This window comes from Latilactobacillus parasakei, from assembly GCF_049674265.1.
GTDB classification, from domain to species: Bacteria; Bacillota; Bacilli; order Lactobacillales; family Lactobacillaceae; genus Latilactobacillus; species Latilactobacillus sakei.
In genome coordinates this window covers 1785380-1843050 of the sequence record NZ_CP186861.1, presented here as the reverse complement: position 1 = coordinate 1843050, position 57671 = coordinate 1785380, and the positions used below count along the sequence as shown (strand labels likewise).

The following is a 57671-nucleotide window of genomic DNA, read 5'->3' as shown; positions in this document are numbered from 1 at the left end:
CTCACCCGGAACAAGTTCTACCAAACAGTAGCTGATATTTGTGATGCGCACGAACCGATTGCCGGCATTGCGGTGAGCTGCCCTGGTGAACCGGATGAAGACACAGGGATTGTTCACGGCATGAGCTATGTGCCCTTTCTTCATCTCGGTGAGTTCCAACACGATTTTGCCACCCAATTAAACCGCCCGGTCTCCTTACAAAATGATGCCGAAAGTGCCGCTTTGGCGGAAATGACCTTCGGGGTGGGCCAAAATCATCAAAACGCCTTATTTACAATCATCGGTTCTGGTATTGGTTTGGCTATCGTTCAAGAAGGTCTCATCTTAAAAAATCTTGCCGACAAGTTCGACAATCCCGAAAAGCGGTTTGCTGATACAATCAAAACACTCAACAACTCTAAGGTTTCACCCGTTCAAATTGGTAAGACCGTCTCACTAAAAAATTTCAAACTCCCCAGCACCATCGATGGCAAAACTGTTTTTGAATTGGCGAAACAAGGCGATCCCATTGCTAGTCAAGAAGTTGATCAAATGTATGCATCACTCGCTGAAATCCTGATTTTCTTAAACGCTGCCTACCAACCGGAAATTATCGGCATCGGTGGTGGCATTAGCAACAGCCCCGATTTGCTGGCAGAACTAAATGCCCATATTGAAACGTTGCTCACTGCTCCAGATAGCCGCATCAATTTTTATAAACGCTTCTATTCAAATCCTGAACAAGCCTTCAAGCACCCAAACTTACAAATCTGCCGGTTTAAAAACGACGCCAATCTAATTGGTGCTGCTTTGCATTATGACCAACGCTTTAAAACAAACTGCTAAAAAAAAGAGGTATCACGACAAAATTATTTGTCCTGACACCTCTTTTTTTGAACGTTGACTATTGGGGCAACGATTATAAATCGTCATCCTCGTCTTCTTCGTCTTCATCATCATCTTCGCTAAATTCAGATAATTGACCTTCGATACCATCTTCAAGCGCATCGTCGTCTTCATCATCGTCATCGTCGCCGATGCTTTGTAAGTCTGCTTTATATTCAGTTAGATCATCACTAGAATCATCATCTGTTACTGCAAGTTCTGCATCATCTTCAACGTCTAAATCTTCGTCTTCAGGATCATCATCACTATAATCAATAACATCGTCGTCGTCAGCCACATCGGCTAAGAAAGCATTAACCTTCTTACGACGTTTCTTCTTAGTTGGTTGGTCTTCTTCATCTTCTGGATGGTTAACTTCTTCATCGACAGATTCATATGGGTACCAAGAACGCAAGCCCCAAACGTTTTCGCCTAAAGAAATAAAGCTACCATCTTCGTTTAAATCTGTATAAAATTGTGATAAGCGTGCACGCACTTCTTCATCACTTTTGCCTAAATAATTTTGGACTTCATTCGTTAAGTCAGCAAATGCAATTGTGTCGCCCTTGCCTTCTAAAATTGCGTGAGCGACTTCTATCATTGATAGTTCTTCTTTATTTTGGCCTTTAAAAACGTCTAATTTCAACCAGTACACGTCCTTTCAACAGTCTATCCTTAATCATACTAGTTTAAGCGTTAAAAATCAATCGTAATTTGTAATCACCAACAACCTGTTGACTGATTTCTAATTGATAATGAACAACAACTTCACCACCAAGTGGTTCGTCTGATAATGTCATCAATAAATGATTAGTTGTCGTCAAAACTGGCAAGTTACCGTATTGTGTTTGGTAAAGTGAACCTTGTGCATCATGCATTTTAAAATAGAGGCGTAATTGTGTCGCATCTTTTTCGGTACCACGCGTTAATTGGACTTGCCCATCTTCTGCTAACTTAAAGCGCACGGCCGTTTCTTGGCCTTGTGCGTGTTCTAAGTAACGAAGATAAGTCGTCGTCCCCATTTGGATTAATTCGCCATCTTCATCGAAAACGTGGCTTTCGGTTTGGCCATCTTGTGTAATTTCTGTTTCAAGATGAATTTTAATCGGCGTACTCTTTTTGCTAGCCATGATAAACTCCCTCTAAATTCTAAATTAATTACATTATAAGCTAAACAAATTAGCCATGCCACCTTTGATTAAGCAATCCCGCCTTAGTTAAAGACAGTTATCCTAATTTAAGCTATAATTATAGGTATATTAATGAATTGTGAGGTGTTATTTTGCAAGATTTAGCGACCCTTTATCCCCAGAAAACATGGTCCGTTGTTAATCAACAATTTTCGGCTGACCAAGGTCAACTCGCTTTTGCCCACGCGAATACACTGTTGGCCCTCACCAAAGAACGCCAACAACCAATTATTCATTTTTGGACACTCGAAAAAACAGTCATCTTAGGCATGATGGATACCAAATTGCCTGAATTGACCACTGCTACTGATCAATTGACCGCCGCGGGCTATCACTATTTCGTCCGGAACGCTGGTGGCCTCGGCATTATTGCCGATTCCGGTATTCTCAATCTGGGCTTTTACCTGCCAGAAGTCGCTGATCACCTCTCTATTAATGCGGCTTATGAATTAATGAAGACCCTTTTTAGCGCGACTTTTAACACGCGTAACATCACGATCGAAAACTTTGAAGTCCAACATTCTTATTGCCCTGGTGAATACGACCTCAGTATCAACGGGCAAAAGTTCGCTGGCATTGCGCAACGACGCTCCAAAAACGGGATTGCGATTTTACTATACGCTAGCATTGAAGGCGACCAACAAGCACGTGGGACTTTAATGCAACATTTCTACCAAGCTGGCAAAGCCCAACAACAAACGCGTTGGACCTTTCCAGATGTGCATCCCGAAACAATGGCTAACCTCGCCGACTTACTACACCAACCACTCACGGTGGCCAGTGTCAGCCAACAATTAATCTCTAGCTTGCAAACAAACGCGGGATTAACCTTACAATCAGATTTACAAACACTGATGCAAGAAGCCGCCTATCAAACACAACTGACCAAGAACAGACAATTATTGCGCCGGTATCAACCAGGATACCAGCCTTAGAAGGAGATTTTTTTGTGACCTATGCCCCTCAAAAACTAACCCGTGAAAAAGTATTTCGCGATCCTGTTCATAATTATATTCGTGTCGACTATCAAGTAATTCTCGATTTAATCGATACGCCAGAATTCCAACGGCTCCGCCGAATCAAGCAGTTGGGGACAACTTCGTCCGTCTTCCAAGGGGCAGAACATTCGCGGTTTACCCATTCATTAGGCGTTTATGAAATTACGCGTCAAATCTGTGATCAATTCCAAATCAATTATCCCACCAAGCAACCTGATGACGGGCTTTGGGATGACAATGAACGACTTGTGGCACTCTGTGCGGCCTTGTTACACGATATCGGTCACGGTGCTTATTCACATACTTTTGAACACATCTTTAATACAGATCACGAATCAATTACCCGCCAAATTATTATGACGCCTGAAACCAGAGTTAATCAGATTCTCAGCCAAGTCACACCTGACTTTCCCGCAAAAGTAGCCAGCGTCATTGATCACACTTATCCTAATCCACAGGTTGTCCAGATGATTTCTAGTCAGATCGATGCCGATCGCATGGATTATCTACTCAGGGATGCTTATAATACCGGCACCAAATATGGTGAATTCGATTTAACCCGTGTTTTGCGAGTCATGCGGCCCTACGCTAATGGGATTGCCTTTTTAGCCAACGGCATGCACGCGGTTGAGGATTATATCGTCAGCCGTTTCCAAATGTACCAACAAGTTTATTTCCATCCCGTCTCACGCGGTATGGAAGTCGTCTTACAAAAGTTGCTCCAACGCGCTAAATTCCTCTACGAACAACCTGATCATCATCAAAGCTTGGCCCCTCAATTATTGATTCCTTTCTTCGAACAGGATTTCAACTTGCGGGATTATCTCAAACTCGATGATGGCGTCTTAAATACCTATTTCATTTATTGGTTGGATTATCCCGATACCGTTTTAAACGATTTAGCGGACCGTTTTCTCAGCCGCCGTCCTTTAAAATCAGTGAAATTTAACCCATCAACGGAAGATTGCCTACCAGAGATGCGCGCCCTCACGGAACAAGCTGGCTATAACGCAACCTACTATACCGCCGTTAACAACAGCTTTGATCTCCCATACGATGCTTATGATCCGTCAGCTAAGTCGCCCAAAACACAGATTGAAATTATTCAGTCTGACGGCCAATTAAATGAGCTTTCTTCAATCAGTAATTTGGTCGCTGCCATTTCAGGTAAGTTCTCAGGGGATGAACGTTTCTACTTCCCTAAAGAAATGAGCAATACCGCTAATCTCGAAGTTTTTGCACCAATTTATCAACAATTTAACAGTTACATCAATAATGGTGCGATTCAAGCGCACCCCCACAACCAATAAGGAGTGTTTCTCATTATGTCAATTAAACTCGTCGCAGTCGATATGGATGGTACTTTATTAAACGAAAATAACGTCCTCAGCCCCAAAACCATTGAAGTGGTCAAAGCCGCTAAAGCCCAAGGCATCAAAGTCGTGCTTTGTACCGGTCGCCCACTCACTGGTGTGACACCCTTCTTACACGAATTAGGCCTCACAGATAGTTCTGACTATGTAATCACCTTTAATGGTGCCTTAGTTCAAAATACCGCTACTGGTGAAATCTTAGTGCGTCACACCCTGACACACGCACAATACTTAGAACTCGAAACACTTTCACGGACGATTGGCGTTCACCTTCACGCCGAAGATGATCAATTCATCTACACGGCCAACCGTGACATCAGTCCTTATACCATTGGCGAAAGTGCCTTGGTTAATATGCCAATTAAATTCCGCCACGTTGATGAAATTGCCCCTGATAAGGCCTTTTCAAAAGTAATGCTGATTGACGATCCTGAAGTTCTAGCTGAAGGTAAAGCCAAGATTCCAGCTGACTTCTTCGACCGTTACCAATTCGTCCAAAGTGAACCTTACTTCTTAGAAGTCCTCAATACCAAAGCTGGTAAAGGCAATGGCTTACGTGACTTAGCCAATGCGTTGGACATCGACCAATCAGAAGTGATGGCGGTCGGTGATCAAGGCAATGACCTGTCAATGTTGGCTTACGCTGGTTTACCAGTTGCCATGGATAACGCCATTCCTGAACTTAAAAAAATCGCCAAAGTCATTACAAAGAGTAACCACCTCGGTCAAGACGGCGTTGCTTATGCCATCGAAAAATATGCACTCAATAAATAAAATCCTTTAGGAGTCACTTATGAACACCTTTATCGATCATTTTTACATCTTACCGCTGATCTTCTTAGCGCTGTTTGTCGGACTGCAGCTGACTGAAAAGCGCCGGTTTATCAACGGGATTGTCTTTAATGGCTTTCTTGCCACGGCGGTTGGTGAACTGGCCATTCTCGTTTTTCAATCAGATAGTCGTAACGTTTACTACATCGCCCTCGCGGCAGCCGTTGTCGCCGTTTTAATTATCATGTTTTTCTACCTGTTTGGCTTCTTGCTCTTTTTATGGAATGCCTATATCGTTTGGAAAAAGGAGAGCCACACCCTTTCAAACATGCTGACCCTGTTTATTGGGTTGGGGTTAATCGCCCTCTTTTTCGTGCCCATGTTGGCCAACTTACTCCACGTTCCCGAAGATTTACGTGTTTTCATCGGGACAATCAGCACCGTTTTCTTACTTTACATTCCATTATTCTTCTATCTTTATCTTTCTTCACTAATTATCTACCTATTCAACCGGCCGCGGTATAACCAGGACTATATCATTGTTTTAGGCAGTGGCTTGATTGACGGACAGTACGTGCCGCCACTATTGGCCAGTCGGATTGAACGGGCAATGACTTTCTACCACCGCCAAGTCAAAAAAGGCCGTCCGGCACCCAAGCTCGTCTTCTCCGGCGGCCAAGGTGGGGATGAAAAATTACCCGAATCAGTCGCCATGCAACGCTACGCAATCGACCACGGCATTCCCGTTGAACAAACGTTAACGGAAGAAAAATCCGTCAATACACTTCAAAACATGCAGTTTTCAAAACAAATTATTGAAGCCGATACGGATAAAGATAAACCACGAATTATCTTCTCAACGAATAACTATCACACTTTCCGTGCTGGTCTATTCGCTAAACAAGCCCACCTCAAAGCTGATGGTATTGGGGCTAAGACGTCGAAATACTTCTTACCCAACGCAACCATCCGTGAGTTCATTGCGATTCTCTCGATGAAACGCCATCAGTTATTATTTGTAACAATCTGCAGTTTACTATTTGCGATTCTAGCAGTCTTATTGAACCATCTTAATTAAAAAAAGGACCGACAATTGTCGGTCCTTTTTTTATGCTCGTTGTTTACGAATATAGTGAATCCCTAGTGTAATCAAGATTGTGCCAAAGACAATGCCCGCAAATACAAGGTTAGGAATTTCAATATCAATCGCTGGAATTGATAGGAATAACTTCACCGCAATAAAGAGAATCAAGATATACGCCATCGGATTTAATTCCGGAATCTTTTCCATCAGACGCGCAATAATCTGGGCAATCCCCCGCATACAGATAATCCCAATCATCCCACCAATCAAGACAATCACAGGGTTACTTGAAATTGCTAATGAGGCTAAAACTGAATCAATTGAGAAGACGATATCCATTAATTCAATTGAGATAACCGTCCGCCAGAAGCGATGTGGGCTACTAATTTTAGAACCCGGTTTTTTAACTTGCTTAGGTTGTTTTTGTTTCCTGAAATAAGCATAGACTAAGTAAACTAAATAGAGCGAACCTGCGACTTTGATCTCCCATAAATGGATCAAGAAAGTCCCAACACCGATGATGATAAAGCGGAATAAATAGGCACCCCACAAACCATAAACTAGTGATTTTTCCTGTTCAATTTTCGTTGGCAAACTTTGGGTTTGTGCAGCTAACACAACCGCGTTATCGACTGATAGCAAGCATTCCATAATCACCAATGTTAAAATCAATAACCAATCTTCAGAAGAACGAATAACTGTTTGCCAGTTATTTAATTCAAAGAAAGGCTGGTACAATTGTACAATCCAATTCATACGATAGGCCTCAATTACTTTAATTTTTAACTCGTTCCTATCTTAACGATTTTTCATGAAAATAACAAATATTATCTCACTTTATTGCCATCGACCATCCATTATTATTTATTCTCTGCATAAAATACGGTATAATTTTCCATGAAAACAATTAATAGTATGGAGGGATCGCTTTATGATTAAAGAATTTAAAGAATTTATTATGCGCGGCAACGTGCTAGACATGGCAGTCGGGGTTATTTTGGGGGCTGCACTTAAGAGTATCGTGGATTCATTAACTAAAAACTTAATCAATCCAATTATTTCATTATTCGTCGGTCAAGTGGACCTTTCAGGCATTGCTGTCACAATTCCGGGAACTAAGGCTGTTTTCCAAATTGGGAACTTCCTCAATGATGTGATTAACTTCTTAATCATCGCCTTTATCGTCTTCCTAATTGTCAAAGGTTTCAATAAACTTCGTGACATGGGCAAGAAGACCGAAGAAGAAGTTGCTGAAGAAGCAGCACCAACTCAAGAAGAACTATACTTGAAGGAAATCCGTGATTTATTAGCAGAAAAGGATCATCAATAAGCGATTAAAATAGGGTTGGGACAAAATTAACTTTTGTCCCAACCCTATTTAATTACTTTTTAAGCTTGTGATGCATAATCGTATCCACTGTTTGCTTCATGCGCCAGTTGTATTGTTCATCTTCTAAAAGCAACATTGCCAAAATATCGATGACATAAGTCAACGCAAATTGCGAATTCACAAACCGCGCACTGGCAAAGCCAATGCTATCTTCAACAAACAACGTCAAGTCACTCGCAGCTGCCAAGGGGCTATCCGTCCCGCTGGTAATCGCGGCCGTTTTAGCCCCATTTTCCCGTGCATTTTGGACCGCTTGATTGACCTCTTCCGTATTACCAGAATTTGATAGACCAATCACTAAATCCGTTTTGTTAATAATCCGAGAGGTCATCAACATCATATGACTCTCAGTCACGACAGTCGCTTGAATGCCCATTCGGGTTAACCGCTGACCAAATTCCGCGGCCGTATAGCCTGAACTACCCAAACCATAGATAAAAAGCTGCTGGCTGGTTTTGATCCAACTAACCAACTGATCAAGGTCCGCTTGTTTAATCCGTGCCTGTGTCTTAGTGATGACATCTTGGTAGAATTGATAAATTTCAACGGACGTTTGCGATTCATGATCAACCTGTCCTTGAACCCCCGCCATCGTTGGTTGGGGGCCCTCGCTAAATTGTAATTTAAAATCAACGAAGTTTTGACAGCCAATCTTACGAACAAACCGCGAAATGGTCGAATTGCTAACTTTTAGTTCAGCGGCTAGTTCATCAATCCCAATTCGCTGAATACTCGCCCCTTTTTGAATCACTGCTAGGGCCACCTTCTGTTCTTGTGGCGATAAAAAAGAATATTGTTGTTTGATATGCTCGATAATTGCCATTGTAACTCCTTTAAAAACCGAGATCTGTCTTCTCTTTATTATAGAAGACCTCGTGGCTTTTAGAAAGGACTGTACTTATTTAACTTGAATCGCATCGACATAATGCTTAGCAATCAACTGCGGACGTGTGATGCTTGAGCCCACGACAACGCTATGACAACCGAGTTTAAGAACGGCGGCCGCTTTCTCTGGAGAATCAATTTTACCTTCCGCAATCACTGGTACCTTAGATAGCGCCAAAACCTTTTTCAAGTAGTCAAAATCATTATCGGCAATATTACAACCTTCTGTTGCTGGTGTATAACCATACATCGTTGTCCCAACAAGATCAAAACCCAGTCGATTAGCTTCCTCAACATCTGCCAAACTCGCTGTATCAGCCATCAATAGCGTTTCGGGATACTCAGCACGCATCCTGGCGACAATTGTCTCTAAATGCTCGCCATTTGGACGTGAGCGCCCAGTGACATCACAGGCTACAACTGCTGCGCCAGTCGCTGCGATTCCCCGCATTTCTTTGAGCGTTGGTGTGATATAGATTGGCGCATCCGGGTAATCAACCTTATCTAAACCAATTATGGGCAGTGGTACGGTATCCATAATCGCCTGCACATCTACAATAGAATTCGCCCGGATAGCACTAGCCCCCGCTTCATAAGCCGCCTTTGCCATCCGTGCCATAATAAACGAACTATGAAGTGGTTCATCCGCTAATGCCTGACACGAGATAATAAGTTGCCCTTTAGTCGTTTCTAAAAAATGATTTGCCATTATAATTGCCCTCTTTTTATTAAGATTACGCTTACAACTAGCATACGACGCGCTTTTATTTTCAGCAATCATCACTGTTGGAAATCTTTTTCAAACGAACAAAAAAAAGAAGTCACCACATAAAATGCGGCGACTCCCGATTAATTTCTGATTAACGTTTAAATCTGTTTTCGAACAATGGACTAACTGGTTTGTTTTCATGGATTCGTTTGATCGCATCCCCGATTAGTGGGCCGACTGAAACTTGAACCATCTTATCAATTAGTTTTTCTTTTGGAAGGTCGATTGAATCTGTAACAATCATTTGCTTGATAACTGAATCTTCAATACGTTGGATAGCAGGACCTGATAAAACAGGGTGTGTACAACAAGCAAAGACTTCAGTAGCACCGGCATCTTTTAAAGCTTGGGCTGCTAATGTAATTGTACCAGCAGTATCAATCATATCATCGATAATGATTGCGCGTTTACCATTAACGTTACCAATAATGTTCATGACTTCTGAAACATTAGGTCTTGGACGACGTTTGTCGATAATTGCGATTGGTGTCTTCAAGAAGTCAGCCAATTTACGAGCACGTGTCACACCACCATGATCAGGTGAAACAACAACGGCGTTTTCTGCTAAGTCGTTGCTTAAGAAGTAATCAGCCAATAAAGGAGCACCCATCAAGTGATCCACTGGAATATCGAAGAAGCCTTGGATCTGTACGGCATGTAAGTCTAGTGCTAAAATCCGATTAGCCCCTGCCATCGTCAACATATTAGCCACTAATTTAGCAGTAATCGGTTCACGTGAGCGAGCCTTACGATCTTGACGTGCGTAACCGTAATAAGGTAACACAACGTTGATTGTTTTAGCAGATGCACGACGCAATGCATCAATCATAATCATGATTTCCATCAAGTTATCATTAACTGGTGCAGATGTTGATTGAATGATGAAAATTTCGTCGCCACGAATACTTTCTTCAATATTAATCTGAATTTCACCATCACTAAAACGTTTAACAGAAGATTTCCCTAAAGGAACCCCAACTTCAGCTGCGATTTTCTCAGCTAAGGGCTTATTAGAGTTCAAAGCAAAGATTTTCAACTTAGGGTCGAAATATTGTTCAGACATGTCAGCCTCCAAAAATTTAAGTAAGTACCTATTTAAATTCTAGGCATTTTCGCAATGAAAATCAAGATTAAAACCTAAAAAAGATTTTAATTTACGCTAAGTAAGCGCTGTTCATTAGAAATGCAAGAGAGAATTAAATGTTAATAGCTATAACCATCGAACCTCCCGTTCAGTATACCGTTAAATTCAAAAAAATGCTTGATTATTTTTGGTTGTGAATCTAATTGTCATTTAACGTGTGACAAGGTACACTAATTGAAAAAGGAGATTGCTATGACGCGACTTAAATATGCTATTTTTAATAATCTCTATTTCTTAATTCTGGTAATTATGATTACTACCGATCGCTTAATTCATCTCAGCATGCCCTATTTCATTTTGGGTCTCATTTTATTCGTTGCAGTCTTGATTTATCAGTACCGTTTTTTCTACCCCAGTCATCCAAATTACAACCCTAAAAATTATCGCGTTACAAAAATGGGGTGGACCATCACCGCTGTAGGGTGTCTTATCATACTCCTGCTAATTTTCTTTTTAAGTGGCTCAATTTGGATTTGGCCCGCTTTTCTAATCACCTGTTTAATGCGCGATTATTTCTCAATTTTAAAATAACGACAAACATAAAAAAATCGTCCGTAATCTCAGAAATAAGATTACGGACGATTTTTATTTCAAGACATGCTTTACAACACTAAAATCTGAAACGTGCTTCTTGTCGCAGTAATTTCCGCTTAATTACTAACCGCGACAGCCAGAACTCTATTGCCATTCTTCGTCATTTGCGACTGGTAGTTTAGCCCAGTAATTTTCTTTATTTGTTTGACGGGCACGAGCGATGGCCATTGCTTTTTCTGGGACATCGTCTGTGATTGTTGAACCAGCTGCGATAAATGTATGATCAGCAATTTCAACTGGGGCCACGATATTTGAGTTGCTCCCGATGAAGACGTGGCTGCCAACGTTTGCATGGTGTTTAGCCACGCCGTCGTAGTTAACAAAGACAACACCACAACCAACATTAATGTCAGTGCCAAGGGTTGCATCGCCAACATAGCTTAAGTGACCAATCTTCGTGCGGTCGCCAATTTTAGCATTTTTCACTTCACAGAAGTTCCCAACGTGTACATCGACACCGATTTCAGCGTTAGGACGCAAGTGGCTGTTAGGGCCAATATTTGAGCCGGTATGCATGATTGCTGATTCAATGGTTGAACTTGTGATTTGAATATTATCTTCGATTGTTGAATCAACAATTGTTGAGCCAGCACCAACGAAACAATCTGAACCGATTGTTGTGTTGCCTTTTAGGACAACATTGGGTTCAATAATTGTATCGTTGCCGATTTTAACACCGACTTCGATATAAGTGCTTTCTGAATCAATCAATGTGACACCATTTCGCATATGCGCTGTGTTAATCCGTTGACGCATCACTTTTGTAGCTTGTGATAGGGCAACACGGTCATTAACCCCCATTGATTCTTCGAAGTTCGGCATCTTATAAGCTGCTACAATTTCGCCCTTCTTCTTCAAAATTTCAACTACGTCTGTAAGGTAGTATTCACCTTGGGCATTTTCATTTGTGACTTCATGAAGTGCTTGGAAAAGTGTCTTGTTATCGAAACAGTAAACACCCGTGTTAATTTCATTAACAGCAGCTTCTTTATCATTTGTATCTTTTTGTTCAACGATTTTTTCAACGATGCCAATATCGTTACGAATAATCCGGCCGTAGCCAGTTGGATCAGGTGCTGTCGCCGTTAAAATAGTTGCTTTAGCGCCCTTGTCATGATGGTAAGCAAATAGCTTTTCAAAAGTACCAGCTGTTAATAATGGTGTATCACCACTGACCACAATTGTAATACCATCTTGGTCTTTCAATAAATCTTCAGCTTGTAAAACAGCATGTCCTGTTCCTAGTTGTTCTGCTTGTAGGGCATATTGTGAACGATCACCTAAATAATCTTTCACCTTTTCTGCGCCATGTCCCACAATTGTAACAACTGTTGCAGGTGCTGTTTTTTCAACTTCGGTTAACACGTGGTCCACCATTGGTCGACCGCAAACTTCGTGCAATACCTTGTATAATTTTGACTTCATGCGAGTACCTTTACCCGCTGCTAAAATAATTGCATTTTTATTGACCATTTTAAGCTCCTAATATTCGTGATTACTGGTCTATTTTAGCTTAATCAAGCGATTACCGCAAGCTATCTCAATTTGAAATCGCTCTATAATTCCCGTATAATGATGTTAATTCGGACCGATTGGAGCATTAAAATGAAAAAAATTCCTGCACGTCTTTGGTTAACTCTCGGCGGTCTATTAGTCTTATTATTAGTAGTGCTTGGTATTAATTGGTCTACCTCGCATCACCAACCGACTAAACCAACTGCGAGTAGCGCTCACTTACAAACAACAAAAGTGAAGCAATCAACTAAGAAACAACCCCCTAAAAAAACAGTGGACTGGCACGCGCCTTCCGAGAAGAAACCCTATCCAGATGTTAAAAATTACGCACATTTTTGGATTGATGTTTCAATCCAAAAGCACCGTGTCTATTTAATGGACGATGAAAAGCGGCTCTATACCATGCGCGCTTCAACCGGCACAAGCGATTCTCCGACACCTAAAGGTACCTTTCATATTCAAGAAGAACACGGTGACGCCTTTTTTAATGGCAATTCTGGTGAAGGGGCTAAATACTGGCGGTCGTTCTTAGATCATGGGGTCTACCTTTTCCACAGCGTTCCTACCGACAAAGCGGGGAATTTCCTGCCCGATGAAGCGCAAAAATTGGGCGAAACATCCAATTCTCACGGCTGTATTCGGCTATCGGTTGCTGATGCCAAGTGGTTTTATCAAGCAATTCCAGTTAATACCAAAGTCGTCATTCATTAGTGGACGGCTTTTTTTGTAGAGAGGAGTTCTTTTATGTCCGTCGTCATCCAAAAGGAGATTGCCACCGCCTTTAAAACGTTAATGGTTGATACCCCATTTAAGCAAATTAGTGTCACGCTGATTATGCGCACGGCGGGTATTCGCCGCCAAACCTTTTATGATTATTTTCCTGATAAATATGCCTTACTGACTTGGATTTATGATCAAGAAATCGGTGAATACGTCGCCGACCACCTGACTTATCCTCATTGGACCATTATTTTAGAACAACTACTGACTTATTTTGAAGACAACCGAACATTTTATCAAAATGCGATTACGATTGACGGTCAGAATTCATTTGAAACCCACTTTAAGCATCATCTTCGGCAACTCGTTCAAATTATTATTGACGATTTAACCCAGCTCCACCATTTAACATTATCCCCAACTTATCAACAATTTCTCTTGGATTATCTCTCGGGTGCAATTGTTGCCTATACCGCCAGTTGGTTACGCACAGATCAACCACAATCAATTCGGCAAGTCAGTGCTGCCTTACAAATCACACTGACCGATACCATCAATGGCCTCTTATTACGTACTGGCCACCTCAACACAAAAAAAGAGTATGAAGCCGGCCAATAACCGTCTCATACTCTTTTTAATTTAAGAAAGTTGTTCTGCGTTTTTTGTTAAATAGTTCCCAGCGCTGACACTGAGTGCTTTGTTTTCAATATCCACTTTATCAACCTTCAAAATTGATGTGTAATCATCAACCATGCGATTCCCTTCGAAGACTGATTCGGCAAATACGGAAATGCCAACCATTTCAGAATCGAACTCTTCAATTAAGCTCTTCATCCCGTTGACTGTGCCGCCGCCTTTCATGAAGTCATCAACAATCAAGACTTTTGAGTTTTCTGGTAAACTCCGTTTTGAAAGTTCCATCTTTTCGATTCGTGCTGATGAACCAGAAACGTAGTTCACACTGACTGTTGAGCCTTCAGTAATCTTAGAATCCCGACGCACAATGACAAATGGGACATTTAAGAACATCGCAACACTTTGCGCGATTGGAATTCCCTTTGTTGCCACTGTCATTACCGCTGTCACTTCTTTGCCAACATATTGGTTAGCAATTAACCGACCAACTTGGCGGAGAACTTCTGGGCGACCTAATAAATCTGATAAATAAACATAGCCCCCTGGTAACAGACGATCATTTTCAGAAAGACGTTCGGCCATTTCAGCGATAAATTCTTCTGCTTCAGCTTGTTTAATCATCGGCATGTAACGAACACCACCAGCAGCGCCGGGAACTGTTTCTAAAATCCCCGTCCCGCGATTGAAAAAGGTTCGTTTGACGATTGATAAATCTTCACTGATTGATGATTTAGCTGATTCGTAACGATTTGAAAAGAACGTCAATGGAATTAACGTATGTGGCCTTTCCAACAAGTACCGGGTCATATCAATTAAGCGATCACTTCTTCTAACTTTCATTATAATTACTCCCTTTAAAATAATAATTTCTTCCGATAAAACTATCCGCTTTCCAATTATATAGATTTCATTCGCTAAATCCTAGTCTTTTTTTGGAAAAGTTCATTATTGTTCGTTTTTTTATTATTTGTCCTTTTAACCGCTTACCACCAATAGTATTAAAAAAATCGCCCACCACTAGCTATAGGGGGACGAATTACTTTTAATGATTTTTATTTTTTAACGGTTGCACCAAGTAAACTTCACGACAAAATCCGGACATACTGTTATAAATGCGTTGCGCCCGTGAATACTGCCGACAAATGCCAAAAACAGTTGGGCCGCTACCGCTCATCTGCGCTTTTTCCGCGCCAAACGCGGTTAAGCGTTGCATTAAATAATCAATTTGTGGATAACGCTGATTAGTGATTGGCGTTAAGACATTAGCCATCGCGGTTGTCATTTGTTGTGCATCTTGGTGTTGAATCCCAGCTAAGAGTCGGTCCGTTTGAGGCCGATCAGTAATCTGATCACAATTCAAAGCGTGCAAGATGCGCGGTGTTGAGACACTTACTTCAGGTTTAACAACGACCATCCAAAAATTAGGTAAATCTCCTAACGGTTGAATTTGATCACCTTTCCCCGTCACCAGTGCGGTTTCACTATAAACACAATATGGCACGTCTGAATCAATTGATAAGCCGATATGTGCTAGCTCCGCTTTAGTGAGGCCTAGGTCCCAGAGTTGATTTAAACCGCGTAAAACTGCTGCGGCATCCGAACTGCCACCACCTAAACCGGCTGCTACCGGAATGTGTTTGTCGATTTCAATAATCGCCCCGGTTTGAATATCAAAGCGCCGTCGCAATAACTGAGCTGCTTGATACGCTAGATTACGCTTATCCTCTGGTAAATACCCCTTAGAGGTTCTAACCTCGATTTGGGGCGCGTCTTGCAATGTGATTTGAACATAATCCGCCAGATCGATTGACGTCATGATCATCTGCCATTCGAATTCCCCATCAGTATGTTGATAAAGTGCATCTAAACTTAAATTAATCTTCGCAGGTGCCTTTTCAATCAATTGCATATCGTCTCACCATCCACCAACAGTCAATTGTTTCATTATACTCATTTATGACCTAAAAACCAAGAGTGCTGTACTAAGCGGGTTGTCCTCACATAAAAAAGGCCAAGCTTCGAAGCTCGACCTACTTTTTTAGGCTTCTTCCGCCATCACTTTTTGTCTGAATTCATTCATTAAAAATAACATCTGTTTGGCGTTCTCCTTGCCAAAGGCCGTCATCCATGATGAGAAGCGTTCTTGAACCTTCGGTAATAACTCGCTCACTGTTTGCTGACCACTGGGGGTTAGATTTAAAATTAAGCGTCTGCGATCACTTGGATCAGTGGATTGCGAAATGTAGTCCAACTTCAAAAGGACCCGAATTTGTCGTGAAATCGCCCCTCGTGTTACACCACGTTTCTTAGCAATATCAATTAAACTAACCGAGCTATCTTCCGCAATCTCCTTCATAATCAGAAATTGTTCGAAAGACAGCTTGTAAGCCTTCGTGGGTTGCGACACGAGGTCTTCAACATACTTAATAGCAGACATATAAATTTCAACATATTCATCCAACAATTGACTATCTTCCACAATCATTCCCACCCTTATTCACTTTATTTAACTGTAACATAAATCCGCATAATTGACTATTGACACCGTTGACAATCACCAAGTAGTGAATGTTTAATAAATTAGTATATGCCATATACAATATCGTGATACGCCCCAAATGTCAACAACAAAAAAGGAACTTAGACAAAATCCTTGCCTCAGTTCCTGCTCGTATTCTTATTCTAAAAACTAAAGTACAATTGGTTCTTCATCAAATTCAATCGCAATCGATTTAGTTAACAAATCAGCATAGCTATATGAAACACGTTCGAACGCATTTTCATCTTGATCCAAATCAACTACAAAAACGGCAGGAAAGGTCTCTCTCAAGATTCCTTTTCGCTTTGTTACTTTTTTGCGCCCAGCTTGAGCGACAACCATTAACTTGTCTCCGATATGCCCATCGAGACCGTTCTTAATATTGGCAAGTGTGGTTGGCATATGCTTCACCTCTTCGAGCAATAGTATAGCATATAAACTGAAAAATTGCAATTATACCATTGTCATCTAGATTTGGCAATTACTTATCCCCTTTTTTTAGCAAAAATTGGTTGTTCATTTAAGTAATCACTTAATTGTGCGAATTGTTGAATACTCAACTGTTCCGCACGCGTACTAGGTGCGATTTCAGCTTGATCTAAAGCAGCTACTAAACCTGCTTTAACCTCTTCTTGTTTTCCAAATTGGTTTTGTAAATTATTCCAGAGTGTTTTACGACGTTGCGCAAAAGCACCACGAACTAATTGATCAAACAATTGTTGGTTTTGAACAGTCACCAACGGTTCTTGACGCCCCACAAATTCAACAATTGCTGAATCGACATTGGGTTGTGGCACGAAGGCTGTCTTAGGGACAATAAAGGCTAATTTAACTTCAGAGTGCAATTGAACAGCAATGCTCAATGAACCATAAGCCTTTGAACCAGGTGCAGCATCGATTCTTTCTGCGACTTCTTTTTGCATCATTAAGACCATGCGATCGATTGGTAAGCCGGCTTCCAATAAATGCAACATGATTGGTGTTGTGATGTAATAAGGCAAGTTGGCCACAATTTTAAGGTTGTGTTGTCCGTCAAAATGCTTGGCAATCAATGTTGGCAAATCAGCTTCCAAGATATCTTGATTTAAAACCGTCACGTTATGATAATGATTTAGCGTATCTTTTAAAACTGGGATTAACCGGTCATCAATTTCAAAACTCAAGACTTGATGCGCTTTTCTAGCGATTTGTTCCGTTAAAGAACCAATCCCGGGGCCAATTTCGATAACATCATCGTCCTTAGTAATTTCACCTGCTTCAACGATTTGTTTTAAAATCGTGATATTGGTTAAGAAGTTTTGACCTAAACTCTTCTTAAATTTAAAACCGTACCGTTTAAGGATTTTTCTAGTACGCTCTGGGTTTGCAATGTCTTCCATGTTAGTCTCCTAATTCTTCGTTAATTTGTCTTAGTGCTGCGCCAAATTCATCTTGGCTCACCTGAAACATTTTAAGGCGTTTATACAGTTGCTTACTATTCGTGTAACCAATATGCAAGACTTCCCCTAAACGTTCACGGCGGACTTTAGCAGACGGACCAGCAATCAAGCCGGCCACCAATAAATCAGACTGACTAATTTGTTCGACTGCATCTTCATCTTGCGTCAATAAGTTTTCTAACGCTTGTTTAATTGCCGCTGGTTTGGCGTGTTCAATGCCTAAGCTACCACCCATTTTTTCTGGTTTCGCTTCTGAACGGGGTAAAAAGGCGTGTTCAACACCAGGCACGTTTTGTGAGATAATCTTACGGATTTTTTCCCCATGAAAATCAGGGTCGGTGAAGACAATCACGCCGCGTTTTTCTTGGGCTAACGCAATTTTTTCAACAATTTCATCATTAATTGCGGAACCACGCGTCTCAATTGTATCGACATCCGGGAATACTTCTCTTAATCGTTTGGTATCATCGCGGCCTTCAACAACGATGACTTCTTGAATCGTTTTTTTCATATTGCTCCTAACTTAAAAATACGGTGCGCATTTGCATACGTCGCTGCCGCAATTTCTTCTGGTGCGACCTCTCTCAACTTGGCAATTGCTTCAACCACATAGCGCGTATAGCCTGGTTGATTTTGCTTACCACGATAAGGCGTGGGTGTTAAATAAGGTGCATCTGTTTCGACTAACATCACATCTAACGGGCATAGTTTGGCTGCTTCATGCACTTCACGCGCATTCTTGAAACTGACCACCCCACTAAATGAAATTTGCATCCCAAGATCCATAAATCGTTTCAACCATTCAGAATCACCGTTAAAACTGTGGATAATGCCACCGCAATCACGGACATCTGTTTCTTTTAAAATCTTGTAGGTATCTTCCAAAGCATCCCGCGTATGCACTGAAATTGGCATATGGAGGGACTTGGCGATTTCAATTTGGCGTTCAAAAACAGTTCGTTGCACGTCTCTTGGTGACGTGTCCCAGTGATAGTCCAAGCCGATTTCGCCTAAAGCGACTACTTCTGGTAATTGTAATTGTTCAATTAATTGTGTTTCTTGGGCCTTCGTATAATCCTTTGCTGATTCTGGATGCCAGCCAATGATGGCCGACAATGATTGGTACTGTTGTGCTAAACGTAGCGCACCATCATTTAAAACCGTATCAGAACCCACAATTGCCATCTCTGTGACCCCTAAATCAGCGGCCTGTTGGATAAAATCGGCTTCTTGGCCGGCATATGGCGTATCGTTTAAATGCGTATGTGAATCAAATATCTGCATTTTAATCTCCTTTTAGGATGCTAATTTTTATAACCAAAACGTGCTTTTGAAACGCACTCTTGATTTAAACGTGCTCTGTAACCCATATCCTTCCGGTTAACCCTGAGCACCAAACAATCGCTACGCGATTATTCGTCCCTCTGTGTTAATCCTCAGGATATAACCAGGGTTACGACGCACTCTTATTTTAAACGTGCTTTTTGAAACTGACTTCTGTGCTTAGCGTTACTCGTCAAACCGTTTCAAACGCACTCTTTTCCATAACAAAGGGCTAAAAGACCTACAGCGTGTAAATGTCTTTTAGCCCTTTTGACGTTTCTGTTATTTTAAATTAACCAATTTGTGAACCGTTCACTAAGTTGCTAGGTACAACTACCAATTCAACATCTGAACCGTGTTCTGCTGAAAGCAACATGCCTTGGCTTAATTCACCGCGTAATTTACGTGGTTTCAAGTTAGTAACGGCTAAGACTTTCTTGCCGACTAATTTTTCGAAATCTGGATAGAATTCCGCAATCCCTGAGATGATTTGGCGATCGCCTTGATCACCGGCATCTAATCGGAATTTCAAGAGCTTATCAGCACCTTCCACCTTAGAAACAGCTTTAATTTCAGCAACCCGAATTTCTGATTGATCAAAATCTTCGAATTTAATCGCATCTTTTTCACTGACTAATTCAGTGGCCTTAGGATCAAAGTCTGCGACTTCTTCTGCAGCCGCTTGTTTAGCTTTCACCTTTTCGTTCACCAAACCAGCTTTTTGAGCAGCCATCATTTGTTCCTTGATGTAAGCCACTTCTTCATCTAAATCAAGACGTGGGAAGATTGGTGTCCCTTTAGCGATCACTTTAATAGCTTCTGGGAAGTTGCCGTAAACCATTTCGCGTTGTGCTTCTTGATCAAAATCAAGGCCTAATTGCGCGAACATTTCACGTGGGGCATGTGTCATGACTGGTTGTAATAAGAGCGCCACAATCCGTAAACTTTCTGCTAAGTGTGCTAAGACGCTATCAAGTTCAACCTTGCGACTGTCATCTTTGGCTAAAACCCATGGTTCTGTTTCGTCGATATATTTATTAGCACGACTGATTAATTGCCAGATTGTATCAAGCGCATCTGAGAATTTCAATTGATCCATTAAAGTTGAATATTGGGCAATTGTTTGCGTTGCCGTTGCTTGTAAGTCAGCATCAAAAGCTGTGACGTCAGCTTGATAACTTGGCACGTGACCATCATCATATTTGTTGATCATTGCGACTGTCCGGTTTAAGAGATTCCCTAAATCGTTGGCTAAATCGTAATTAATCCGGCTGACAAAATCTTCCGGTGTGAAGACACCATCGTTGCCAAATGGAATGGCACGCATTAAGTAATAACGAAGCGCATCTAAACCGTAACGTTCAACTAACATTTCAGGGTAAACAACGTTCCCCTTAGATTTAGACATCTTACCGTCTTTCATCAATAACCAACCGTGACCAAAGATTTGTTTTGGCAATGGCAAATCAAGGGCCATCAAGAAGATTGGCCAGTAAATCGCATGGAAACGCACGATTTCTTTACCCACCAAGTGAACATCAGCTGGCCAGTATTTGTTGAATAATTGATCGTCATCTGAACCATAACCAAGAGCTGTGATGTAGTTTGATAAAGCATCTAACCACACGTAAACAACGTGCTTAGGATTGCCTGTAACATGAATCCCCCAATCAAATGAAATCCGTGAAACGGATAAGTCTTCCAAACCAGGTTTGATGAAGTTGTTGATCATTTCGTTTTTACGTGATGATGGTTCGATAAAATCAGCGTGTTCTTCATAGTATGCTAATAAACGATCGGCATACTTGCTCATCTTGAACTTGTAAGTTTCTTCGGCAACACGTTGAACTTCGTGACCTGAAGGCGCCTTACCACCGATGACCTTACCGTTTTCGTCTTTGTAGACTTCCGTTAATTGTGATTCTGTGAAGTATTCTTCATCCGAAACAGAATACCAACCTTCGTATTGGCCAAGATAGATATCACCTTGTTCAACTAACCGATCAAAAATCTTTTGAACAGCTTTCACGTGGTAATCGTCTGTTGTGCGGATAAATTTATCGTTTGAAATTTCAAGCGTCTTCCATAGTGCTTGAATTTCTTCAGCCATCCCGTCCACGTAAGCTTGTGGGGCTAGATTTTTTTCAGCTGCTTTTTGTTCGAGTTTCAAACCATGTTCGTCAGTCCCTGTTAAGAAGAAGACATCAAAACCCATCAAGCGTTTGTAACGTGCAATTACGTCCGCTGCGATAGTCGTGTATGAGTTCCCGATTGTTAATTTACCAGAAGGATAATAGATGGGGGTTGTTACGTAAAAAGTTGGTTTCTTGTCTGCCATTTGATTCGCTCCTTAATTAAAAAAACGAGAATAAAAAGTTATTCTCGACCTTTTTTAATAATCCATATAAGTACTCAAAGTATAGCATAAAATCAAGCCCGCGACAAAAAGTGTTCTGCTTTTAAAGCACTAAAATAACGACGTTTGTTCTGGACCTTTAGGCGCTAAATTTTCGAACGTAATCCCTAATATTTGTTGTAAGGCCAAGGCGTTATCGGCAGCATCCCCACCGGAATTATTATTGAAGATAATAGCGATTTTCTTAGCCTGCTTGGTTAGCTGTTGAACCGTTGCGGCAAACTGCTGCAATTCATCTGCGTTATAGCGATAAAGGGTCCGTTGTTTGCGCCACATTGCGCCAGGATTCTGCCAACCGGCCATATTACGCCCATGCAACCGAAGCATCGCAAAGTCCGGATTCGTCACAACTGGTTCAAACGGAACACTATTGGTGGGCGTCTGCGCTTCGTCAGCAATTACATGCGTCATTTTTAACTGTTTTAAAAAAGCAAACATGTTCTTCTTGTAAGCTTCATCGTACCAAGTGCCATTACGAAACTCGACCGCAATCGGCACATCGGGTAACCACGTGCGGATGCGTCTCAAGTACTGCACATTTTCCTGATTCAATTGAAAAAACGGCGGGAACTGAAATAAGACCGCCGTTAATTGACCTGCATCTAAGAGCGGTTGAATCGATTGTTTGTAACGAACAAACAATTCCTTTTCCGTACTAGTGAAGTCCGCGTAATCTTCCTGTTTGGTCATCGCCTTATGGGCTTTGACGATAAACTGAAATTGGCGCGGGACTTGTTGCAGCCACTTAGCGCTAACAGTTGGTGCTTGTAGCGCATAATAAAAACTATCGACCTCGACAATTGGCAAGAATTGCGCGTAATCGTTCAACGTCAGCTGCTTTTTCTCCGGCATTAGGGACTGGTGCTCACTCCAAGTCGTTAAACCAATCGTGATCATTTCCCCACCACCTAATAACGTTTAAATTGTTGCACAAGTTGTTTTTCTTGTTCCGTCAAATCTTTTAAAGTCTCGATTAACTGTTGACCAACCTGCTTGTAGTTAGTTTGAATCCGCGTTAAGCAAAATTCAATCACTAATAAAAGGACCATCAATTCAATCGCCCGGCCTTCTGTAAAGTTGACGCCCAATAAGTTCACTTGGCTATCGGCCGTAAAGACTTTAATAATAATATAGAGTGAAAATAACTCTTCAATGACCCTAAAGATTCTGAGGCCTTGTAATTTACGTTTCAATACTTGGAGCACCATCAAAGTTTGTTCTTTCGTCATCATTTAATTCCCCTCCTCAATCGGAAATGCTTCATAGGCAATTAATTGTTCCCCGTGAAAATCGGTGTAGTAGCGTTTAACATTTTTGGCGAGCACTTCTGGTAAAATAACTTTCAAATCGGCAACAATACCGCAGTTTTCTTCAGATAAAACCCATTGCTCATCGAATAATTGTAAAACCCCTTCGCGCGTACCAACCGGATAAAGCGGTAGCTGCACCGATTCCTTAATCTCCGCCAAAAAGACATCAATCCCGGCGATAAACTCGCCGTCAATATGCCAGTCCAACCACCCCGTATTATACAAGGTATATTGATTCTGATTGAGACCCGTCTCTTCGAAAATCTCGCGTTGCATGCCCATTTCGGCGGTTTCGTCACCCTCGTTCTTGCCGCCAATCCCATTCCAAAGACCAGCGTAAGGCTTTTTGAGTCGGTTTAATAATAGTAATGTACCGCGGTAACGAATCACGGCTAAATTATAGCGTCGTTTAGTCACTGGTTAACATCCTCGTCTTTTTATAATTACCTATATTTTAGCATACTTACCCACTAAAAAATGACGTCAGGTTCCCCTAAACGTCATTTTGGCATTAGGCTTCTGCTTGTTCTTTAAGAGCCTTCATTTTTTTAACTTGATACTGCTTAGCGATTAAAATCATCGTTTGATATAAATCAACAATATACGGTTCAAATTTCGAATCTTCAACCGCGGCCATTCGTTGGTCCATCACTGCTTTTTCACGTTGAATGTTGGTCAAACCGATTTGATTATCGAATTTGATTTGAGCGATTTCATCAACCACTGCCATCCGTTGTTCAAATAACGCGGCAAGTTGTTGATCAAGCGCATCAATTTTTTGATATTGTTCTTCTAACATCTTCATTCTCCTCAATTAACGTAGTGAATAAGGCATCTCAATTTCATTTAAGAAATCACGGACTGATAAATCATATAAGCGTTGGAAATATTCGGGTGTTGCTTCTTTATCAGAAACACTCAAGACAAACGCATTTTGTTGATCACTCTTACCAATCCCAACATAGGCCATTTGTTGCGTTTTATTGGCTAACAAGTGGTCTGAATGAAGGATATCATAAACTTGGCGCACATCTAAGCGCAATTGGCGTTCACTCAAAACCGGTGTTAGCGTCAATAATTGTTGTAAGTTAGTGGCCGCAAAACCGAGTGTCTCTAACACACGATCAAACACAACCCACAAGTTAATCACAGCTCGGCGTAATGTGAACGGTGAATCGATTGTTTTCCGTTGTAAAACTTGGTATAAAATTTGCGCTTGTGGATAAGCCACTGGATAATCAGTTGTCCACTGGTTATCCAACTGTTGATTACCGCCATCGAAAAAGACAAGTGCATCCAATAACGTTAAGACGCGGTAAATCACCCATTGGTTTTCTGGATCATCTTTTTCAGGTGTCATATTATCGCGGAAACCTTCTAGATAGGCTTGTTTGGTTTCGGTATCGACAAAACCGTGGGCCACCTGTTCTTGTTGAATAATGGTATGGACTGCCGCATTGTACAATGTCATCCCAGTGGCCATTAATTGTTCATCTAACTGGGCATTTTCAGTCGTCACATCTTCCAAAACCTGTGGAAAACCGGTCGATAACAATAATAAATGGAGTAGTTCGTGTGATAATGAATAATCCACAGCTGTCGCATCTGTTAATAAGATTGCCAAACTGCCGTCGTCATTCATCACGCGTTGTGCCTGGTCGTGTTTTAACATCCCAGAAGCTTCTTGTGCAACCCGAATCTTAATCGGTTGTGGATAATTAGCCTGTACTTGTGCAACTAAACTTTGAATCTCTGGTGAAAAGTCATTTTCTGTCATGATTACGCTCCCTTAACAACATCTATTCTTATCATAATAAGCTAAATCACGCTAAATTACCAACGGTTCAAACCAGATTAAAGCGCTTTAATTTGGTATACTGTAGGTAACCAAACTAAAAGGATGTGTTGACCATGACAGAACCAGAACACCGCAAAGTGATTTTATATCTCGCGCAAAGTTTAGACGGCTTTATTGCTGAAAAAGATGGCAGTACCGCTTGGCTATCCGCACTTAATTCATCAGAATCCGATGCCGCTATTCAAAGCTTTTACCAAGGTGTCGATACCATTATTATGGGCCGTAAAACTTATGAACAATGTATCAAACTGGCTGGGACCTATCCTTATCAGGAAAAACAAAGTTATGTTTTTTCTAAAACACTCCACGATACCGCAGACCGCACCAACGTGGTCACCGGCAACGTGCCAGAATTCGTTCGCCAATTAAAAACACAAGATGGTGGCAATATTTGGTTAGTTGGTGGCGCCGAAACATTCACAATGCTCTTGAAAGCCCAATTAGTAGACGAACTAATCATCACCATCGCCCCCGTTTTACTAGGTGACGGCATTTCTCTCATCAGCACCCACTTAACGGACATGCCATTAGAATTAAGTAAAACCCGCCAACTAGGCCAATTCGTAGAACTAACTTATAAAATTAATTATTAAAACGAAGTGCGTTCAATGTAGACACATGCTGAGGATTAGCTTAGTCTAGCGGATAAGTGACCCTGTCACTTATTTGATAGATGGTGCTAAACGCAAGCATGTACATTGAAAAGCACGTTATAAATCTGAGTGCATTCAATGCGGTTATGTTCTGAGCATTAGCATAGATAGGCGAATGACCGATGCAATCGGTTGTTTGACTAGCGGCGCTAAGCACAAGAACATGCATTGAAAAACACGTTATAAATCTGAGTGCGTCCAAAGGTGATTAGCCTTCGCACACTAATCTAACCTCACACGTCCAAGACAATTTGTCTTGGACGTTTTTTATTTGTCCCCCCCTCCCATATTAATCAATGTCATTGACAACTACTCAAGTGACAGCACTTAATGTTTTCAATTCTATTACAGAACGTTTACTGAAAACGAGCTGGAGATTTACAAAGTTTCCCTATACTGAATTTGTACTTCAATATTGCAACGACATAAGGAGGCTTTTTCACATGACGGATATTCAATGCGTCATTTTTGATTGGGCAGGGACCACAATCGATTTTGGGAGTTTAGATCCAGTATTAGCATTTCAAAGCGCGTTTAACGCAGCCGGCATTCAAATCGATACTATCAGAATTAGGCAAGATATGGGCATCGAAAAACATGAACACATTGCCAAACTCGCTAAAATGCCAGAGGTGCAACGCGCTTGGTTTGCAAAATACAAACGTGGGATTACCGATGCTGATCAATTGCAACTCTTTAACTATTTCGAACAATTTTTACTCAATCGCTTGAGTACAGAAACAACACTCACCCCTGCCGTTCTTCAAGTCCAAACTTATTTAAAAGCACACCATATTCATATCGCGACGACCACTGGCTACACCAAATCAATGCTCGCAATCGCCGCGAAACAAGCCGGATTACTAGGTTACCATCCCGAACTAATGGTTTCAAAAGAAGACGTCGCAGCTGGTCGACCAGCACCCGATATGATTAACTACATCATGACGGCGTTCAATATTACAGATCCGCAAACAGTCGTTAAAGTCGGTGACACCGTCATCGATATGCAAGAAGGTAAAAACGCTGGCGCCTTAACCGTCGGCATTATCGAAAGCAGTAGTTTGCTTGGCCTAAGTCAAACGGAACTCATCGACCTACCTCAAAAAACACGAATTGCTAAATTTGCAGAAATCACTAGAACCCTTAAGGAAGCTGGCGCTGACTATATCATTCATAATCTCAGTGAACTACCCGCCATTCTTTCAAAATACGAAACCCTTCAAAAGGAGCATGCCTAATCATGAACCAACTGTATTTACTTTTAACCCCTGGCCCCCTCAGCACATCAGCCGCTGTCAAAGAAGCCATGCAAGTCGACCTTAGCACTTGGGATCAAGACTACCTCGCCATCACCGAAGATATCCGTCAACAATTGGTTGCACTTGCCCAAGCCAAATTAGACAACTACACCGCCGTCTTATTACAAGGCAGTGGCAGCTACGGCGTCGAAGCGGTCCTCAACACTGTCCTTCCTAAAAAGGATCAACAAGCTTACGGCTGTTTAATGATTGCCATCAACGGCGCCTACGGCAAACGAATGGCCGAAATGGCTGATCGCCTTCAAATTCAACACGTTGACCTCGAAGTCTCCGAAACGGAACCAATCACCCTTGAATTGGTGCAAGCCTTCTTTAAAAAGCATCCCGAAATCACCCATTTCGCAATGATCCACTGCGAAACGACAACGGGGATTTTAAATCCCATCGATACCATTTTCCCATGGGTCAAAGCTCAAAACATCACCACAATTGTTGATGCCATGAGTAGCTTTGGCGGCATTCCCATTGATGTGCCAACCTTAGGCATTGATTTTCTAATCAGCAGTGCCAATAAATGCATTCAAGGCGTGCCCGGTTTTTCATTCGTGATTGCCAACTGCCAGCAATTAGAACATTGTCAAAATCGTTCCACTTCTGTGTCGCTTGATTTATACGCCCAATATATCAGTTTCAAAGAACACCCTGGTAAATGGCGCTTCACATCACCAACCCACACTGTATTGGCCTTCCAAGAAGCCCTTCACGAACTCGCCCTTGAAGGTGGGATTGAAGCCCGCTACTACCGTTATCACCAAAATCAAGCCACTTTAGTCGCTGGTATGCAAGCACTGGGCTACGAGGCCTTATTGCCAACTGCCGACCAATCCCCCATCATCACTACTTTCAAAATGCCTAGCAATTCATTTGATTTCCAAACTTTCTACAACACATTAAAACGCCGCCACTTCGTTATTTATCCTGGTAAAACAACTAAAGTACCCTCATTCCGAATCGGGACGATTGGTAATGTCGACGGCACTCAAATCGCTACTCTATTAGAAACAATCAAAACGGTTCAACAATACTTATAATTCATTGGAGGTTTCACCCTTGAAAAAAAAGTTATCTGCCCTATTGGCTTTATTATCAATTCTATTGATTGCAACACTGGCCGGTTGTTCTTCAAAAAAATCAGCCAGCAGTAATCAAACTTTGACCATGGTCTTTTATCCTAACGAATCTGCTAAAGATTTCAATGCTTCCCGAACTGCGATCAAACAACAACTTGAAAAAGCCACTGGTAAGAAAATCAAGATTCAAACCACCACCGATTACAACATCGCGATTGAAGCCATCGCTTCTGGTAAAGCTCAATTAGCTTTCATGGGGCCTGAAGGTTACGCCCAGTCACATCTTAAGAATAAAGCTGTTCAACCATTATTTGCCCTTTCCGGCGCTTCTGGCACTTTAAAAGATGCTGCTTACCACTCATACTTCATGGTCCCCAAAGGCAAAGAAGCCCAATATCAAAAGAACGGTCAATACAGTATCGACAACATTAAAGGCAAAAAAATCTCTTTTGTTTCCGTCAGCTCCACTTCAGGGCACTTAATTCCGGTGGCCGCTATCCAAAGTAAGTTTAACTTAAAAAATAGTGACGAACTTTCTCAAAACGGTCACTTCTTCAAATCCGTTCTCTTCGGTAACTCGCACCAAGGTTCTGCCGTCAACCTCTTCAACGGCGATGCTGATGTCGCTGTCTTCGATGACATTGATACCAACGCTTATATCGATGTTGCCAAAGGCTCATGGACCAAAGTGGGTTCAGAATTCCGCGTTAAAGACAATGCCACTGCCCCATTCACTAGTGTTCGTGGTAAAGAAAGTGTGGCGATTGCCATCAGCCCCGTTCAAAATGGCCCATTCGTTGCAAACACTGATAAATTAAGCAAAAAAGATCAAGAAAACATCACCAAAGCATTTACAAGCAAAGCAGTCACCGACAATCCTAAAATTCTCTCTCCTAAAGATGCCAAAGTGCCTGCTATCTGGAAGAAAGAATCAAGTAAATCGCAACTTTTAAAAGTAACAGATGACTGGTATGCACCTACTAATAAACTCGTTGCTAAAAATTAATCCTACTAACCCTTGAAAGGCGGTTTTGACGCATGTTATCGGTCAACCACATCAATAAAACTTTTGCCACTGGACGCCAAGCCTTAACCGACATTTCCTTCACAGCTAATAAAGGTGAATTCATCGCCATTATTGGGCCCTCTGGTGCCGGCAAATCAACCATTTTACGTAGTATCAACCGACTAATCAACACCAATAGTGGCGAAATTAGCCTCGACGGACAAGACATCCGCCACGCAAAGAAAAAAGAACTCCGGCTAATCCGCCGCCAAATTGGCATGATTTTCCAAAGCGCTAACTTAGTCCCTCATTTAACGGTCATCGAAAACGTCCTTCACGGTCGCCTAGGCTACCAGTCAACGCTGCGCGGGATTTTTGGTTGGTACTCCCAAACTGAAAAGGAAGAAGCCGTCACATTATTAACCGCTGTTGGCTTGGCTGATTTTATGTATAACCGGTGTGATGAATTGAGTGGTGGCCAGATGCAACGGGTCGGAATCGCACGCGCTTTAATGCAACATCCTAACTTACTCCTTTGTGATGAACCAATTGCCTCACTCGATCCACAATCCGCTAAAACAGTGATGGATTATCTTCACCGTTTGACTAAAAAAGCCAATATCACTTGCATCGTTAACTTACATCAAATCGATGCTGCGCGGGAATATGCGGACCGGATTCTAGGTATCAATCAAGGTCACCTCGTCTTTTCAGGCGTTCAAGATGAATTGACTCCCGCGGTTCTTGAGCAACTCTACCAAGATAGTGAGGAGTAGCCGATGACTGTTCAAAAATTCTTCAGAAACCGAAACTTGGCGCTGATTGCGATTGCACTGTTGCTCAGTGGCCTCTATTTTTCAACAGCCACGCTAATCGACTATCATCTGGTCAGCTCAGTCAAAGCCATCCCAGCCGCTATCGTTTGGATGGTCACCAACTTCATGCCTACCAGCCGCGCCATTGCCGCACTCCCCGAGATTGTGACTAAGTTTACCCAAACCGTGACCCTTTCAATTGCCGCCACTCTAGCGGCCGCTTTCTTGGCCCTAATTGTCGCTCTGACTGGCTCAGAAACGACTGGTATCAACCGCTTTACAAAGTTATTCGCGCGCATATTCGCATCATTTTGTCGCAATATTCCGTTAATCGCTTGGGCAATGATTTTACTCCTCGCCTTCAAGCAAAGTGATTTAACCGGTTTGTTGGCCCTTTTTCTAGGGTCCTTCGGTTATTTAACCCGGGCCTTCATGGCATTAATTGATACCAAAGCAACCAACATTTACGAAACACTCAGCACAACGGGTGCCAACTACTTACAAATCGTGTGCCAAGGGATTCTCCCTAGTATCTCGTCTTCTTTGTTAAGCTGGATTCTCTACATGATTGAAAACAACATTCGTGATGCGACCTTAGTGGGAATTTTAACTGGGACCGGGATTGGTTTTTCATTTGATCTTTACTACAAAAGTTTCCGTTTTGACCTCGCTGGGATGACGACGCTCGTCATCATTGTCGGCGTTGTCTGTGTTGAACTATTATCTAATCAAGTCAGGAGATTAATGCGATGATTGAAACGCCCCATAAACTGATAATACAACCCGAAATCACGCCACCGATAGCTAAGCGCATTTTAGTCCATCCGTGGAATCGGCGCCGTAAAACCGTCGTCATCACCTTCTGCCTTTTGATTGCCATCAGCTTATACGAGCTGCTGACACTCTCAACAGGTAACGTTCAATTACCGACCGCCTTCAAAACGCTGGGGCAAAATATGACTTTAATCTTCTTGCAACCACGCTTAAATGGCACTGACACATTCCCCCAGTTACTCCGTGCTTTACTCGATAGTGTCGCCCTCACAACGCTCACGACCTTACTGGGTGCCATCTGTTCCTTCTTCGCCGGCCTGTTAGCCGCCAACAACCTCTCCAATCCGAAAATTGGGACTGCCATTCGGACCCTAATGGCGATTATCCGCGCAATCCCCACTATTTTATGGGTGTTAATTTTCTCAATTGTCATCGGACTCGGTGCCGATGCGGCCGTGATTGGCTTGAGTTTCCATAGTTTCGCCTATCTTACAAAAGCCTATTCAGAAAGTTTTGAAACATTGGACAAAGGGACCATCGAAAGTCTCAAAGCGATGGGTGCTAGCTGGTGGCAAATTGTTTTCCAAGCAGTCTTACCTAGCAGTTTTGCTGCTTTGCTTTCCTGGACGTTCATCCGCTTTGAAATCAACTTCACTAACGCAATTGCCGTGGGTGCGGCTGCTGGTGCCGGTGGTATCGGTTATCAACTCTTCACCGCCAGTGGCTTTTACTACGATTTCCACGAAGTCGGCGTGATTGTTTACCTCTGCTTAGCGGTTACTGCCTGTTTGGAATTCATCTCCATCAAGCTTCAAAAACGCTACCTCTCGAATTAACCCCCATAAAAAAACGGGATCGCTCTTCAACTGAAAAGCGATCCCGTTTTATTTTTGTCCTACTGATTAAGGCGCCACGGTCAGCTGCCAGACTAACTTAGTCTTATAAGTCGTCTTTTTTCGGACCGTTTTCTGCGGTACGTGGAGTGCAATACTGTAGTCTTGGTTATTCTGGTTGCCCAAACGGTACTCAAACTCAGAATACCCTGGGACATCATAATCATGATCTGTGTTGTCCTGATCTTGACCAAGATATTCCCCATTTTTCGTATAAGTCACTAACGTTGTAGGGGCCGCACCTGGAATGAGCGTTTGTTGTTTGGCAAAATCACCGCTTTCTTTTTCGGGTGCACTATTGCCATTCGTCACGATCTTCTCAAATTCAATATTATTAAAGATTAGCCGAGCATTATCCAGTACCGTCCGTTGCGGCTTTTTATTTTGATTGAGGTAAGTCCCTTCAAATTGCTCAGGCTGGCTTACCGTTAATTGCCAACTATTAATCCCCCAATAATCCGCAATCCCAATCGAATATGGCTTTTTCTGACCGCTTTGATCCTTAGCCGTTGGTAAATAGTATGTTCGTTCGGCCTGTGTGTCCGAAAACTGCCCGAACGAAAGTTGCACTGGGTGGGCCATTATTTCAAGCCGTTGTTTCTCATACCTGAAAAGATAGACTGTCTCATCGGCCTCAAACACAGGATCAACATCTCGGACATGGTGATCAAAAGTCGGCGCACTAGCATTACCATCCGCGGTAAAATCGACCGGTACGTAGCCAGCGATATACGCGGGCCGAATTCGATTAATATTCTGCCCACCACTGACCTGAATTTCATCGGGTTTGGTTGACGAAAGGCGCTTGCCGATTGGCCCGGTAATCGTAATCTGCTGGTCCCCGATTGGCTGTCCAGTAGCCCGATCAAGATATTTGAAGATTACCTTTCCGATTTTAGGTTTGGTAATCTTCACAGAAGCACTGGCATCAATCGTTAGCGCAGTGCCATTGACTTCTTTACCAGTCACCTGTGCCGTATTCTTTAATAAGGCTCCGTCATCAACCGTATCAGCGACCTGTGCCTGATAAGTTAAGGTTGCTGTTTCACCTGCCGCCATTGGTTTAAGGTTAATTTTTTCAATTGCCGTAACGGGGTCCGGCGTTGCTTGTTGCGCATATTTAATTGCTGCTGAATTAGGGACTAACGTTAATCCCTTCGGTAGTACGTCGCTAAGCGTCCCCGATGCAAGCCCGCCACCAGTCTGATTGGTCGTCAAGACCACCCGATAATCGAAGCGGCCTTTGGCAGTGCCTTCTGCCGTTGCCCCGTAATCACCGGTTGGCTTTTCTGTATTCCGCACTGTTTTTTCAATCGCCGTCGGTTGGTCTTGAATTGGAATCTGAACGTCATCTGACGCTTCGTTAGGAAAGCCAATTTCACCTTTAGCGATCATTTTGGCGGTCATCGTCGTTCCCGCACCGCTTTTATTGATTTGGGCATCGTATAAAAGACTAGTCCATTCATTTTCTGCCAAATCCTTAGGCAACTTAACACTTAACTGACCAGTCTGTGCATCATAATGACTAGCATCGACCGTCTGGATTGTTTCATCAGCTAATTTCAACTTAAGTGACTTGGGAGCGATTGTTAATCCTTTAGGCACATTACTCGTGATTGTCACGCCTTGCCAGTGACTATTATAACCATTATTATGTGCCATCGATTCAATTGTCAGCTGATCGTTCACATGATTTTCACCATTATCGCTAGTCTTATTTGTATATTTAATCATCGCATCCGGGCTAACTGCCCCCGACGCACTTAAACCGATATCAGAACGATAATGATACACGGTATTCGGTTCAATCGTTTGCCAAGACCATTTATTACTATAAATGGAATCTCGTTTATCAAATATCAAAGTGCCTTCTTTTAATTGATCATTTTCGACACCTGGACTATCAAAAGATTGGCCTTTATATGCAGTCAAAGCATAGCCATCATAAGTAGCAGTGTATTGACCTGCAGTGTAGTGCTGTGGCCCGTCTGGTATTTTAACATTGATAAAAACCTTATAACGTTTACTTTTTAGATACATACCGGCATTGTTTCCTTGTGCATAAACCGGAATCCCATCATCATTATCCACCAGTAAATCCTTGGCTAAAAAGACCCCTGCCTGATGAGCTTGGCCTTCCAAACTCGTTAAATAGAGTTCCTGTTGAATCACCGCCCTACCTGGATTGGGCCGTAACAACATTTCAACCTGATACGAATGATCTTTAAAAGCGGCTTCGCCCACGTATTTTAGTGCTACCGCCCCTTCCTTAGTCAAGCCTTTATATACCTTAACCGATTTCAATTTATTAGGAATTGATTCATTAAATTTATAAGCACTATTACTCGACTGATCATGATGGACGCCGTAATCATACGTCGTTCCCATATCATCTTTTGCATCAAAAAAAGCTGTCAATAAAGTCCCGTTATCATTAATAAAGACGTTCCCCTTCGGTGGTTTGCTAAGTTTTAAATTGGCATCATCATCTCGAGTAGTGCTCGCCTTGCCAAAAGTGTACCCTAATTTGCGCCCATTTCCCAAATCAATATATGCAATAGTTGCTTGTGAGGTTGCCTCCCAATTTTGAATCCCATCGTCAATCGTTGCCACCTTAGTCACCTTTTGATTGCTAGTTACTTCAGGGGTTGTCGACTGACTATCATGCACTTCATCTACTTGGTTTGCTACGCTATTTGCATTTTTGGATAATTCGGTAGACTCTTTTTGCACCGTACCGGTTGCTCGCTGTTCGGCCGTCACAGTTTCTACATAACTCATTAATAATAGCGCTGTCAAAATACCGACTGTTACTAACCACATGATTTTTTTCACTGTCTCGCCTCCAGTTTTTGCCATTATAATGGCCAATTAACCATTATCCAGATAGTAGTTAATGGCTATTACAAAATTATGATACGGCATACGTAATCCGCGAACAAGAGGTTTTAAATGTGTCTATATCAGTGTTTTAAACATCTTTTAACAGTCATCACAAGTTGGTGATTTACTGTACCAAAGGATTATTTTTGAGCGCTAGCTGCTTAAAACAAGGCTAACAATCAAACTATTTTTAGTTACTTGTAAACTGATTGTTTTTCCGTTGTATTTTGTGAATAATCAAATTTAAGATTTGCGCAATAAAAAAAGTGTTATTTATCTCATCTATTTGTCATAATCTTAACTCTTTTTGAGCACAAAAAAAGAACCCCACAAATGTGGAGTTCTCTTAGAAATAAAGGAAATTATTTCAAGTTAACGACAGCGCCAACTTCTTCTAATTTAGCTTTCATTTCTTCTGCTTCGTCTTTAGAAACGTCTTCTTTAAGAGCTGAAGGAGCGTTATCAACTAAGCCCTTAGCATCTTTCAAGCCTAAGCCTGTGATTTCACGAACGGCTTTGATAACTTTAACCTTTTCTTGGCCGATTTCTGATAATTCAACAGTAAAGCTGTCTTTTTCAGCTGCTGCGTCTGCGCCAGCTGCACCTGCTGCTGCTACTGGAGCTGCTGCAGAAACACCGAATTCTTCTTCGATTGCTTTAACTAAGTCGTTTAATTCTAAGATTGATGATTCTTTTAATTGATCAACAATTGCATTTACGTCTAATGCCATTTTTGTTTCCTCCATTTTATGGGTAATATTTTTTTGGTAACACTTTTAACTACACAATTTTAAATTATGCAGCTGGTTCGTCTTTGCTGTCGGCAACTGCTTTAACAGCATATGCGACGTTGCGGACTGGTGCTTGTAATACAGAAAGTAACATTGATAATAAACCGTCGCGACTTGGTAATGTAGCCAAGGCGTTGATTTCATCAAGTGTTGCCACTTTACCTTCGATCATACCACCTTTGATTTCAAGTGCTTCAGCACTCTTAGCAAAGTTAGCGATGATCTTAGCTGGTGCAACAACATCTTCGTTAGAAAATGCAACTGCAGTAGGGCCAGAGAATGTTTCATCTAAACCTTCGTAACCAGCTTTGTCTGCTGCACGACGCAAGTAAGTGTTTTTAACAACTTCCATTTGTACGCCAGCTTCACGTAATTGTTTACGTAATTCAGTAACTTGTTCTACTGTTAAGCCACGGTAATCCATAACTACGATAGAAACAGCGTTATTAAATTTTTCAACAACTGTGTCAACAATTTGTGCTTTTTTTGCAATGATTGTTTCGCTCAATTGATTCACCTCCATTAGATTTGTAAAACTTGTGGTCAAGAGTCTCTTATAAAATAAAAAACTCCATGTCCACCAAGACATAGAGAGGGATTTCAACGTATCTTCCTCGGCAGGATATTAAGCCTATTGGCACCTGAGTCTTCGGTAGCATAAATAACCAACTACAAATATAGCATGTAAAAAGCATGCCGTCAATGCTAATTTAACTATAAATATTTATTATAGCAGCATTACTTTATACTTATTTTATTTTTCTGAAAAGAGCGTATAAAATATAGCTATTCAAGAAAATTAAGATAGTAGAGGTGTTTCTTTTTGAACAATATTTTAGTTATCAATGCTGGTAGTTCATCCCTAAAGTGGCAACTATTTCAACAAACCGATTTAAGCTTAGTCGCTAGCGGTTTGATGGAACGGATGAACACCCCAGAAGCGCGCTTTACTTTTAAATTCAACGGCCAAAAAGAACAGGTCGCAATCGCTAATCTAACCTATGAAGATGGTGTTATTCGTTTATTGAAACAATTACAAGACAATGCCATTATTGACTCTCCTAGCGACATTGTCGCAGTTGGTCACCGAGTGGTTGCCGGCGCAACAACATTTGAAAAATCAACGTTAATCACTGCCGATAATTTGGCAACTCTCAAAGCACTCGATAAATACGCACCATTACACAATCCTGTTCAAGTGGATTGCATTGAAACCTTAATGCATATCTTACCAAATTCAGTGCCCGAAGTCGCTGTCTTCGATAGTCAATTCTACCTAGATATGCCAGATGCAACCAGTTTTTATGGACTTCCTTATGAAGATAGCCAAAAATACCAAATCCGTAAATACGGCGAACACGGTATTAGTCACGGCTATATCTTACAAGAAACAGCTGACTTTTTAAACCAACCAGTCGCAGATTTAAAATTGATCACCCTACATCTTGGTGGTGGTTCTTCAATCACAGCTAGCCAAAATGGCAAACCAGTCGATACATCAATGGGCTTCACCCCACTTGAAGGTCTTCCAATGGGCACTCGTGCCGGTTCGTTAGATGCTGCTATTGTCCCCTTCTTAATGAATGAATTAAATAAGAGTGCTGACGAAATCATCACACTCTTAAATACAGAATCAGGAATTCTCGGCGTTTCAGGTATTTCTGCTGATATGCGTGATATCCAATCATCATTGGCAACTAATCCTCGTGCCGAATTAGCTTATGATATGTTCATCACTTCTGCTGCTAAGTTTATCGGTAGCTACTACGTTGAACTTGGCGGTGCCAATGTCATTACTTTCACAGCCGGAATTGGTGAAAATGATGCTAAAATGCGCGCTGATGTCTGCGACCGCTTAGCCGTTCTAGGCGTTAAGATTGATCCAGAACGTAATGAACAAGGCCATGGTGCACGTCAAATTAGTACCGACGATTCAGCTATCAAGGTCTTGATGATTCCTACTAATGAAGAATTAGCGATTGCCAAACAAGTTAAAGCACTCGTTTAAATTTAATCGATAAGCATTTAAGGTTTTACACCTTAAATGCTTATTTTCGTACCTAAACAATTCGCTTTTGCATTAATAAACGAACTTTAATCGTATTATTTTTATGATTTTTCGTATTTAGTCTTAAAAAATAAAACCTTTTGGTGTACAATAAGGCAATAGTTCTTATTTCAAATAAATTAAGAGGTGCATTATGGATAAGAGAGTTGATTCTATATCAGAAACACGAACGAATTGGTTAGAACGCCAATTCAAAATTAAGGAAAGTGGTTCAACCCTTAAGACTGAAATCATCGCCGGGATTACAACTTTCATCGCGATGTCATATATTTTATTCGTGAACCCCACAATTTTGGGGGACGCCGGTTTAGATAAAGGCGCCGTCTTCGTCGCCACAGCACTTACCGGTATCGTTGGTTGTTTAGCAATGGCCCTCATTGCCAACTACCCAATCGCAGTTGCCCCCGGACTTGGTAGTAACGCCTTTTTCGCCTACTCTGTTGTTTTAGGAATGGGGATTCCTTGGCAAACAGCTTTAGCCGGTGTTTTTGTTGCTTCCTTACTCTTCATGCTCGTCACTGTTTTAAAAGTTCGTGAAGTGGTCATTAACGCGATTCCCGCCAATCTCAAATCTGCGATGGCCGTTGGTATTGGGTTATTCATCGCTTTTACCGGTTTAAAGCAAGGCGGTCTGGTGGTTGCCAGCGCCAAATCTTTCGTTACCATCACTAACTGGTCTAATCCGCATGTTTGGTTAACCGTCTTCGGCCTAATCTTAACAGTCGCTTTACTCGCTCGTAAAATTCCTGGCGCCCTCTTCATCGGGTTGGCCGCTACTGCCATTATGGGTGTTGTTACCGGTTTAATCGCAATGCCCACCGGTGTCGTTTCTTCAATTCCTAGCCTCGCACCAACGTTTGGTGTGTCTCTCATTCATCTTAAAGATGTCTTCTCGGTTCAAATGGCCGTCGTCGTTCTCGTCTTTTTCTTCAGCGTATTCTTCGATACAACCGGGACCGTTATCGGGTTAGCCCAACAAGCTGGTTTCATCAAAGATAACAAAATGCCCAAAGAAGTCGGCAAAGCCCTCTTCGCAGATTCAACATCAATGATCGCCGGTTCCGTTTTTGGCTCAACACCAACTGCTTGTTATATTGAATCTTCAACTGGGATCGCCGTTGGTGGCCGTACCGGTTTTACCGCAGTCGTTGTCGCCATCATGTTCGCTCTTAGTTTATTCTTCTCGCCTTTATTAGCAGTTGTAACATCCGAAGTAACTGCTCCTATTTTAATTATCGTTGGCTCATTCATGATTAAATCAATCGCCAACATCGATTGGTCTGAATTCGAAACAGCCTTCCCCGCATTTATGATTATCCTTTGTGTCCCATTAACTTACAATATTTCATACGGCTTGGCTTTTGGTTTAATCTCATACCCAATCACAATGATTGCGGCTGGTAAGGGTAAAAAAGTGCATCCAATTATGTACGTTGCCGCGCTCTTATTCTTAGTCCTACTCTTTACAATGCACGAATTACCCGGTAAATAAAAAGGAGTTTTTAAAATGGATAAATCAACTTTAAAGCAACTCATCGATCAAGCTGCCGGTCGCAAACCAGCCGACACGATCATTAAAAACGCTAAAATTGTCGATGTCTATAATGCCCGGATCATCGAAGGCACTCTCGCTATCGCGGATGGTCGTTTTCTGGGGATTGATGCAGCTTATACAGCCGATAATGTTATTAATGCACACGGTCAATACGTCGTACCCGGTTTGATTGATCCTCATATTCACATCGAATCAGCTAACGTATCACCCGCCGTTTTTGGCTCACTCGTGACACCGCATGGGACGACCACCATTCTCGCCGATCCCCACGAAATCGTCAACGTCGCCGGTATGCGCGGCCTTGAATACATGGTTGCTTCTGCCAAAAACACAGCACTCGACATTAAGTACACGATGCCATCTTGCGTTCCCGCCGCGAATCCAACCCTCGAAACATCTGGCGCTGTCATTACCGCAGATGAGATTAAGCAATCTTACGACCAAGGACTAACCTATGGCCTTGCCGAATTCATGAACTATCCCGGCGTCGTCAATGCCGACGATGGTGTTTTAGATGAATTATTAGTTTCGCTGAACGCCCGTAAAATGATTGATGGCCATTCACCCGCACTACACGGTCAGGGGCTCAACGCTTATGCAGCTGCAGGTGTTCACAACGATCACGAATGTACACAAGTTGATGAAATGCTCGATCGTATCAGTCGCGGTATGTACGTCTATCTCCGCTACGGCACTGTTTCAAAGAATATGCCGACACTTTTAAAAGGTGTTACACCTCAAAATGCACGCTTTTGTTGCCTCTGTGGTGACGATTTACAATCCGTTACCCTTCGCGAAACTGGCCACTTGGACGAAAGCATTCGTGTCGCCATTCAAAACGGGATTGATCCGCTAACCGCCATTCAGATGGCCACCATCAACACAGCTCAATGTACCGGACTCAGCGATCGTGGTGGTATTGCACCTGGTCTCAAAGCTGATTTCTTATTGGTCGACGACCTCGAACACTTCAGCGTTAACCAAACCTTTATTGACGGTCAAAAGATTGCCGCAAACGGCGCTTACTTATTACCGACTGACGATTCCGTCGCCGGCTTTGATGATCTTCTAGAAACCGTTCATCTCGATAATTTTTCAACTGACCAATTAAAACTCAATCTCACAAGCGATAAAGCCCACGTGATTGGCTTACAAAGTATTAGTCGTACTCAAAACCTTGTCTTACCTGTTGCACACGATGCAGAGGGTGATTTTCACTACAAGCCTAGCGAAGATATCGTTAAAGTCGCCGTGGTTGAACGACATCATTTAACCGGCAACGTCGGCGTCGGTCTCTTAAGTGGCTTTGATCTTCAAAACGGTGCGATTGCCACCAGCATCGGTCATGATAGCCATAACTTAGTCGTTGTTGGTACCAACGACGCTGATATGGTCGTTGCCATCGATGCACTCAAAGCTTGCCAAGGTGGCGGTGTTGCCGTTCAAAATGGTCAGGTAATCGCAACCCTTCCATTTGTAATTGGTGGTTTAATGAGTACTGAACCAATTGATTCACTCATCGCCCATCAAAAAGCATTTAATACCATTTGTCATGAACAACTCAACGTCACTGCCCAATTTGATCCGATTATGAAACTCGGCGCTATGCCACTCGATGTAATTCCAAACTTACGGATTACCGATAAAGGCTTAGTTGATGTGACTAAATTTGAAATTATTGATATCAACGCCTAATCAACGGCATAAAAAAAGCGTTCATCCGAAAGGATGAGCGCTTTTTGCATTACCAACTTAGAAGCTAGCAACGTCAACTTTGACACCAGGGCCAAATGTTGAGCTAACTGATAAACTTGTAATGTATTGACCTTTAGCTGAAGCAGGACGAGCTTTGATGATTACGTCTTGCATAGCTTTAAAGTTTTCTACTAATTTAGCAGCATCGAATGATACCTTACCGATTGGTGCGTGAACGATACCAGCTTTATCAACACGGTATGCCACTTGACCAGCTTTAATGTCGTTAACTGCTTTAGTAACGTCCATTGTAACTGTACCAGTCTTAGGGTTAGGCATTAAGCCTTTAGGTCCCAAGACACGGCCTAAACGACCTACTTGAGCCATCATTGGTGGTGTAGCAACGGCAACGTCAAAGTCTAACCAGCCGCCTTGGATCTTTTCAACTAAATCTTCTGCACCGACTACGTCAGCACCAGCAGCTTCAGCTTGTTTTGCTTGTTCGCCTTGAGCGAAAACAACAACGCGTTGTGTCTTACCTGTACCATTTGGTAGTACGACAGCACCACGAATTTGTTGATCAGCTTGTTTAGGATCAACGTTTAAACGATATGCAACTTCAAGAGATGCATCGAATTTTGCAAAATCAACTTTCTTTACTAAGTCGATTGCTTCTTCAACAGTGTATGCTTTAGTAGCATCCACTTGCTTTGCAGCTTCTAAATAATTTTTACCTTTTTTAGCCATTAGGGTTTTCCTCCTTGCAATTGTGGTGAACGGTTTTTGACCTCCCACTTGATTTTTCAACTTTCATTGAAAATCCGACTGAAAGTGTCAAGCATGAATTAACCTTCGACAGTGAATCCCATGCTTCTTGCAGTACCTTCAACCATGCGCATAGCAGCTTCAACGTCTGCAGCGTTTAGGTCTTGCATTTTAGTTTCAGCGATTTCTTGCACTTGAGCTTTAGTTACAGTTGCAACTTTCTTAGTGTTTGGTTCGCCAGAACCTTTTTGAACACCGGCAGCTTTCTTTAAAAGAACTGCTGCTGGTGGTGTCTTTGTAACGAAATCGAATGAACGATCCTCGTATACAGTAATGACAACAGGAATCAATAAACCAGCTTGGTCAGCTGTACGTGCATTGAAATCCTTTGTAAAGCCCATGATGTTGATACCAGCTTGACCTAAAGCTGGACCTACTGGTGGTGCTGGAGTTGCTTTACCTGCAGGAATTTGAAGTTTTACGATGTTTGCTACTTTTTTAGCCACGAAACATACCTCCTTAAGTCCGTGATGTGGTTAAGATGGCCATTATATTTGGTCTCCCACTAGTGTATGAAAACATACTCTCATAATATACCAATCAATTCTGAAAAATGCAAGCTCTTTTAAAATTAGTCTTGCCATAAAAAATCACTAATTGCCTGATCGACTAACCGATTTTCGTGCAGCATGCTGTGAGCCCCACCGGCGCCTCTGACGAGCATTTCTTGATACCGGTCGATTCGGCCCCGCAATAAACTACGGAGCGCAAAACTGCTATCAACGGCCACAGAACCATCGTGCCGGTTGGTGCCCAACAATTCGCCAGCGACATTCAAAACGCTGACTGCCGTTGGAAAATGTGCTATTCGTTTGGCTAAATAATTATAATTGGCCGTTTTTTTTCGTGGCCCCCGTTGCGTTAGCTCACTCAAAAAGACAGTTGCGGTATCCGGCCCAATCGACGGGTCGTTAACCGGTGCCGCTAATAATACAACAGCTTTGACTGGCACAGCAGTCGGCGTTAATAAGTAACGTAATACTGTGATAGCCCCCATCGAGTGTCCCACCAAATTAATCGTGGTTACGTCGTAATCTTTTTTCAAGATGGCTACAATTTGGCTGAGCCAGCGAACTTGATCCTGCACATCAGCATGATTATTTTGAAATAGGACTTGAATCGTCGGATTACTGGCCGTCAATTCTTGTGGGCCTTTAAACGTTAAGGTCCCGTCGGCAGCAACTTTGATAACTAACGCTTTTTTGGCGACCCCCGTTTTTTGCAGACGCATCAATAAATGCCCCATAGAATACCGATTCCCCCGATAACCGTGAATAAACAACGTCGGCACTGTTTCATAGTGCGTTAAGCGTGGGTGCCAATGAGGTTGCACGTGAGCTAATTTATAGTAATCAAGTCCAATTAAACTCACTGCTGCCACAACTAAAATAACAATGACTGCTAATAACTGATTAATAATCTGCCACATATTCATCACATCATTCTGTCTAAAATAAGAGGTGCGTTTGAAACGCTTTGACTTTGAGCATTAGCACAGCTCGGCGAATAACTGCTGCAAGCAGTTGTTTGACGAGTGACGCTAAGCGCAGAAGTCAGTTTCAAAAAGCACGTTTCCACTATTAATATTCGACTATCAAATAAGGGACCGAAACAAAAATTACTTTTGTCACGGTCCCTAGGTTATTGCTTAAACGTGCTTTTACTAGTAGCTTTCTACACTTTGCTACACTTGTCAAATGCTCAAAAGCTAAGCACTGGTAACGCAATCTTAATTAAACGTGTTCTATAAGCCATATCCTTGCGGCGCACTCTAAACTAATTCGTCTACTTGATCGTAGTCTAATTCTGTTGCCGTTTCACGGCCAAACATATCGATATTAACTTTTAACTTCATCTTTTCGTCGTCAACTTCTGTAATTTGACCAACTAAACCAGAGAAAGCACCATCAACGATTTTAACAGATTCGCCCACTTTGAATTCAACATCCAAATGACGTGTGCTCATGCCTAATTGACGTAAAATTTGGCTAATTTCATCGTCTAATAATGGGGCTGGTTTACTACCGGCACCGTGAGAACCAACGAAACCAGTTACACCAGGTGTATTCCGAACAACGAACCAAGCTTCGTCTGACATCACCATTTCAACCAAAACATAGCCAGGGAAAGTTTTCTTCATATCAACTTTATCCTTACCATTTTTGATTTCATGTTCTTCTTCTTCAGGTACAACAACGCGGAAGACGTTGTTTTCCATTCCCATTGATTGGGCACGAGATTCTAAGTTCGCCTTAACTTTGTTTTCGTATCCTGAATAAGTGTGTAATACGTACCAGCTTTTTTCGAGTGATTCAACCATGTTTGTTCTCCTTTAAATACCAAAATAAAAAAACTCCGACCACGCGAAGTTTTCTGCTTGCCACAAGTATAGCAAAACCAGCTTCATTAAGCTAGTTTTAAAAAATAAATAGTTCAAGAAGTTTGAGAATTGCTAAGTCAACGACGCCAAAGAAAATTGCGTATAAAACAGATGTCATGACAACAGTTGACGTATCCTTACGCGTTTGTTTGGCATTAGGCCAAGTAACAATTTTCATTTCTTCAACAACGCTTTTTAAAAACTTAATCATCTTCATCCTCCTATGTTAACGTGTTTCTTTATGTTGTGCGTATTGTCCGCAATGTTTACAATATTTGTTTAACTCTAGACGTTCTGTCCGATTCTTGTTTTCAGCAACGTAATAGTTACGTGAACCACAGACAGTACAGGCTAAGGCGACTTTCTTAACACCCATGACTAAAAGCCCCTCTCTAAGTGATGTTTATCCCATTCACTTTATCATGTGCAGGCGAACCTGTCAATCTTAGAATCCATCAACAAAAGCGGTGAACCCGTTTAGTCCGGTCCCACCGCTTTTGGTTAACGATTCTCTTGATAATACCGTTTTAACTTAGTCTGACACCTTGATTGGCCCCGTTTCAACTGATCAATCGTACAATTGAGTTGGCAACAAGCTTCATCAATTGAAAGCTGACCAGTCAGCACCCGAAACGACACTAATTCAAATGGCGACAGCGTTTCAAGATAACATCGCAATTCAAACTGCGATTGATAATAAGTGACCGTATCTTCTGAAATCGCGTCACGTTCTGGTCGTTCCGCAATCAATACTGCCTGACGATCACCTCGCCGTTTTTGCGCGAGTTCTCGGCGCAGTAAATTTAAAATGTGGTTTTTAAAGCGTAATTTATAGAAACTTCCAAAACTTTTGCCTTTTTGACAATCGTAACACTGGCAAGTTTCGTAACAAACAATCCGGGCTTCTTGTAACCAATCGTCTTCATCGAATAACCGGATATAATATGGCGCCACGGTGTGATACACCATCGGCAAATACGCCTTGAATAATACATCTAATGCTTGTGAATCATTCTGAGCCACTGCTGAAATCAGCAGTTCGTCGCGCTTTGTTTGTTCCATTGACCGAAACTCCCTTCACGCAACAACCATACAACTATTTTAGCAAGAGTTCGCCCAGTCTGTAAGCGAACGCCTGTTTAATCATTTTTTTCGTCACTCAATTGGTCGCGCATCTGCGCTAAACGTTCTAGTTGATCGTCATTCCACGGCCGATTACGTTGCATCACCTTGCTGTGATAACGTTTAGCGTCATGGTCAATCTCGCGGTGCGTCCGCTTAATCTCACGATAGAAATCGTGAGATGAAACTCGCAAAGCCCCCCGCGAAAAGATTGTCCATTGTTCAGCCTGATCACTTGAAACAACGGTGACCTGATTAATCGGTGACATCAATTTACCCGCTAAGGCTTCAATATAACTATCCGCCGTTTCATCTTCTTCAGTAAAAACGACCTCAAGATTATATTGCTCATAACTTTGTTTAATCCCTGGCACATACATCGCATCAAAGACGAGGATAATTTCGATTTCACGAAACTTCCGGTACTCCGATAATGTTTGCAATAAACTATCACGCGCATCTGCCAAGTGATCATTTTGCTTTAACTTATTTAATTCAGGCCAGTTACCAATAATATTGTAGCCATCTGCAATTAAAATTTGCTTTTTCATAAGCTATACCAAAGGTTGACGGCTGTTATAAGCCTGATACATGAGAACCCCCGCAGCAACACTGGCATTTAAACTTTGCACATGTCCCACCATTGGGATTGTCAAAGTTTGATCAACTTCTTTTTTAACGATTGGTGAAAGGCCCTTGCCTTCGTTACCAATAATTAAACCGATTGGGCCCTTAGCATCCCACTTACGATAGTCAGTGCCGGCCATATCTGTACCAAAAATCCAGAGACCGCGGTCTTTGAGTTTTTTGATTTCTTGCGTTAAGTTCGTGACACGCGCCACTGGAATATGTTCGATTGCACCCGTTGACGTTTTAGCAACTGTTGATGTTAACCCAACGGCACGGTGTTTCGGAATGATAATCCCGTGCACGCCAACCGCGTCAGCTGTTCGCATGATTGAACCCAAGTTATGGGGATCTTCCAAGTTATCCAAGATCAAGATAAAAGGTTCTTCTTCTTGTGCTTTGGCCTTAGCAAAAATATCATCAACACTCGCATATTCAAACGGTGCGATTGCTAAAATAATCCCTTGGTGATTTTGACGATCACTCAATAAGTCTAACTTGTTCTTAGGCACATTTTGGATGATCAATCGTTTTTCTTTCGCCAATTTAACGACATCATGTACGAAGTCGGCTTTCAAACCATCTTGAAGGAAGATTTTGTTGATCTTCTTGGCATCGCTCGTCTTCAATGTTTCTAAAGAAGCATGTTTCCCGATGACGAAATCAGTTTGTTCTTCAACCGCTGCTTCTTCGACAGGTGCTGCTGGTTTCTTGTTAGCTGGGCGCCGTGTTGGCTTAGCAGTATTTTTAGCCGTCCGACGACTGTTAAATTCATTATTCTTCTGATTATAAGATTGGTTATTATTTTTTCTCATGGGTCCTCCCAGCGTCGACTTGTTGAATACACCAGTGGGCTAATTCAGCGACGCGCTCTTGTTGTTCAGTTAAGTATAGATAGCCAAAAACCGCTTCAAAACCAGTTGAGGTCCGATAAGTCGAAACACTCGTATTCTTGGCTTTCGTATAACTTTTGGCATTTCTACCGCGTTTAAAAATATTCATTTCTTCTTCTGTTAAATAGTTATCATCGATCATCAAACCAATCAAAGCAGCTTGGGCTTTAGCAGACACATAGTGTGTTGCGACTTGTTGCAAGCGAGTAGGTTTGGTTAAGCCGAGTTCTAATAAATGGGCCCGCACGTAAACTTCATAGGCTGAATCCCCCATGTAAGCTAAGGCAATCCCGTTTAGTTGTAAAGCATTTTTCATGCGCGTCTCCATCTCATTCCTTGTGGTGTATCTTCCAAAATAATCCCTTGATTCTTCAATTGATCCCGAATCGCATCACTCTTAGCAAAATCTTTAGCTGCTCGAGCGGCTTGGCGTTCTTCAATTAAACTTTCAACTTCGGTATCCAATAATTGGTCCGCTTTAAACACAACACCAAAAATGGCTAATAATCGCGTTAAGCGGGTTGCCAATGACGTTAATGTATCGGATTGAACCGTTGGCTGTTCCAAATATTGGTTACTTAATTTAGCAAGTTCGTACAATTGGGTTAAGCCATTTTGAACGTTAAAGTCATCATCCATTGCTGTGACAAAAGCGGCTTCCAATTCAGCTGCCTTATCCATCACAATTTGATCTTCGCCCGGTTCAGCCGTTGGTTGACGGAAAGCCAAGTTATCAAGCGTCGTCTTCAAGCGATCCAAATTAATTTGAGCTTCTGCCAACAATGATTGGCTGTAGCGAATTGGACGCCGATATTGCGTACTGCTCATCAAGAAACGCAATGCTTGTGGATTAACTTCTTGAATCAAATCGTGAACCGTCACAAAGTTACCCAGTGACTTACTCATCTTTTGATCGTCATCCCCAACCGTTACAAACCCATTGTGTAACCAGTAGTTCACAAAGGTTTTGCCAGTCTTGGCTTCACTTTGGGCAATTTCATTTTCGTGATGCGGGAATTCCAAATCTTGGCCACCACCATGAATGTCGATCGTATCGCCTAGGTATTTAGTCGACATCACAGAACATTCGATATGCCAGCCAGGTCGGCCCTTGCCCCAAGGTGATTCCCAAGCAATCTCATTGCCTTTTTCAGCCTTCCATAAGGCAAAATCGATTGGATCTTCCTTACGTAAAGTTTCTTCTGTTGCCGTATGTTCACTAGCGCCTTGTTCGAGTTGATCAAGATCTTGTCCAGCAAGATGACCGTAAGCCTTAAACTTACGAGCCCGATAATAAACATCGCCGTCAACGGCATAAGCATAATCTTTAGCAATCAAATCTTGAATGAACGCTACGATTTCTTCAATATTATCAGTTGCTCGCGGATTGAGCGTTGCTGGTTCAATATTGAGGGCTTTGGTATCTTCTTTAAAAGCCGTGATGTAGCGGTCTGCTAATTCTGGCACGGTGATGTTTTCCGCGTTAGCCGCTTTAATCATCTTATCGTCAACATCCGTGAAGTTTGAAACGTAATCAACTTGGTAACCGCGGTATTCGAGATAGCGGCGAATCGTATCAAACGCAATGGCACTACGCGCATTACCGATATGAATATAGTTATACACAGTTGGCCCACAGACGTACATCTTAACGCGGCCTTCTTCAAGGGGTTTAAAGGTTTCTTTTTGACGTGTGAGGGTATTATAAACAGTAAGCATCGAATCTTCCTTTCTTAAACGTGCTTTCATTAACAGCTTTTTCCGCTTAGCTACGTATTGCAAACGACCGACTCGGTCGGTCATTCACAACACTGTGCTAATGCTCAAAAGCTACCCGTTAATGACGCACTCTTCTTTTAAACGTGCTTTTTGGTCGCAACAACTTCCGCTTAATCTAAAATTACAAATAATCCTAAAACCGGGATTATTCGTAATTTTTTATTAATGCTCAGTTGCTGACCGCAACCAAGAGCACTCTTCTTTTAAACGTGCTCCTGCAGGCATCCCCCTCCGGTTAACGCTGAATGTCAAACGATTGCTTACAGCAATCATTCGCCATTCTGTGTTAATCCTCAGGAGATAATCGCCTAAAAAGAGCACTCTTCCAAATAAAAAGCGCCCTTTGTTAATTAACAAAAGACGCCGGTTGAGCGTGGTTCCACTTTTCTTCGCAAAAATGCCTCAAGCAGATAACGGTGTCCCGACTAGCAGCCAAAGTCCACTAGCATCTCCAAGGTGCATTTCGACTAGCCCAATTACTTCTTCACAGCGCCCAGAAGCTTTCTGAAAATCCGGCTAATCTACTTCTTCTCTTCATCAATTTATACAATTTAGTTAGTCTCAATAATACCGATTATTGGTGACTGTGTAAAGTCATCTGAATGCTTATTTTTCATTCAAGCCTTTTTGTTGGTGCGCTGGTTTGGCGAAAATCATCCGCCCAGCAGCAGTTTGTAAGGCACTTGTCACAATCACATCTAATGGTTTATTAAGATAATGTTGGCCATCTTCAACAACAATCATCGTCCCATCTTCAAGGTAAGCAACCCCTTGTTGACGTTCGGTTCCGGCTTTGACCACTGTGACAGTCATCGCTTCACCAGGTAAGACAGCTGGTTTCAACGTATTGGCCAATTGATTGATATTAAACACAGGAACGTTTTGGAATTCACAGACTTTATTTAAATTGTAGTCATTTGTGACCACAATTCCGTCTAGCAACTTCGCTAACTTGACTAGTTTGCCATCGACTTCCGTTAAATCTTCGAAATCACCATCGTACATTTCGACAGACAAACTTTCGTCCTTTTGTAATTCATTCAAGATATCTAAACCACGACGACCACGTGCCCGTTTTAAGTTATCCGCAGAATCGGAAATTAATTGTAATTCATGTAAAACGAAGTTCGGCACCATCAACGTGCCTTCGATAAAGCCCGTCTTAGCGATTTCCTTAATCCGACCATCAATGATGACACTCGTATCCAAAATCTTGTACTTGCGGAAATTATCGTCTACTTTGCGTTCCAAAACATCGGCATTACGCTTCTTAGGTTGTAGGAACTTACGCCATTCATCTAAGCGGGTCGTCCCCACCTTGAAGCCTAAGTAACCGAGCGCAATCATCAATAGGATTGGCACAACAGTGTTCAGAACAAAAATCGGCATCCGGTATAACGGAATCGAAACAACATTCGCTAATAACAAGCCAATTAATGAAAAAACACTCCCAAATAATAGGAAACTAGGTGATTGTTTAAACAACGTCTTTTCCAATTGACGCATCGCCCGTAACATCGGATTAGCCAATACCAAGAATAAAAGATAAAAAATAATTGCACCTAACACGGCATTGGTAATGCCATTATTGAGATATGTGACTAATTCTAAATGAACAACTCGCCAGAATTCCGGAAAGGCCGTGATCCCTAAAGCACCCCCTAGAATTACAAAGACAATTCCTAACACTCTTCTTTTAGTTAATGGTTTTTGTTGCATCATAAAACCTCCTCTCGCACCAACTTATGCCTAGTTGAATACTTTTTTTAAAGTTTCTGCAATTGTGGTGACCCCAACGACTTGAATATCAGTTGGTGGATCCCAACCTTGCAAATTATTTTTAGGAACATAAATCCGTTTAAAACCTAATTTCGCTGCTTCACCAACGCGTTGTTCGATCCGGTTGACCCGCCGAATTTCACCCGTCAAGCCAATTTCACCGACAAAACAATCGGTTGGTGGAATTTCTTTATCACGATAACTGGAAGCAATTGAGACGGCCATCGCCAAATCAATCGCCGGTTCGTCTAACTTAACCCCACCGGTTGCTTTAAGATAAGCATCTTGATTGGAAAGCATCAAACTCGCCCGCTTTTCTAAAACTGCCATAATCAATGACACCCGATTATGATCTAATCCCGAAGAAGTCCGTTTTGCATTTCCGAACAAGGTTGGGGTAATCAAAGTTTGTAACTCAACCAAGATTGGTCTTGTCCCTTCCATTGAAACCACAACCGCCGAACCGGTCGCACCAGCCAGCCGTTCTTCAAGGAAAATTTCGGATGGATTAGCGACTTCTTGCAAGCCTGCTTCCCGCATTTCGAAAATCCCGATTTCGTTGGTTGAACCAAATCGGTTTTTAACAGACCGTAAAATTCGGTAAGTGTGATGAGTGTCACCTTCAAAGTACAACACGGTATCCACCATATGTTCCAAAATCTTAGGGCCGGCAATTGCCCCTTCCTTCGTCACATGTCCCACCACGAAAATGGTAATCTGATTCGTTTTAGCAATCCGCATCAATTCTGCGGTTACCTGGCGAACTTGCGAAACACTCCCGACTGCGGAAGTCACTTCTGGTTCACTCATCGTTTGAATCGAATCAATCACAACGTATTCTGGTTTGAGCGTTTCGATTTGGTGGCGAATATTGCCCATGTCCGTTTCGGGATACAGATACAATTGATCGCCGTTAACTCCTAATCGATTCGCCCGCATCTTAATTTGCGAGGCACTTTCTTCACCTGAAACATATAGGATCTTACCCACTTTTTCAAGTTGCCCTGAAACTTGTAGTAACAAGGTTGATTTCCCAATCCCAGGATCCCCACCGATTAAAATCAGTGACCCTGGCACAACGCCGCCACCTAAAACACGATTCAATTCATTTAATTCCGTTTTAACACGGGGTTCTTTTTGGATATTAACGGTACTAATTTTTTCAGGTTCAGTGGCGCGCCCTGAAATTGTGAAATTTGATTTTGCCGCTGCGGCTGGTTGTTCACGTTCTTCAACCATTTGGTTCCAAGCACCACAATTCGGACAGCGCCCCAAGAATCTGGGGGAACTATAGCCACAATTCTGGCAGACAAACTGCGTTTTAACTTTAGCCACAAGATTCTCCTTTACTACCCTTATTGTCTACTATTTTAGCACATATCGGCGATTGATTGCCGTTAGTACGGACTAGCGACCAGATGAACCAAAGCCACCGGTCCGTTTAGTTGTCACAGCCACTTCATCATCAGCTACAAGGTATGGCATGAAAATACCTTGACCAATCCGTTCACCCTTACGTAAAATAACGTCGCGCGGGCTGAAGTTTAACATTTGAATGAAGATTTCACCTTCGTTGGCATCATTACCATAATAATCTGAATCAATAATCCCGACACCATTTGGAATCACTAACCCTTTTTTCAAGGGATTGCTTGAACGATTGGCAATCATTAAATATTCATCATCTTGCATATACGCCTTAATCCCCGTTGGTACTAAGAAAGGTTTCAACGTCTTAGAAGCCCGTTCAAAGTCATCATCAACTAGTGGTTTGCCGTTTCGAATCATCCGAAATAGACGGACAAAATTATAATGCCAGATGGATGGTAAAACGAAGTCCTCTGCACAAGCAAAATCGTATCCTGCTGAATGCGCAGTCGACCGCACTGGTAAACTTAAGTTTGCTGATTGGTACTTGGTTACTATTTCGAATCCTCGTTTTTTCATCTAAAAAAGCTCCTATATATTAACACCTGATTTGGCGCTATTTTTTACTACTGTATCATACCATGAAAACCAACGGACTTGAATAATCCTTCCGACCGATTTAATAGAAATTTTAGCAAAAAACGCCTATTTTAAAGCGCTTTTTTAACAGTTATTGCGTATAATAGAACTATTAACAATAGAAGAGGTGTCTTAATGGATAAGAATGCAATGAAAAAAATGGCTGCTGAACGCTCAGTAGACTACGTTGAAGACAATATGATTTTAGGACTTGGGACTGGCTCAACGGTCGTGTACATGGTCGAAGCCCTCGCTAAACGTGTGAAGGCTGAAAACCTCCACCTAACTTGCGTCTGCACATCAATCAGAACCGCAGAACAAGCAACATCACTCGGCATCCCCGTCAAAGCACTCAATGAAGTCGATCATATCGATTTGACAATTGATGGTGCCGATGAAGTCGACGCTAACTTCCAAGGGATTAAAGGCGGTGGCGCTGCCCACTTATTTGAAAAATTAGTGGCAACAACCTCAACACGCAACATCTGGATTGTTGACGAAGAAAAAGTAGTCGATACAATCGGTCGCTTCCCACTCCCCGTTGAAGTGATTCCTTTTGGTAGTCAACAAGTTTTCAACAAGTTCGTCAAAGAAGGCCTCAATCCCGAATTCAGAACAACTGAAGACGGTCAACGCGTCTTAACGGATTCAAAAAATGAAGTGATTGATCTACACCTTGAAAAAATCACGCATCCGCACTTGCTAGCAACTTGGTTAAGCGAACAAGTCGGTGTCGTTGAACACGGCTTATTCTTAGACCTCGTCAACGAAGTCGTAGTAGGCTCACCAGAAGGCGTCAAAATCTTAAAAGCAAGATAAAAACAGAGTGCCCTTGCAAGTGTTTAGATTCTGAGCATTTGCCTAGGCCAGTGAATAAGCGACGCAGTCGATTATTTGCGGGACGTAGCAAAGCACAGGAATCTACTTGCAATGGCACGTTTTAATTTAGAGTGCCCTAGCAACCGCTTTGATTCTGAGCATTAACATAGGTAGGCGAATAACCGATGCAATCGGTTGTTTGACTAACGGCGCTAAACGCAAGAATCAGGTTGATATGGCACGTTTTGGATAACCTACTCATCAAGTGACTAGATTATGCCAATCCCCCAATAGCCATCATACTCGTTATGATGGCTATTTTTTTATCTTTAACGCCACAAATCAATTCTCATATTAACCGTTTTCTTCCTCATTTTTAATTTTCCAATAATATTATTATCCCATCTATCTCATGTTTACTTCTCCCATTAAATCAACTAGAATTAGGGTATATTGAAATTAAGGAGTGATTAGATGACCCAAGAAATTACACATGCTAATTTAATCAAGATGCGCCAAGCACTCGCCGACATGCCGCAAGCCCAAACACTACGTAATGCCGTCATGAATAACGGGATTAACGCGGTCGCTCAGCGCCCTAATGCTGCCGTAACCCTTGACCCAACCTACTCGATAGACTTACCAACCGGTGATGTCAGCTTCCAAAAAAAGAGTGGTCGTTGTTGGCTATTTGCCACACTCAATACACTTCGTCATGATTTCGAACAACAATATAACGTAAAAAACTTTGAACTTTCTCAAAACTACCTCTCATTCTGGGATCGCATTGAAAAAGCCAATCTTTTCTACGAAAAAATCCTAGCAACAGCTACTAAACCCATTACGGATCGCGAAGTCGCCTTCGCACTTGCCGGACCTGATTTTGACGGCGGCCAATGGGACAATGCAGTCGCATTAATCCAAAAATACGGTGCCGTTCCCAAGTCCGTCATGCCTGAAACATACAATAGTGATTTAACCACTGAATTCAACAGTACCTTAAACCTTAAATTACGGACAGATGCGATTAAGCTCCGCCAATTAGTTGCCGATCAAGCACCCTCTGACAAGATTAGCGAAACTAGAACGGCAATGTTAAGCGAAATCTACCGTCTCAGCGTTTACGCTTTTGGCGAACCCGTTGAAACATTCGACTTCGCCTATCGCGATAATGATCAACAATATCACCTTGACCAAGGCCTCACACCACTGAGCTTCTATCAAAAATATTTGAATCGCAATTTTGATGATTACGTCACAGTTGTCAGCAGCCCACAAGCAAGCAAACAATACAACCAACTTTACAGCTTAGACTCACAAGATACCGTAGTTGAAGGCCATCCAATGCGCCTATTGAACCTCCCACCCGATCGTCTAAAAGCACTCGCCATTCAGTCACTTAAAGCTGGCGAACCAATTTGGTTTGGTAACGACGTGCTCGCCGACTTAGACCGCCAAAAAGGTTGGTTGGACAGTAATCTTTATGACTACTCAAGTCTCTTCAGTATTGATTTAACAATGCCTAAAGACCAACGACTCGATTATCGGCAAGGCGTTGTTTCCCACGCAATGACTTTAACCGGTGTCAACCTAGTTGACGACCAACCCACAAAATGGAAAGTTGAAAACACTTGGAGTGACAAGGTCGGCAATAAGGGCTACTTCAGCATGAGCGACGCTTGGTTTGATGACTACGTATACGAAGTGGTTATCAAAAAAGAATACCTCACAAAAGAAGAACAAGCCTTACTAGACCAAACCCCAATCAAACTAGATCCATGGGACGCACTCCAATAGAGTGCATCATCAACGGGTAACTTCTGAGCACTTACAGCACTTGACGAATTGGCGATTTCATCGCCAATTTGGCAAGTGAGGTAAAGCGGAATAAGTTGTTGATGAAAGCACATTTAAAGAAACGAGTGCGTTCAAGCACGTTAATCCAAGTTATATATTCAATCATCAATCTATTATCACCAAATTCCAGAGGAGGTTTTTCATATGGTTCAACCCATTACAGCAAAAGATATCCAACAATTCAAAGCCGACTTCAAGGCAGTCCCACAATCAAACGTCATCAAAAATACGGTGATGAACAACGGCTTTTTAGCCAGCAGTCAAAATACAACTTCAAAGGCCTTAATGGACCCAGTCTTTTCAATCGATTTAGACACTGGTGCCGTTTCAAATCAAAAGCAATCCGGTCGTTGCTGGATGTTTGCCGCATTAAATACGATGCGCCACAGCTTACAAGCACAATTCAAGATTAAAGATTTCGAGCTTTCACAAAATTACACTAACTTCTGGGATAAATTTGAGAAATCAAACTACTTCTACGAAAATGTCTTAAAGACAGCCGATCAACCAATCGGCGATCGCAAAGTCGACTTTTTAATGACTACGCCCCAACAAGACGGCGGTCAATGGGATATGTTATGCGCCCTGATCGAAAAATACGGGATTGTGCCTAAGTCAGTCATGCCCGAAACTTATAACAGTGAAAAATCAAGCGAACTCAACAGCGTCTTAAACCTTAAACTTAGAAAAGATGCCGTCATACTTCGTCAATTAGTTGCCGATGGTGTCAGCGAAGCCGATATCCAAGCAAAGAAAGATACAATGTTGACCGAAGTTTACCGGATGCTTGTTTTCGCATTGGGCGAACCACCCGTTGAATTCGACTTCGAATACCGCGATGATGACCATAACTACCACATCGAAAAAGGCCTCACACCACAAACTTTCTACCAAAAATATGTTGGTTGGGACCTCGAAAATTACGTTTCATTAATCAATTCCCCAACAGCGGACAAACCATACAACCACTTATACAGCGTTGAAATGCTCGGCAACGTGGTTGGCGGCCGTGAAGTTCGCCATTTAAATCTTGATATCGATGATTTCAAACAACTCGCCATCAAACAACTCCAAGCTGGCGAATCAGTTTGGTTTGGTAGCGATGTTGGCCAATCATCCGACCGTAAACTTGGTATCATGGATACTGAAATCTATCAAAAAGCAGCATTACTCAACATGGACCTTTCAATTTCTAAAGGCGAACGCTTAGATTACGGCGAAAGTTTAATGACACATGCGATGGTCATTACTGGCGTTGATATCGTTGATGGTCAACCAACGAAATGGAAGGTTGAAAACTCATGGGGCGATAAAGTCGGCACTAAGGGCTACTTCGTCATGAGCGACAGCTGGTTTGACGAATTCGTCTACCAAATCGTCATCAACAAACGCTTTTTAACAGCAGAAATGCAACGGATTGAAAAAGAAGAATACGATCACCCAACCGTTCTCGCACCATGGGATCCAATGGGCGCATTAGCAAGTCGCTAAACAAATTAAAAAGGCCAGGACAAATTTGTCCTGGCCTTTTTAATTTGTCCTAATCCTGTGTCCCAACAACTAACAAACTATCGTAATAAATTTGCATCATCATTTGCCAATCGCTGAATTGGAGCCATTCATCACCCTTATGCGCGATGCCCTTTTGTCCTGGGAAAGAAGGCCCAAACGCGATGATATTCGGTAAGGCGCGGGCATAGGTCACCCCGGTTGTCGTCACCGGTGTGCCATCTAAACCCGTATCAGCCGCATAAATCGCCGACAATTGTTGAATAAATGGCAATTGTGGATCGGTCACTTGCGATGGATACCGCCGCTTAACCGTCACCGTCATCCCCGGTAACAACGCCGCTTCGATGCCAGCTACCAATTGTTCTTCAGTCACCGAAATCGGATAACGACACGTTAGATGACAACTCAACTGTTGCGCCTCAATTGACAACCCATAAAAGGCTAACTGCAAAGCACCCGAGGCCACATCTTCAAAATTAATCCCCAAGTTTTCCCCAGTTGATTGATTACCAATTTTAGCATTAAGCCACTGATAGAATTGGCCGGTCTGGCCCGTCAATTGGCTAGCATCTGCCACTAATTTCGGCAGTACATTATCCGCCATTTCAGGCGCGTTACTTGGCGCCTTTTGACCCTGATAGGTTTTGACCGTCCCATCGGCTAAAAGAAGGCGGGCGTGATCCGGTAAATAACTTTTGGCAAACTGCCCATCAATCGCCGTGATTTGGCGCTCAGAGCCATCTGTAATCGGCAACGATAACTGAACGTCTAACAAACCACGTTCCCCGTAAACGGCCGGAAACTTGCAATCTGGCGTAAAACCGGCGTACGGCGCTGCTTCTTGTTGTAGATACACCGGAATATCTTGGCTCCCTGATTCTTCATCCGTGCCAAAAATAATCCGAACCCGGTGCTTAAATGTTATTTTTTGCGTTTTAATCAGATAAAGTGCAAACAACGTGGATAAGAGTGGCCCTTTATTATCCAAAACACCACGTCCATACAAGAAGTTATCCACTTGGGTAAGGTCAAACGGTGGATAATGCCAATCATTCTCAACGTCGACTACATCCAAATGACCCAAGATGCCAAAATAGGTTGGTGCTTGGCTTTCATCCGGCCCATATTCAGCCCAGCCAACACAATCACCGACTTGCCCAGTTCTGAAGCCCATTCGCGTCGCAATAGACAACACCGTTTCCAATGCTCGTTTAGGCCCAATCCCAAACGGTGCTTGATACGTTTTAACGCCACGAACACTCGGCACCCGCAAAACAGCCTTCAAATCGGCCAAAAATTCGGCTTCATATTGTTCAAATAAAGCTTTAAAATCTGCTCGAATCGCTTTCACAAAAATGGCTTCTTTCTATCGTTTAATACGTCTTTTCTAAAGCCTGACGCGTCGCTTCTTTAAACAGTGCGACATCGGCCTTCGTTAGTGACTGACAAAATACGGTCAATAACTGAATCGTTTGTTTGTAATCATCTTGATGGACCATCAACCGCGGTGAATGCATATAGCGGGTTGGCATCGAGATCGTCATTGTCACGACCCCATCCATCGCCTTATGAATATTACAAGCATCCGTCCCACCAACGGTCATAAAGTCATAACGCACATCTAATTTTAAATCAGCAACAAGCCGTTCCATTCTGTACAACAATCCTTTGTTAGCCATCGTTAAAGAATCTAGTACAGCTAAGACGACCCCCCCGCCTAATCGATTA

At 42.2% G+C, this 57671-nt stretch carries 60 protein-coding genes and 1 other annotated feature (2 of these 61 running past the window's edge); of the genes, 21 read left to right on the top strand and 39 right to left on the bottom strand.

Translation table 11 applies throughout. The annotated features are described in order from the left end of the window. A protein-coding gene (locus ACPBEH_RS09195) for an ROK family protein (RefSeq protein WP_424348974.1) crosses the window boundary here: on the top strand, nt 1-825 show its 3' portion. 111 nt of this gene lie to the left of the window's left edge; the window shows 825 of its 936 coding nt (coding positions 112-936); the start codon falls outside the window, past its left edge; its stop codon occupies nt 823-825. A 73-nt stretch (nt 826-898) separates the two neighbouring features. On the opposite strand, the gene rpoE is transcribed toward ACPBEH_RS09195, so the two are convergent. Then, nucleotides 899-1510 (bottom strand): DNA-directed RNA polymerase subunit delta, encoded by a 612-nt coding sequence (gene rpoE / locus ACPBEH_RS09190; RefSeq protein WP_424348973.1) that lies wholly within the window; start codon nt 1508-1510, stop codon nt 899-901. 43 nt (nt 1511-1553) lie between these two features. Beyond that, nucleotides 1554-1994: a DUF1934 domain-containing protein gene (locus tag ACPBEH_RS09185; RefSeq protein WP_424348972.1), complete on the bottom strand. Its 441-nt coding sequence runs from the start codon at nt 1992-1994 to the stop codon at nt 1554-1556. 152 nt (nt 1995-2146) lie between these two features. On the opposite strand from ACPBEH_RS09185, the gene ACPBEH_RS09180 reads away from it, so the two are divergent. Genes ACPBEH_RS09180 through ACPBEH_RS09165 form a run of 4 tightly spaced genes read left to right on the top strand, consistent with a single transcriptional unit; the run spans nt 2147 to nt 6274 of the window. Further along, entirely contained in the window at nt 2147-2989 is an 843-nt protein-coding gene (locus tag ACPBEH_RS09180) for a lipoate--protein ligase family protein (RefSeq protein WP_424348971.1), read from the top strand. Between the two features lie 14 nt (nt 2990-3003). Beyond that, nucleotides 3004-4362, top strand: coding sequence for an HD domain-containing protein (locus ACPBEH_RS09175; RefSeq protein ID WP_424348970.1), 1359 nt, complete (start codon nt 3004-3006; stop codon nt 4360-4362). A gap of 15 nt (nt 4363-4377) precedes the next feature. Beyond that, the gene (gene yidA, locus ACPBEH_RS09170) at nt 4378-5199 is read left to right on the top strand and encodes a sugar-phosphatase (protein WP_035146657.1); all 822 of its coding nucleotides are present in this window, start codon (nt 4378-4380) and stop codon (nt 5197-5199) included. A gap of 19 nt (nt 5200-5218) precedes the next feature. Continuing rightward, entirely contained in the window at nt 5219-6274 is a 1056-nt protein-coding gene (locus tag ACPBEH_RS09165) for a YdcF family protein (RefSeq protein ID WP_424348969.1), read from the top strand. Between the two features lie 30 nt (nt 6275-6304). On the opposite strand, the gene ACPBEH_RS09160 is transcribed toward ACPBEH_RS09165, so the two are convergent. Continuing rightward, nucleotides 6305-7036 (bottom strand): TerC family protein, encoded by a 732-nt coding sequence (locus ACPBEH_RS09160; protein WP_011375329.1) that lies wholly within the window; start codon nt 7034-7036, stop codon nt 6305-6307. A gap of 175 nt (nt 7037-7211) precedes the next feature. Between ACPBEH_RS09160 and mscL the strand changes: the two genes are divergently transcribed. Next, nucleotides 7212-7610 (top strand): large conductance mechanosensitive channel protein MscL, encoded by a 399-nt coding sequence (gene mscL, locus ACPBEH_RS09155; RefSeq protein ID WP_424348968.1) that lies wholly within the window; start codon nt 7212-7214, stop codon nt 7608-7610. Nucleotides 7611-7662: 52 nt separating this feature from the next. Here the strand turns inward: mscL and ACPBEH_RS09150 are convergent, their stop codons facing one another. The 4 genes from ACPBEH_RS09150 to glmU all read right to left on the bottom strand — a co-directional run bounded on the left by ACPBEH_RS09150 (nt 7663) and on the right by glmU (nt 12535). Beyond that, complete coding sequence (locus ACPBEH_RS09150; RefSeq protein ID WP_424348967.1) at nt 7663-8493, bottom strand: MurR/RpiR family transcriptional regulator; 831 nt, start codon at nt 8491-8493, stop codon at nt 7663-7665. A 75-nt stretch (nt 8494-8568) separates the two neighbouring features. Then, a complete protein-coding gene (locus tag ACPBEH_RS09145) occupies nt 8569-9264 on the bottom strand; it encodes an N-acetylmannosamine-6-phosphate 2-epimerase (RefSeq protein ID WP_424348966.1) in 696 nt (231 codons plus the stop codon). A 151-nt stretch (nt 9265-9415) separates the two neighbouring features. Further along, entirely contained in the window at nt 9416-10387 is a 972-nt protein-coding gene (locus ACPBEH_RS09140; protein WP_104964540.1) for a ribose-phosphate diphosphokinase, read from the bottom strand. A 759-nt stretch (nt 10388-11146) separates the two neighbouring features. Beyond that, the gene (glmU, locus tag ACPBEH_RS09135; protein WP_424348965.1) at nt 11147-12535 is read right to left on the bottom strand and encodes a bifunctional UDP-N-acetylglucosamine diphosphorylase/glucosamine-1-phosphate N-acetyltransferase GlmU; all 1389 of its coding nucleotides are present in this window, start codon (nt 12533-12535) and stop codon (nt 11147-11149) included. Between the two features lie 132 nt (nt 12536-12667). Between glmU and ACPBEH_RS09130 the strand changes: the two genes are divergently transcribed. Beyond that, nucleotides 12668-13288, top strand: a complete 621-nt coding sequence (locus ACPBEH_RS09130) for a L,D-transpeptidase (RefSeq protein WP_424348964.1) — start codon at nt 12668-12670, stop codon at nt 13286-13288. A gap of 33 nt (nt 13289-13321) precedes the next feature. After that, nucleotides 13322-13915: a dihydroxyacetone kinase transcriptional activator DhaS gene (gene dhaS / locus ACPBEH_RS09125; RefSeq protein ID WP_424348963.1), complete on the top strand. Its 594-nt coding sequence runs from the start codon at nt 13322-13324 to the stop codon at nt 13913-13915. Between the two features lie 21 nt (nt 13916-13936). Here the strand turns inward: dhaS and purR are convergent, their stop codons facing one another. The 13 genes from purR to ACPBEH_RS09060 all read right to left on the bottom strand — a co-directional run bounded on the left by purR (nt 13937) and on the right by ACPBEH_RS09060 (nt 24737). Beyond that, nucleotides 13937-14773, bottom strand: coding sequence for a pur operon repressor (gene purR / locus ACPBEH_RS09120; RefSeq protein WP_424348962.1), 837 nt, complete (start codon nt 14771-14773; stop codon nt 13937-13939). A 202-nt stretch (nt 14774-14975) separates the two neighbouring features. Beyond that, complete coding sequence (gene ispE / locus ACPBEH_RS09115; protein ID WP_424348961.1) at nt 14976-15842, bottom strand: 4-(cytidine 5'-diphospho)-2-C-methyl-D-erythritol kinase; 867 nt, start codon at nt 15840-15842, stop codon at nt 14976-14978. 129 nt (nt 15843-15971) lie between these two features. Then, the gene (locus tag ACPBEH_RS09110; RefSeq protein ID WP_424348960.1) at nt 15972-16418 is read right to left on the bottom strand and encodes a MarR family winged helix-turn-helix transcriptional regulator; all 447 of its coding nucleotides are present in this window, start codon (nt 16416-16418) and stop codon (nt 15972-15974) included. Nucleotides 16419-16622: 204 nt separating this feature from the next. Continuing rightward, on the bottom strand, nt 16623-16874 hold the full coding sequence (locus ACPBEH_RS09105) for a Veg family protein (protein WP_011375346.1): 252 nt from the start codon (nt 16872-16874) through the stop codon (nt 16623-16625). Between the two features lie 83 nt (nt 16875-16957). Beyond that, the gene (rsmA, locus tag ACPBEH_RS09100; protein ID WP_424348959.1) at nt 16958-17851 is read right to left on the bottom strand and encodes a 16S rRNA (adenine(1518)-N(6)/adenine(1519)-N(6))-dimethyltransferase RsmA; all 894 of its coding nucleotides are present in this window, start codon (nt 17849-17851) and stop codon (nt 16958-16960) included. Nucleotide 17852: 1 nt separating this feature from the next. Further along, on the bottom strand, nt 17853-18422 hold the full coding sequence (rnmV, locus tag ACPBEH_RS09095; protein WP_424348958.1) for a ribonuclease M5: 570 nt from the start codon (nt 18420-18422) through the stop codon (nt 17853-17855). Further along, nucleotides 18419-19195, bottom strand: coding sequence for a TatD family hydrolase (locus ACPBEH_RS09090; RefSeq protein WP_424348957.1), 777 nt, complete (start codon nt 19193-19195; stop codon nt 18419-18421). The genes rnmV and ACPBEH_RS09090 overlap by 4 nt, the downstream gene beginning before the upstream one ends. 331 nt (nt 19196-19526) lie before the next feature. After that, nucleotides 19527-21572, bottom strand: a complete 2046-nt coding sequence (gene metG, locus ACPBEH_RS09085; protein ID WP_424348956.1) for a methionine--tRNA ligase — start codon at nt 21570-21572, stop codon at nt 19527-19529. Nucleotides 21573-21701: 129 nt separating this feature from the next. Then, nucleotides 21702-22547, bottom strand: a complete 846-nt coding sequence (locus ACPBEH_RS09080) for a DUF72 domain-containing protein (RefSeq protein WP_424348955.1) — start codon at nt 22545-22547, stop codon at nt 21702-21704. 11 nt (nt 22548-22558) lie between these two features. Continuing rightward, nucleotides 22559-22882: a hypothetical protein gene (locus ACPBEH_RS09075; RefSeq protein WP_016265648.1), complete on the bottom strand. Its 324-nt coding sequence runs from the start codon at nt 22880-22882 to the stop codon at nt 22559-22561. Continuing rightward, on the bottom strand, nt 22883-23377 hold the full coding sequence (locus ACPBEH_RS09070; RefSeq protein WP_424348954.1) for an NUDIX domain-containing protein: 495 nt from the start codon (nt 23375-23377) through the stop codon (nt 22883-22885). A gap of 94 nt (nt 23378-23471) precedes the next feature. Further along, the gene (locus ACPBEH_RS09065) at nt 23472-23759 is read right to left on the bottom strand and encodes a chorismate mutase (protein WP_424348953.1); all 288 of its coding nucleotides are present in this window, start codon (nt 23757-23759) and stop codon (nt 23472-23474) included. Between the two features lie 15 nt (nt 23760-23774). Beyond that, entirely contained in the window at nt 23775-24737 is a 963-nt protein-coding gene (locus ACPBEH_RS09060) for a hypothetical protein (protein ID WP_424348952.1), read from the bottom strand. Nucleotides 24738-24871: 134 nt separating this feature from the next. Here ACPBEH_RS09060 and ACPBEH_RS09055 point away from each other — a divergent pair, with 134 nt between their 5' ends. The 7 genes from ACPBEH_RS09055 (at nt 24872) to ACPBEH_RS09025 (ending at nt 31294) form a co-directional block, all read left to right on the top strand. Then, entirely contained in the window at nt 24872-25411 is a 540-nt protein-coding gene (locus tag ACPBEH_RS09055; protein ID WP_424348951.1) for a dihydrofolate reductase family protein, read from the top strand. 503 nt (nt 25412-25914) lie between these two features. Further along, complete coding sequence (gene phnX / locus ACPBEH_RS09050; RefSeq protein ID WP_424348950.1) at nt 25915-26712, top strand: phosphonoacetaldehyde hydrolase; 798 nt, start codon at nt 25915-25917, stop codon at nt 26710-26712. 2 nt (nt 26713-26714) lie between these two features. Beyond that, nucleotides 26715-27824, top strand: a complete 1110-nt coding sequence (gene phnW / locus ACPBEH_RS09045) for a 2-aminoethylphosphonate--pyruvate transaminase (RefSeq protein WP_424348949.1) — start codon at nt 26715-26717, stop codon at nt 27822-27824. A gap of 19 nt (nt 27825-27843) precedes the next feature. Further along, nucleotides 27844-28869: a phosphate/phosphite/phosphonate ABC transporter substrate-binding protein gene (locus tag ACPBEH_RS09040; RefSeq protein WP_424348948.1), complete on the top strand. Its 1026-nt coding sequence runs from the start codon at nt 27844-27846 to the stop codon at nt 28867-28869. A 32-nt stretch (nt 28870-28901) separates the two neighbouring features. Then, on the top strand, nt 28902-29645 hold the full coding sequence (gene phnC / locus ACPBEH_RS09035) for a phosphonate ABC transporter ATP-binding protein (protein WP_424348947.1): 744 nt from the start codon (nt 28902-28904) through the stop codon (nt 29643-29645). Between the two features lie 3 nt (nt 29646-29648). Then, a complete protein-coding gene (locus ACPBEH_RS09030; protein ID WP_424348946.1) occupies nt 29649-30437 on the top strand; it encodes an ABC transporter permease subunit in 789 nt (262 codons plus the stop codon). Next, nucleotides 30434-31294, top strand: a complete 861-nt coding sequence (locus ACPBEH_RS09025) for a PhnE/PtxC family ABC transporter permease (protein WP_424348945.1) — start codon at nt 30434-30436, stop codon at nt 31292-31294. Before ACPBEH_RS09030 ends, ACPBEH_RS09025 begins: the two co-directional genes overlap by 4 nt. A 66-nt stretch (nt 31295-31360) precedes the next feature. Here ACPBEH_RS09025 and ACPBEH_RS09020 read toward each other — a convergent pair whose 3' ends face one another. From ACPBEH_RS09020 to rplJ, 3 genes are all read right to left on the bottom strand, one after another. Beyond that, entirely contained in the window at nt 31361-34186 is a 2826-nt protein-coding gene (locus ACPBEH_RS09020) for a WxL domain-containing protein (protein ID WP_424348944.1), read from the bottom strand. 410 nt (nt 34187-34596) lie between these two features. Next, nucleotides 34597-34965: a 50S ribosomal protein L7/L12 gene (gene rplL / locus ACPBEH_RS09015; RefSeq protein ID WP_011375358.1), complete on the bottom strand. Its 369-nt coding sequence runs from the start codon at nt 34963-34965 to the stop codon at nt 34597-34599. A 64-nt stretch (nt 34966-35029) separates the two neighbouring features. After that, the gene (gene rplJ, locus ACPBEH_RS09010; RefSeq protein ID WP_424348943.1) at nt 35030-35533 is read right to left on the bottom strand and encodes a 50S ribosomal protein L10; all 504 of its coding nucleotides are present in this window, start codon (nt 35531-35533) and stop codon (nt 35030-35032) included. A gap of 45 nt (nt 35534-35578) precedes the next feature. Then, nucleotides 35579-35696 (bottom strand) — a sequence feature (ribosomal protein L10 leader region). Between the two features lie 152 nt (nt 35697-35848). Here rplJ and ACPBEH_RS09005 point away from each other — a divergent pair. The 3 genes from ACPBEH_RS09005 (at nt 35849) to ade (ending at nt 40343) form a co-directional block, all read left to right on the top strand. Further along, nucleotides 35849-37033, top strand: a complete 1185-nt coding sequence (locus tag ACPBEH_RS09005; protein ID WP_100970309.1) for an acetate/propionate family kinase — start codon at nt 35849-35851, stop codon at nt 37031-37033. A 193-nt stretch (nt 37034-37226) separates the two neighbouring features. Next, nucleotides 37227-38585 carry an NCS2 family permease gene (locus ACPBEH_RS09000; RefSeq protein WP_424348942.1) on the top strand — a complete coding sequence of 453 codons (1359 nt, stop codon included), beginning with the start codon at nt 37227-37229 and terminating at the stop codon, nt 38583-38585. A gap of 15 nt (nt 38586-38600) precedes the next feature. Next, complete coding sequence (ade, locus tag ACPBEH_RS08995) at nt 38601-40343, top strand: adenine deaminase (RefSeq protein ID WP_424348941.1); 1743 nt, start codon at nt 38601-38603, stop codon at nt 40341-40343. Between the two features lie 57 nt (nt 40344-40400). Here ade and rplA read toward each other — a convergent pair whose 3' ends face one another. The 14 genes from rplA to ACPBEH_RS08925 all read right to left on the bottom strand — a co-directional run bounded on the left by rplA (nt 40401) and on the right by ACPBEH_RS08925 (nt 51695). After that, nucleotides 40401-41090, bottom strand: a complete 690-nt coding sequence (gene rplA / locus ACPBEH_RS08990; RefSeq protein WP_424348940.1) for a 50S ribosomal protein L1 — start codon at nt 41088-41090, stop codon at nt 40401-40403. 98 nt (nt 41091-41188) lie between these two features. Further along, nucleotides 41189-41614 (bottom strand): 50S ribosomal protein L11, encoded by a 426-nt coding sequence (rplK, locus tag ACPBEH_RS08985; RefSeq protein ID WP_004270859.1) that lies wholly within the window; start codon nt 41612-41614, stop codon nt 41189-41191. Nucleotides 41615-41739: 125 nt separating this feature from the next. Next, entirely contained in the window at nt 41740-42597 is an 858-nt protein-coding gene (locus ACPBEH_RS08980) for an alpha/beta fold hydrolase (RefSeq protein ID WP_424348939.1), read from the bottom strand. A 342-nt stretch (nt 42598-42939) separates the two neighbouring features. After that, nucleotides 42940-43488, bottom strand: coding sequence for a transcription termination/antitermination protein NusG (gene nusG, locus ACPBEH_RS08975; RefSeq protein ID WP_011375364.1), 549 nt, complete (start codon nt 43486-43488; stop codon nt 42940-42942). 97 nt (nt 43489-43585) lie between these two features. After that, complete coding sequence (secE, locus tag ACPBEH_RS08970; RefSeq protein WP_011375365.1) at nt 43586-43765, bottom strand: preprotein translocase subunit SecE; 180 nt, start codon at nt 43763-43765, stop codon at nt 43586-43588. A gap of 9 nt (nt 43766-43774) precedes the next feature. Then, the gene (rpmG, locus tag ACPBEH_RS08965; protein WP_011375366.1) at nt 43775-43924 is read right to left on the bottom strand and encodes a 50S ribosomal protein L33; all 150 of its coding nucleotides are present in this window, start codon (nt 43922-43924) and stop codon (nt 43775-43777) included. 125 nt (nt 43925-44049) lie between these two features. Next, nucleotides 44050-44610 carry a sigma-70 family RNA polymerase sigma factor gene (locus tag ACPBEH_RS08960; protein WP_424348938.1) on the bottom strand — a complete coding sequence of 187 codons (561 nt, stop codon included), beginning with the start codon at nt 44608-44610 and terminating at the stop codon, nt 44050-44052. Between the two features lie 77 nt (nt 44611-44687). Continuing rightward, complete coding sequence (locus ACPBEH_RS08955; RefSeq protein WP_011375368.1) at nt 44688-45221, bottom strand: NYN domain-containing protein; 534 nt, start codon at nt 45219-45221, stop codon at nt 44688-44690. A 3-nt stretch (nt 45222-45224) separates the two neighbouring features. Then, nucleotides 45225-46112, bottom strand: a complete 888-nt coding sequence (gene rlmB / locus ACPBEH_RS08950; protein WP_011375369.1) for a 23S rRNA (guanosine(2251)-2'-O)-methyltransferase RlmB — start codon at nt 46110-46112, stop codon at nt 45225-45227. Continuing rightward, nucleotides 46099-46506 (bottom strand): Mini-ribonuclease 3, encoded by a 408-nt coding sequence (locus ACPBEH_RS08945; RefSeq protein WP_004265086.1) that lies wholly within the window; start codon nt 46504-46506, stop codon nt 46099-46101. The genes rlmB and ACPBEH_RS08945 overlap by 14 nt, the downstream gene beginning before the upstream one ends. Further along, on the bottom strand, nt 46503-47909 hold the full coding sequence (gene cysS / locus ACPBEH_RS08940) for a cysteine--tRNA ligase (protein ID WP_424348937.1): 1407 nt from the start codon (nt 47907-47909) through the stop codon (nt 46503-46505). The genes ACPBEH_RS08945 and cysS overlap by 4 nt, the downstream gene beginning before the upstream one ends. 666 nt (nt 47910-48575) lie before the next feature. Then, nucleotides 48576-49688: a PIN/TRAM domain-containing protein gene (locus ACPBEH_RS08935; RefSeq protein ID WP_011375372.1), complete on the bottom strand. Its 1113-nt coding sequence runs from the start codon at nt 49686-49688 to the stop codon at nt 48576-48578. A 30-nt stretch (nt 49689-49718) separates the two neighbouring features. Beyond that, nucleotides 49719-51083, bottom strand: coding sequence for a DNA repair protein RadA (gene radA / locus ACPBEH_RS08930; protein ID WP_011375373.1), 1365 nt, complete (start codon nt 51081-51083; stop codon nt 49719-49721). A gap of 72 nt (nt 51084-51155) precedes the next feature. Beyond that, the gene (locus tag ACPBEH_RS08925; RefSeq protein WP_011375374.1) at nt 51156-51695 is read right to left on the bottom strand and encodes a dUTP diphosphatase; all 540 of its coding nucleotides are present in this window, start codon (nt 51693-51695) and stop codon (nt 51156-51158) included. Between the two features lie 195 nt (nt 51696-51890). Between ACPBEH_RS08925 and rpiA the strand changes: the two genes are divergently transcribed. The 3 genes from rpiA to ACPBEH_RS08910 all read left to right on the top strand — a co-directional run bounded on the left by rpiA (nt 51891) and on the right by ACPBEH_RS08910 (nt 55922). Further along, entirely contained in the window at nt 51891-52574 is a 684-nt protein-coding gene (gene rpiA / locus ACPBEH_RS08920; RefSeq protein ID WP_424348936.1) for a ribose-5-phosphate isomerase RpiA, read from the top strand. Between the two features lie 474 nt (nt 52575-53048). Then, complete coding sequence (locus ACPBEH_RS08915; protein ID WP_424348935.1) at nt 53049-54371, top strand: aminopeptidase C; 1323 nt, start codon at nt 53049-53051, stop codon at nt 54369-54371. A gap of 204 nt (nt 54372-54575) precedes the next feature. Continuing rightward, on the top strand, nt 54576-55922 hold the full coding sequence (locus tag ACPBEH_RS08910; RefSeq protein ID WP_424348934.1) for a C1 family peptidase: 1347 nt from the start codon (nt 54576-54578) through the stop codon (nt 55920-55922). A 49-nt stretch (nt 55923-55971) separates the two neighbouring features. Here the strand turns inward: ACPBEH_RS08910 and ACPBEH_RS08905 are convergent, their stop codons facing one another. Together ACPBEH_RS08905 and ACPBEH_RS08900 are read right to left on the bottom strand one after the other, a co-directional pair. Next, complete coding sequence (locus ACPBEH_RS08905; protein WP_424348933.1) at nt 55972-57294, bottom strand: Sapep family Mn(2+)-dependent dipeptidase; 1323 nt, start codon at nt 57292-57294, stop codon at nt 55972-55974. Nucleotides 57295-57316: 22 nt separating this feature from the next. After that, nucleotides 57317-57671, bottom strand: partial view of a M42 family metallopeptidase gene (locus ACPBEH_RS08900; RefSeq protein ID WP_424348932.1) — the final stretch only. It continues 758 nt past the right edge of the window; 355 of the gene's 1113 nt are visible here — the last part of the coding sequence; its start codon lies beyond the right edge, outside the window; its stop codon occupies nt 57317-57319.

Coding starts and splice junctions, on each gene's coding strand:
- dhaS (WP_424348963.1), top strand. CDS start 13,322: ATGTCCGTCGTCATCCAAAAGGAGATTGCCACCGCCTTTAAAACGTTA.
- glmU (WP_424348965.1), bottom strand. CDS start 12,535: ATGGTCAATAAAAATGCAATTATTTTAGCAGCGGGTAAAGGTACTCGC.
- ACPBEH_RS08960 (WP_424348938.1), bottom strand. CDS start 44,610: ATGGAACAAACAAAGCGCGACGAACTGCTGATTTCAGCAGTGGCTCAG.
- ACPBEH_RS09060 (WP_424348952.1), bottom strand. CDS start 24,737: ATGACAGAAAATGACTTTTCACCAGAGATTCAAAGTTTAGTTGCACAA.
- ACPBEH_RS09000 (WP_424348942.1), top strand. CDS start 37,227: ATGGATAAGAGAGTTGATTCTATATCAGAAACACGAACGAATTGGTTA.
- ispE (WP_424348961.1), bottom strand. CDS start 15,842: ATGCAATTGATTGAAAAGGCACCTGCGAAGATTAATTTAAGTTTAGAT.
- ACPBEH_RS09025 (WP_424348945.1), top strand. CDS start 30,434: ATGATTGAAACGCCCCATAAACTGATAATACAACCCGAAATCACGCCA.
- rplL (WP_011375358.1), bottom strand. CDS start 34,965: ATGGCATTAGACGTAAATGCAATTGTTGATCAATTAAAAGAATCATCA.
- ACPBEH_RS09165 (WP_424348969.1), top strand. CDS start 5,219: ATGAACACCTTTATCGATCATTTTTACATCTTACCGCTGATCTTCTTA.
- ACPBEH_RS08925 (WP_011375374.1), bottom strand. CDS start 51,695: ATGAAAAAACGAGGATTCGAAATAGTAACCAAGTACCAATCAGCAAAC.
- phnW (WP_424348949.1), top strand. CDS start 26,715: ATGAACCAACTGTATTTACTTTTAACCCCTGGCCCCCTCAGCACATCA.
- phnX (WP_424348950.1), top strand. CDS start 25,915: ATGACGGATATTCAATGCGTCATTTTTGATTGGGCAGGGACCACAATC.
- cysS (WP_424348937.1), bottom strand. CDS start 47,909: ATGCTTACTGTTTATAATACCCTCACACGTCAAAAAGAAACCTTTAAA.
- ACPBEH_RS09140 (WP_104964540.1), bottom strand. CDS start 10,387: ATGTCTGAACAATATTTCGACCCTAAGTTGAAAATCTTTGCTTTGAAC.
- nusG (WP_011375364.1), bottom strand. CDS start 43,488: ATGGTTGAATCACTCGAAAAAAGCTGGTACGTATTACACACTTATTCA.
- rplA (WP_424348940.1), bottom strand. CDS start 41,090: ATGGCTAAAAAAGGTAAAAATTATTTAGAAGCTGCAAAGCAAGTGGAT.
- rlmB (WP_011375369.1), bottom strand. CDS start 46,112: ATGAGAAAAAATAATAACCAATCTTATAATCAGAAGAATAATGAATTT.
- rnmV (WP_424348958.1), bottom strand. CDS start 18,422: ATGAAAAAAACGATTCAAGAAGTCATCGTTGTTGAAGGCCGCGATGAT.
- ACPBEH_RS09065 (WP_424348953.1), bottom strand. CDS start 23,759: ATGTTAGAAGAACAATATCAAAAAATTGATGCGCTTGATCAACAACTT.
- rpmG (WP_011375366.1), bottom strand. CDS start 43,924: ATGGGTGTTAAGAAAGTCGCCTTAGCCTGTACTGTCTGTGGTTCACGT.
- ACPBEH_RS09105 (WP_011375346.1), bottom strand. CDS start 16,874: ATGCCAACCACACTTGCCAATATTAAGAACGGTCTCGATGGGCATATC.
- metG (WP_424348956.1), bottom strand. CDS start 21,572: ATGGCAGACAAGAAACCAACTTTTTACGTAACAACCCCCATCTATTAT.
- ACPBEH_RS09145 (WP_424348966.1), bottom strand. CDS start 9,264: ATGGCAAATCATTTTTTAGAAACGACTAAAGGGCAACTTATTATCTCG.
- rpiA (WP_424348936.1), top strand. CDS start 51,891: ATGGATAAGAATGCAATGAAAAAAATGGCTGCTGAACGCTCAGTAGAC.
- ACPBEH_RS08915 (WP_424348935.1), top strand. CDS start 53,049: ATGACCCAAGAAATTACACATGCTAATTTAATCAAGATGCGCCAAGCA.
- ACPBEH_RS09055 (WP_424348951.1), top strand. CDS start 24,872: ATGACAGAACCAGAACACCGCAAAGTGATTTTATATCTCGCGCAAAGT.
- ACPBEH_RS08980 (WP_424348939.1), bottom strand. CDS start 42,597: ATGTGGCAGATTATTAATCAGTTATTAGCAGTCATTGTTATTTTAGTT.
- ACPBEH_RS08955 (WP_011375368.1), bottom strand. CDS start 45,221: ATGAAAAAGCAAATTTTAATTGCAGATGGCTACAATATTATTGGTAAC.
- ACPBEH_RS09185 (WP_424348972.1), bottom strand. CDS start 1,994: ATGGCTAGCAAAAAGAGTACGCCGATTAAAATTCATCTTGAAACAGAA.
- ACPBEH_RS08945 (WP_004265086.1), bottom strand. CDS start 46,506: ATGAAAAATGCTTTACAACTAAACGGGATTGCCTTAGCTTACATGGGG.
- ACPBEH_RS08910 (WP_424348934.1), top strand. CDS start 54,576: ATGGTTCAACCCATTACAGCAAAAGATATCCAACAATTCAAAGCCGAC.
- ACPBEH_RS09075 (WP_016265648.1), bottom strand. CDS start 22,882: ATGATGACGAAAGAACAAACTTTGATGGTGCTCCAAGTATTGAAACGT.
- yidA (WP_035146657.1), top strand. CDS start 4,378: ATGTCAATTAAACTCGTCGCAGTCGATATGGATGGTACTTTATTAAAC.
- ade (WP_424348941.1), top strand. CDS start 38,601: ATGGATAAATCAACTTTAAAGCAACTCATCGATCAAGCTGCCGGTCGC.
- phnC (WP_424348947.1), top strand. CDS start 28,902: ATGTTATCGGTCAACCACATCAATAAAACTTTTGCCACTGGACGCCAA.
- ACPBEH_RS09080 (WP_424348955.1), bottom strand. CDS start 22,547: ATGATCACGATTGGTTTAACGACTTGGAGTGAGCACCAGTCCCTAATG.
- ACPBEH_RS09110 (WP_424348960.1), bottom strand. CDS start 16,418: ATGATTGTGGAAGATAGTCAATTGTTGGATGAATATGTTGAAATTTAT.
- ACPBEH_RS09030 (WP_424348946.1), top strand. CDS start 29,649: ATGACTGTTCAAAAATTCTTCAGAAACCGAAACTTGGCGCTGATTGCG.
- secE (WP_011375365.1), bottom strand. CDS start 43,765: ATGAAGATGATTAAGTTTTTAAAAAGCGTTGTTGAAGAAATGAAAATT.
- mscL (WP_424348968.1), top strand. CDS start 7,212: ATGATTAAAGAATTTAAAGAATTTATTATGCGCGGCAACGTGCTAGAC.
- rsmA (WP_424348959.1), bottom strand. CDS start 17,851: ATGGAAGACATTGCAAACCCAGAGCGTACTAGAAAAATCCTTAAACGG.
- purR (WP_424348962.1), bottom strand. CDS start 14,773: ATGAAAGTTAGAAGAAGTGATCGCTTAATTGATATGACCCGGTACTTG.
- ACPBEH_RS09150 (WP_424348967.1), bottom strand. CDS start 8,493: ATGGCAATTATCGAGCATATCAAACAACAATATTCTTTTTTATCGCCA.
- ACPBEH_RS09090 (WP_424348957.1), bottom strand. CDS start 19,195: ATGCAGATATTTGATTCACATACGCATTTAAACGATACGCCATATGCC.
- ACPBEH_RS09130 (WP_424348964.1), top strand. CDS start 12,668: ATGAAAAAAATTCCTGCACGTCTTTGGTTAACTCTCGGCGGTCTATTA.
- ACPBEH_RS09160 (WP_011375329.1), bottom strand. CDS start 7,036: ATGAATTGGATTGTACAATTGTACCAGCCTTTCTTTGAATTAAATAAC.
- ACPBEH_RS08935 (WP_011375372.1), bottom strand. CDS start 49,688: ATGCAACAAAAACCATTAACTAAAAGAAGAGTGTTAGGAATTGTCTTT.